At 71.8% G+C, this 54,070-nt stretch carries 56 protein-coding genes and 1 pseudogene (1 of these 57 running past the window's edge); 23 read left to right on the forward strand and 34 right to left on the reverse strand.

The window, feature by feature from the left end:
- Positions 1-605, forward strand: partial view of an SIS domain-containing protein gene (locus ACFYY7_RS14760; protein WP_388662008.1) — the 3' portion only. It extends 151 nt beyond the left edge of the window; 605 of the gene's 756 nt are visible here — the last part of the coding sequence; the start codon falls outside the window, past its left edge; its stop codon occupies positions 603-605.
- A 39-nt stretch (positions 606-644) separates the two neighbouring features.
- Here ACFYY7_RS14760 and ACFYY7_RS14765 read toward each other — a convergent pair whose 3' ends face one another.
- Both ACFYY7_RS14765 and pdxH read right to left on the reverse strand, forming a co-directional pair.
- The gene (locus ACFYY7_RS14765) at positions 645-2,003 is read right to left on the reverse strand and encodes a PAS domain-containing protein (RefSeq protein WP_388661549.1); all 1,359 of its coding nucleotides are present in this window, start codon (positions 2,001-2,003) and stop codon (positions 645-647) included.
- Positions 2,004-2,376: 373 nt separating this feature from the next.
- Positions 2,377-3,009, reverse strand: a complete 633-nt coding sequence (gene pdxH, locus ACFYY7_RS14770; RefSeq protein WP_388662010.1) for a pyridoxamine 5'-phosphate oxidase — start codon at positions 3,007-3,009, stop codon at positions 2,377-2,379.
- A gap of 220 nt (positions 3,010-3,229) precedes the next feature.
- Here pdxH and ACFYY7_RS14775 point away from each other — a divergent pair, with 220 nt between their 5' ends.
- Positions 3,230-4,339 (forward strand): citrate synthase 2, encoded by a 1,110-nt coding sequence (locus ACFYY7_RS14775; protein ID WP_358942081.1) that lies wholly within the window; start codon positions 3,230-3,232, stop codon positions 4,337-4,339.
- A 56-nt stretch (positions 4,340-4,395) separates the two neighbouring features.
- On the opposite strand, the gene ACFYY7_RS14780 is transcribed toward ACFYY7_RS14775, so the two are convergent.
- Both ACFYY7_RS14780 and ACFYY7_RS14785 read right to left on the reverse strand, forming a co-directional pair.
- Positions 4,396-4,530 carry a hypothetical protein gene (locus ACFYY7_RS14780; protein ID WP_388662042.1) on the reverse strand — a complete coding sequence of 45 codons (135 nt, stop codon included), beginning with the start codon at positions 4,528-4,530 and terminating at the stop codon, positions 4,396-4,398.
- Between the two features lie 26 nt (positions 4,531-4,556).
- Positions 4,557-4,676, reverse strand: a pseudogene (locus ACFYY7_RS14785) (TetR/AcrR family transcriptional regulator); the annotation flags it as partial.
- Between the two features lie 337 nt (positions 4,677-5,013).
- Between ACFYY7_RS14785 and ACFYY7_RS14790 the strand changes: the two are divergent.
- On the forward strand, positions 5,014-5,658 hold the full coding sequence (locus ACFYY7_RS14790) for a hypothetical protein (RefSeq protein WP_388661551.1): 645 nt from the start codon (positions 5,014-5,016) through the stop codon (positions 5,656-5,658).
- A gap of 259 nt (positions 5,659-5,917) precedes the next feature.
- Here the strand turns inward: ACFYY7_RS14790 and ACFYY7_RS14795 are convergent, their stop codons facing one another.
- The 9 genes from ACFYY7_RS14795 to ACFYY7_RS14835 form a co-directional block, all read right to left on the reverse strand.
- Positions 5,918-6,463: a GNAT family N-acetyltransferase gene (locus ACFYY7_RS14795; protein ID WP_351261739.1), complete on the reverse strand. Its 546-nt coding sequence runs from the start codon at positions 6,461-6,463 to the stop codon at positions 5,918-5,920.
- Between the two features lie 78 nt (positions 6,464-6,541).
- Entirely contained in the window at positions 6,542-7,135 is a 594-nt protein-coding gene (locus ACFYY7_RS14800) for a TetR/AcrR family transcriptional regulator (protein WP_388661553.1), read from the reverse strand.
- Positions 7,123-7,896: an enoyl-CoA hydratase family protein gene (locus tag ACFYY7_RS14805; protein ID WP_388661555.1), complete on the reverse strand. Its 774-nt coding sequence runs from the start codon at positions 7,894-7,896 to the stop codon at positions 7,123-7,125. The genes ACFYY7_RS14800 and ACFYY7_RS14805 overlap by 13 nt, the downstream gene beginning before the upstream one ends.
- Positions 7,893-9,518, reverse strand: coding sequence for a 4-coumarate--CoA ligase family protein (locus ACFYY7_RS14810; RefSeq protein ID WP_388661557.1), 1,626 nt, complete (start codon positions 9,516-9,518; stop codon positions 7,893-7,895). Before ACFYY7_RS14810 ends, ACFYY7_RS14805 begins: the two co-directional genes overlap by 4 nt.
- Before the next feature lie 67 nt (positions 9,519-9,585).
- Entirely contained in the window at positions 9,586-10,746 is a 1,161-nt protein-coding gene (locus ACFYY7_RS14815) for an acyl-CoA dehydrogenase family protein (protein WP_388661559.1), read from the reverse strand.
- Positions 10,743-12,734, reverse strand: coding sequence for a biotin carboxylase N-terminal domain-containing protein (locus ACFYY7_RS14820; protein ID WP_388661561.1), 1,992 nt, complete (start codon positions 12,732-12,734; stop codon positions 10,743-10,745). Before ACFYY7_RS14820 ends, ACFYY7_RS14815 begins: the two co-directional genes overlap by 4 nt.
- A 7-nt stretch (positions 12,735-12,741) precedes the next feature.
- Complete coding sequence (locus tag ACFYY7_RS14825; protein ID WP_388661563.1) at positions 12,742-14,349, reverse strand: acyl-CoA carboxylase subunit beta; 1,608 nt, start codon at positions 14,347-14,349, stop codon at positions 12,742-12,744.
- Positions 14,346-16,061 (reverse strand): acyclic terpene utilization AtuA family protein, encoded by a 1,716-nt coding sequence (locus tag ACFYY7_RS14830; protein WP_388661565.1) that lies wholly within the window; start codon positions 16,059-16,061, stop codon positions 14,346-14,348. Before ACFYY7_RS14830 ends, ACFYY7_RS14825 begins: the two co-directional genes overlap by 4 nt.
- Positions 16,058-16,855 carry a TIGR03084 family metal-binding protein gene (locus tag ACFYY7_RS14835; protein WP_388661567.1) on the reverse strand — a complete coding sequence of 266 codons (798 nt, stop codon included), beginning with the start codon at positions 16,853-16,855 and terminating at the stop codon, positions 16,058-16,060. The genes ACFYY7_RS14830 and ACFYY7_RS14835 overlap by 4 nt, the downstream gene beginning before the upstream one ends.
- Positions 16,856-17,047: 192 nt before the next feature.
- Here ACFYY7_RS14835 and ACFYY7_RS14840 point away from each other — a divergent pair, with 192 nt between their 5' ends.
- Complete coding sequence (locus ACFYY7_RS14840) at positions 17,048-17,566, forward strand: hypothetical protein (RefSeq protein WP_388661568.1); 519 nt, start codon at positions 17,048-17,050, stop codon at positions 17,564-17,566.
- 26 nt (positions 17,567-17,592) lie between these two features.
- Here the strand turns inward: ACFYY7_RS14840 and ACFYY7_RS14845 are convergent, their stop codons facing one another.
- Together ACFYY7_RS14845 and ACFYY7_RS14850 are read right to left on the reverse strand one after the other, a co-directional pair.
- Entirely contained in the window at positions 17,593-18,021 is a 429-nt protein-coding gene (locus ACFYY7_RS14845) for a DUF3592 domain-containing protein (protein ID WP_388661569.1), read from the reverse strand.
- Positions 18,022-18,100: 79 nt separating this feature from the next.
- The gene (locus ACFYY7_RS14850) at positions 18,101-19,081 is read right to left on the reverse strand and encodes a DMT family transporter (protein ID WP_388661570.1); all 981 of its coding nucleotides are present in this window, start codon (positions 19,079-19,081) and stop codon (positions 18,101-18,103) included.
- A gap of 163 nt (positions 19,082-19,244) precedes the next feature.
- Here ACFYY7_RS14850 and ACFYY7_RS14855 point away from each other — a divergent pair, with 163 nt between their 5' ends.
- Positions 19,245-20,147 carry a LysR family transcriptional regulator gene (locus tag ACFYY7_RS14855; RefSeq protein WP_388661571.1) on the forward strand — a complete coding sequence of 301 codons (903 nt, stop codon included), beginning with the start codon at positions 19,245-19,247 and terminating at the stop codon, positions 20,145-20,147.
- 69 nt (positions 20,148-20,216) lie between these two features.
- Here ACFYY7_RS14855 and ACFYY7_RS14860 read toward each other — a convergent pair whose 3' ends face one another.
- The 7 genes from ACFYY7_RS14860 to ACFYY7_RS14890 all read right to left on the reverse strand — a co-directional run bounded on the left by ACFYY7_RS14860 (position 20,217) and on the right by ACFYY7_RS14890 (position 25,114).
- Positions 20,217-20,387, reverse strand: a complete 171-nt coding sequence (locus ACFYY7_RS14860) for a hypothetical protein (protein WP_388661572.1) — start codon at positions 20,385-20,387, stop codon at positions 20,217-20,219.
- Positions 20,388-20,529: 142 nt separating this feature from the next.
- The gene (locus tag ACFYY7_RS14865) at positions 20,530-20,730 is read right to left on the reverse strand and encodes a hypothetical protein (RefSeq protein ID WP_388661574.1); all 201 of its coding nucleotides are present in this window, start codon (positions 20,728-20,730) and stop codon (positions 20,530-20,532) included.
- Positions 20,727-20,876 carry a hypothetical protein gene (locus tag ACFYY7_RS14870; protein WP_388661576.1) on the reverse strand — a complete coding sequence of 50 codons (150 nt, stop codon included), beginning with the start codon at positions 20,874-20,876 and terminating at the stop codon, positions 20,727-20,729. Before ACFYY7_RS14870 ends, ACFYY7_RS14865 begins: the two co-directional genes overlap by 4 nt.
- A gap of 87 nt (positions 20,877-20,963) precedes the next feature.
- The gene (locus ACFYY7_RS14875; protein ID WP_388661578.1) at positions 20,964-21,800 is read right to left on the reverse strand and encodes a helix-turn-helix domain-containing protein; all 837 of its coding nucleotides are present in this window, start codon (positions 21,798-21,800) and stop codon (positions 20,964-20,966) included.
- A 9-nt stretch (positions 21,801-21,809) separates the two neighbouring features.
- Positions 21,810-22,544 carry a DUF6879 family protein gene (locus ACFYY7_RS14880; RefSeq protein ID WP_388661580.1) on the reverse strand — a complete coding sequence of 245 codons (735 nt, stop codon included), beginning with the start codon at positions 22,542-22,544 and terminating at the stop codon, positions 21,810-21,812.
- 184 nt (positions 22,545-22,728) lie between these two features.
- Entirely contained in the window at positions 22,729-23,745 is a 1,017-nt protein-coding gene (locus tag ACFYY7_RS14885; protein WP_388661582.1) for a MarR family transcriptional regulator, read from the reverse strand.
- A gap of 358 nt (positions 23,746-24,103) precedes the next feature.
- Positions 24,104-25,114: a helix-turn-helix transcriptional regulator gene (locus ACFYY7_RS14890; RefSeq protein ID WP_388661584.1), complete on the reverse strand. Its 1,011-nt coding sequence runs from the start codon at positions 25,112-25,114 to the stop codon at positions 24,104-24,106.
- Positions 25,115-25,216: 102 nt separating this feature from the next.
- Between ACFYY7_RS14890 and ACFYY7_RS14895 the strand changes: the two genes are divergently transcribed.
- Positions 25,217-25,627, forward strand: a complete 411-nt coding sequence (locus tag ACFYY7_RS14895) for a VOC family protein (RefSeq protein ID WP_388661585.1) — start codon at positions 25,217-25,219, stop codon at positions 25,625-25,627.
- Here ACFYY7_RS14895 and ACFYY7_RS14900 read toward each other — a convergent pair whose 3' ends face one another.
- Complete coding sequence (locus ACFYY7_RS14900) at positions 25,628-28,540, reverse strand: FAD-binding and (Fe-S)-binding domain-containing protein (protein WP_388661587.1); 2,913 nt, start codon at positions 28,538-28,540, stop codon at positions 25,628-25,630. It abuts the gene before it with no gap.
- 294 nt (positions 28,541-28,834) lie between these two features.
- Here ACFYY7_RS14900 and ACFYY7_RS14905 point away from each other — a divergent pair, with 294 nt between their 5' ends.
- The 8 genes from ACFYY7_RS14905 (at position 28,835) to ACFYY7_RS14940 (ending at position 36,310) form a co-directional block, all read left to right on the forward strand.
- A complete protein-coding gene (locus ACFYY7_RS14905; protein WP_388661589.1) occupies positions 28,835-30,418 on the forward strand; it encodes a sensor histidine kinase in 1,584 nt (527 codons plus the stop codon).
- Positions 30,415-30,858: a roadblock/LC7 domain-containing protein gene (locus ACFYY7_RS14910; protein WP_388661591.1), complete on the forward strand. Its 444-nt coding sequence runs from the start codon at positions 30,415-30,417 to the stop codon at positions 30,856-30,858. The genes ACFYY7_RS14905 and ACFYY7_RS14910 overlap by 4 nt, the downstream gene beginning before the upstream one ends.
- Complete coding sequence (locus ACFYY7_RS14915; protein WP_388661593.1) at positions 30,855-31,220, forward strand: DUF742 domain-containing protein; 366 nt, start codon at positions 30,855-30,857, stop codon at positions 31,218-31,220. The genes ACFYY7_RS14910 and ACFYY7_RS14915 overlap by 4 nt, the downstream gene beginning before the upstream one ends.
- The gene (locus tag ACFYY7_RS14920; protein WP_388661595.1) at positions 31,201-31,854 is read left to right on the forward strand and encodes an ATP/GTP-binding protein; all 654 of its coding nucleotides are present in this window, start codon (positions 31,201-31,203) and stop codon (positions 31,852-31,854) included. Before ACFYY7_RS14915 ends, ACFYY7_RS14920 begins: the two co-directional genes overlap by 20 nt.
- The gene (locus ACFYY7_RS14925; protein ID WP_388661597.1) at positions 31,851-33,131 is read left to right on the forward strand and encodes a cytochrome P450; all 1,281 of its coding nucleotides are present in this window, start codon (positions 31,851-31,853) and stop codon (positions 33,129-33,131) included. The genes ACFYY7_RS14920 and ACFYY7_RS14925 overlap by 4 nt, the downstream gene beginning before the upstream one ends.
- On the forward strand, positions 33,128-34,336 hold the full coding sequence (locus ACFYY7_RS14930) for a cytochrome P450 (RefSeq protein WP_388661598.1): 1,209 nt from the start codon (positions 33,128-33,130) through the stop codon (positions 34,334-34,336). Before ACFYY7_RS14925 ends, ACFYY7_RS14930 begins: the two co-directional genes overlap by 4 nt.
- A 96-nt stretch (positions 34,337-34,432) precedes the next feature.
- Positions 34,433-35,551: a phosphoserine transaminase gene (gene serC / locus ACFYY7_RS14935; RefSeq protein ID WP_388661599.1), complete on the forward strand. Its 1,119-nt coding sequence runs from the start codon at positions 34,433-34,435 to the stop codon at positions 35,549-35,551.
- Between the two features lie 147 nt (positions 35,552-35,698).
- Positions 35,699-36,310: a Uma2 family endonuclease gene (locus tag ACFYY7_RS14940; RefSeq protein WP_388661601.1), complete on the forward strand. Its 612-nt coding sequence runs from the start codon at positions 35,699-35,701 to the stop codon at positions 36,308-36,310.
- Here the strand turns inward: ACFYY7_RS14940 and ACFYY7_RS14945 are convergent, their stop codons facing one another.
- Positions 36,311-36,715 carry a DUF4259 domain-containing protein gene (locus tag ACFYY7_RS14945; RefSeq protein ID WP_388661602.1) on the reverse strand — a complete coding sequence of 135 codons (405 nt, stop codon included), beginning with the start codon at positions 36,713-36,715 and terminating at the stop codon, positions 36,311-36,313.
- A 103-nt stretch (positions 36,716-36,818) separates the two neighbouring features.
- Complete coding sequence (locus ACFYY7_RS14950) at positions 36,819-37,817, reverse strand: WD40 repeat domain-containing protein (protein WP_388661604.1); 999 nt, start codon at positions 37,815-37,817, stop codon at positions 36,819-36,821.
- Between ACFYY7_RS14950 and ACFYY7_RS14955 the strand changes: the two genes are divergently transcribed.
- Entirely contained in the window at positions 37,816-38,562 is a 747-nt protein-coding gene (locus ACFYY7_RS14955; protein WP_388661606.1) for a GDSL-type esterase/lipase family protein, read from the forward strand. The two genes, ACFYY7_RS14950 and ACFYY7_RS14955, sit on opposite strands and share 2 nt — an antisense overlap.
- Before the next feature lie 22 nt (positions 38,563-38,584).
- Positions 38,585-39,214 carry a histidine phosphatase family protein gene (locus ACFYY7_RS14960; protein WP_388661609.1) on the forward strand — a complete coding sequence of 210 codons (630 nt, stop codon included), beginning with the start codon at positions 38,585-38,587 and terminating at the stop codon, positions 39,212-39,214.
- Positions 39,215-39,238: 24 nt separating this feature from the next.
- Here ACFYY7_RS14960 and ACFYY7_RS14965 read toward each other — a convergent pair whose 3' ends face one another.
- Complete coding sequence (locus tag ACFYY7_RS14965) at positions 39,239-39,865, reverse strand: helix-turn-helix domain-containing protein (protein ID WP_358944661.1); 627 nt, start codon at positions 39,863-39,865, stop codon at positions 39,239-39,241.
- A 47-nt stretch (positions 39,866-39,912) separates the two neighbouring features.
- Positions 39,913-40,548 carry a TetR/AcrR family transcriptional regulator gene (locus ACFYY7_RS14970; RefSeq protein ID WP_388661611.1) on the reverse strand — a complete coding sequence of 212 codons (636 nt, stop codon included), beginning with the start codon at positions 40,546-40,548 and terminating at the stop codon, positions 39,913-39,915.
- A gap of 330 nt (positions 40,549-40,878) precedes the next feature.
- Between ACFYY7_RS14970 and ACFYY7_RS14975 the strand changes: the two genes are divergently transcribed.
- A complete protein-coding gene (locus ACFYY7_RS14975) occupies positions 40,879-41,655 on the forward strand; it encodes a class I SAM-dependent methyltransferase (RefSeq protein WP_388661613.1) in 777 nt (258 codons plus the stop codon).
- A gap of 27 nt (positions 41,656-41,682) precedes the next feature.
- Here the strand turns inward: ACFYY7_RS14975 and ACFYY7_RS14980 are convergent, their stop codons facing one another.
- Complete coding sequence (locus ACFYY7_RS14980; RefSeq protein WP_388662012.1) at positions 41,683-42,285, reverse strand: TetR family transcriptional regulator; 603 nt, start codon at positions 42,283-42,285, stop codon at positions 41,683-41,685.
- A gap of 104 nt (positions 42,286-42,389) precedes the next feature.
- Here ACFYY7_RS14980 and ACFYY7_RS14985 point away from each other — a divergent pair, with 104 nt between their 5' ends.
- A complete protein-coding gene (locus ACFYY7_RS14985) occupies positions 42,390-43,325 on the forward strand; it encodes an oxidoreductase (RefSeq protein WP_388661615.1) in 936 nt (311 codons plus the stop codon).
- Between the two features lie 62 nt (positions 43,326-43,387).
- Here the strand turns inward: ACFYY7_RS14985 and ACFYY7_RS14990 are convergent, their stop codons facing one another.
- The 3 genes from ACFYY7_RS14990 to ACFYY7_RS15000 all read right to left on the reverse strand — a co-directional run bounded on the left by ACFYY7_RS14990 (position 43,388) and on the right by ACFYY7_RS15000 (position 45,439).
- Positions 43,388-44,038 (reverse strand): hypothetical protein, encoded by a 651-nt coding sequence (locus ACFYY7_RS14990; RefSeq protein ID WP_388661617.1) that lies wholly within the window; start codon positions 44,036-44,038, stop codon positions 43,388-43,390.
- A gap of 120 nt (positions 44,039-44,158) precedes the next feature.
- Positions 44,159-44,743 (reverse strand): isochorismatase family protein, encoded by a 585-nt coding sequence (locus tag ACFYY7_RS14995; RefSeq protein WP_388661618.1) that lies wholly within the window; start codon positions 44,741-44,743, stop codon positions 44,159-44,161.
- Between the two features lie 78 nt (positions 44,744-44,821).
- Positions 44,822-45,439 carry a hypothetical protein gene (locus ACFYY7_RS15000; protein WP_388661620.1) on the reverse strand — a complete coding sequence of 206 codons (618 nt, stop codon included), beginning with the start codon at positions 45,437-45,439 and terminating at the stop codon, positions 44,822-44,824.
- Between the two features lie 87 nt (positions 45,440-45,526).
- Between ACFYY7_RS15000 and ACFYY7_RS15005 the strand changes: the two genes are divergently transcribed.
- Together ACFYY7_RS15005 and ACFYY7_RS15010 are read left to right on the forward strand one after the other, a co-directional pair.
- Entirely contained in the window at positions 45,527-45,805 is a 279-nt protein-coding gene (locus ACFYY7_RS15005; protein ID WP_388661622.1) for a type II toxin-antitoxin system Phd/YefM family antitoxin, read from the forward strand.
- A gap of 4 nt (positions 45,806-45,809) precedes the next feature.
- Entirely contained in the window at positions 45,810-46,088 is a 279-nt protein-coding gene (locus ACFYY7_RS15010; RefSeq protein ID WP_388661624.1) for a type II toxin-antitoxin system RelE/ParE family toxin, read from the forward strand.
- A gap of 101 nt (positions 46,089-46,189) precedes the next feature.
- Here the strand turns inward: ACFYY7_RS15010 and ACFYY7_RS15015 are convergent, their stop codons facing one another.
- Both ACFYY7_RS15015 and ACFYY7_RS15020 read right to left on the reverse strand, forming a co-directional pair.
- Entirely contained in the window at positions 46,190-48,070 is a 1,881-nt protein-coding gene (locus ACFYY7_RS15015; protein ID WP_388661626.1) for a serine/threonine-protein kinase, read from the reverse strand.
- A gap of 258 nt (positions 48,071-48,328) precedes the next feature.
- On the reverse strand, positions 48,329-48,829 hold the full coding sequence (locus ACFYY7_RS15020; protein WP_388661628.1) for a hypothetical protein: 501 nt from the start codon (positions 48,827-48,829) through the stop codon (positions 48,329-48,331).
- A gap of 424 nt (positions 48,830-49,253) precedes the next feature.
- Here ACFYY7_RS15020 and ACFYY7_RS15025 point away from each other — a divergent pair, with 424 nt between their 5' ends.
- Together ACFYY7_RS15025 and ACFYY7_RS15030 are read left to right on the forward strand one after the other, a co-directional pair.
- Positions 49,254-51,326: an N-acetylmuramoyl-L-alanine amidase gene (locus ACFYY7_RS15025; protein WP_388662013.1), complete on the forward strand. Its 2,073-nt coding sequence runs from the start codon at positions 49,254-49,256 to the stop codon at positions 51,324-51,326.
- Between the two features lie 96 nt (positions 51,327-51,422).
- Positions 51,423-52,418, forward strand: a complete 996-nt coding sequence (locus tag ACFYY7_RS15030) for an aldo/keto reductase (RefSeq protein ID WP_383717211.1) — start codon at positions 51,423-51,425, stop codon at positions 52,416-52,418.
- Positions 52,419-52,502: 84 nt separating this feature from the next.
- On the opposite strand, the gene ACFYY7_RS15035 is transcribed toward ACFYY7_RS15030, so the two are convergent.
- A complete protein-coding gene (locus ACFYY7_RS15035) occupies positions 52,503-53,030 on the reverse strand; it encodes a PadR family transcriptional regulator (RefSeq protein ID WP_266730693.1) in 528 nt (175 codons plus the stop codon).
- Between the two features lie 127 nt (positions 53,031-53,157).
- On the opposite strand from ACFYY7_RS15035, the gene ACFYY7_RS15040 reads away from it, so the two are divergent.
- Positions 53,158-53,934 (forward strand): alpha/beta fold hydrolase, encoded by a 777-nt coding sequence (locus ACFYY7_RS15040; protein WP_388662014.1) that lies wholly within the window; start codon positions 53,158-53,160, stop codon positions 53,932-53,934.
- The last annotated feature ends 136 nt before the right edge of the window (positions 53,935-54,070 follow it).

The following is a 54,070-nucleotide window of genomic DNA, read 5'->3' on the forward strand; positions in this document are numbered from 1 at the left end:
CCGGACACTCCTCGCTCGCCGCGCAGGACGTCGTCTACCGGGCGGGCGGCCTCGCCCTGATGAACCTGATGGCCGTACCGGGGACGGTCGGCGTCGACGTCATGCCCGCGACACTCGGCTCCGCACTGGAACGGGTCGACGGACTGGCGGGCGCCGTGCTGGACTCCAGCCCCGCCGCGGCCGGCGACGTCCTCGTGATCATCTCGCTCTCCGGACGCAACGCCCTCCCCGTGGAGATGGCGCTGAACGCGCGGGCGCTCGGCCTGAAGGTCATCGGCGTGACATCGGTGGCGTACGCGGACGGCACCCGATCCCGGCACAGCTCGGGCGGCTTCCTGCGGGACCACTGCGACATCGTGCTCGACAGCAAGATCGCCATCGGCGACGCGGAGCTGACGCTCGACGGGATCGAGGCCCCCTTCGCCCCCGCGTCGACGGTCGTCACCAGCGCGCTGATGCAGGCCATGATGGCCGCCGCGGCGGAGCAGCTGGTGGCCCGGGGGATCGAACCGCCCCTGCTGCGCTCGGGCAACGTCGACGGCGGCCACGAATGGAACGGCCGGGTCATGACGGAGTACGGCGACCGGATCTTCTACCGCCAGTAGAAGCGCACCGGTGACGGGTAACGGACACCGCAGCGCCCCTCACCTCGTCGTCGCCAGCACCTGCGCCAGGTCCACCGCCGCCGCCACCCGCACCGCCACGCTCTCCGCGTACGCCGCGTCGGGGCGTTCGAAGGCGGCGCGGTGGGCGGAGCGCAGGAACGTCACCACGCCCAGCGTGCGCCCCCGGCTCCGCAGCACCGCGCACAGCGCGTGCACGGCGTCGCCCGGCCACTGCCGCTCCGCCGCCCACACCCCGGCCCCGGACCCGGCACCCGCGCTCGCCCGCACCGACCCCGCACGGTCCACCGCCTGAAGGGCCGGGTGCCCCGCCGCGTACCGCAGCGGAATGGAACCGCCGGCCACCGGCCGACACGGCCCCGGCTCACCGGCAGGGGTCGCCGCCACCCGCACCAGCCGCTCCCCCGCCACCACATCGACCAGCGCGTGGTCCGCGAAGCCCGCGAGCGCGTAGTCCAGGTAGGACGTCGCCGCCTCCATCGGGTCCTCGCACTCGGACGCCGACCGCGAGGCCCGGTGCAGCTGGTTCGACCGGAACCGCATCCGGTCCGCCTCCTGCGCCGCCAGCTTCTCCGCCGTCACGTCCTGGAACAGCCAGCCCACCCCCAGCGGAACCGGCTCCTGGGCGAGCGGCGAGGCCAGCTGCAGAAAACCGCTGCGCCAGCACCGCCGCCGCTGCCCCTCCGCCGTCCGCAGCGTCACCCACAGCTCGGCGGGCGCCGGTGGTGCGCCCTCGGCGAGCACATGCTGCAACGCGCCCTCCAGATCCTCGACGCCCTGCGCGATCAGCTCGCCCAGCGGGCGCCCCAGCAGCGTCGTACGGCCGCCGCCCAGCGCCCGCGCCGCGTGCGCGTTGACGATCGTCGGCCGCAGATCCGCGTCGACCAGCACCACACCCCAGGACGCGTCCTCGAACAGCGCCTCGCTCAGCGCGATCGACCGCTCCAGATCGATCTGCGCATGCACCTCGCTGAACGCGCAGTACACCCCGGCCGGTCTGCCGTCCGCGCCCCGGACCCCGGCCGACTGGGTCCGCACCAGCACCCGCCCGCCGTCCTTCCGCAGCAGCGCGAACTCATGCACCCGGCGCCCCGGCGCATCCATCGCCGCCATCAGCCGCCCCTGCACCTCCACCGCGTCCGCCCGCCGCACCGCCCACCCGGCGAACCCGGGCCGCCCCACGGCCTCCTGGGCGGACCAGCCCAGGATCCGCTCGGCCTCGCGGTTCCAGTGGGTGATCGTGCCGTCCGCGTCGAACGCGCAGAGCGCGGCGTCCATCCCGTCGAGCAACGCCGCGAGCAACTCGGCCCCGGGCCCCGCCCCCGGCCCCTCGTCGGGCCCGAGCGCCTCGGCCGTTCCACTGCTTGTGGACGCACTCACCCCGTACCCCCCGCAGGACGCATCCGGCATTTCCGCACGTCAGACCATTGAACTCGAAGGTGACCCAGCACACACCGACTTCCCTGAAATCGACCGGCGCATTAATTCGCTTGTGCGGTGCCAGAGACGTTCCTAGGCTGCTGCCAGCGAAGAAAGGAGGTGTTCCGGAAGTGATTTCTTCTCGGACTCGTGAGGTGACTGCGGGCTGACGCCCGTTGTCGCGCTCTTTGCAGTGCAGGCCGGTCGTCGGCCAATCCCAAGCAGTCACCGACCCGCAGGCTCGCCGGTAAGTCCGGCCGGCTCCTCCGCAAGGAGGGACCAGAGCCTGCGGGTCTCTGCATGTCCGGAGGGCCTGAGGCATGTCCGAAAGGCTTCAAGGGCAGAGGCGCTCCACGCGCCAGTCCTCGCTGCCTTCCTCGCGTACGTACCGCAGCCGGTCGTGCAGCCGGTTCTCGTGGCCCTGCCAGAACTCGATGGTGTCGGGGACGACGCGGAAACCGCCCCAGTTCGGGGGCGCGGGGACCTGTTGGCCCTCGGGGTAGCGGGCCGCGAGCTCCTCGTAGCGGGCGAGCAGCTCGTCTCGGGAGCCGATCACCGTCGACTGGGGGCTCGCCCAGGCGCCGAGCTGGGAGCCGTGCGGGCGGGTGCGGAAGTAGGCGGCCGTCTCGTCGCGGCCGACGCGGTCCGCCCGGCCGGTGACGATGACCTGGCGGGCCATCGGGTGCCAGGGGAAGAGCAGCGAGACGTACGGGTTGGCGATCAGCTCGCGGCCCTTGCGGGACTCGTAGTTGGTGAAGAAGACAAAGCCCCGCTCGTCGTACTTCTTCAGCAGCACTGTGCGCGAGGAGGGCCGGCCCTCGGGGGTGGCGGTGGAGACCACCATGGCGTTGGGCTCGTGGAGCAGCCCGCCGACGGCGACCTGCCGGAACCAGTGGGCGAACTGCTGCATCGGGTCGGCGGCCAGCGTGTTCTCGGTGAAGCCCTCGGAGCGGTACTGCTCGCGCATCGCGGCCGGATCGGTGATGGAATCGGAGGGTGAATCTGCGGTGGGCACGGGGTCATCCTGCCGCAGCGGCGGGCCCGGCCCGGCAAGGAGGGTGGCGCGGGAGCGGGGCCGATTCGAGGTCCTGTGCCGGATGTCACGCTTCCCCGTGTCCCGGGTGACCCGCCAGTATCTGAGGCAGGCCACTGTGGCCCGCGCAGAGCCGTCGACCGAGGGAGCCGCCATGTCCGACTTCGTACCGGGACTAGAGGGAGTCGTCGCGTTCGAGACGGAGATCGCCGAACCGGACAAGGAAGGCGGTGCGCTCCGTTACCGGGGTGTCGACATCGAGGATCTCGTCGGCCATGTGTCGTTCGGCAACGTCTGGGGCCTGCTGGTCGACGGGGCGTTCAACCCCGGTCTGCCGCCGGCCGAGCCGTTCCCGATCCCGGTGCACTCCGGGGACATCCGGGTCGATGTGCAGTCCGCGCTGGCGATGCTCGCCCCCGTGTGGGGTCTGAAACCGCTGCTCGACATCGACGAGGAGACGGCCCGCAACGACCTGGCGCGGGCCGCCGTGATGGCGCTGTCGTACGTCGCCCAGTCGGCGCGCGGGCAGGGGCTGCCGATGGTCCCGCAGAGCGAGATCGACAAGGCGAACTCCGTGGTCGAGCGGTTCATGATCCGCTGGCGGGGCGAGCCGGACCCCAAGCACGTGAAGGCCGTGGACGCGTACTGGACGTCGGCCGCCGAGCACGGCATGAACGCCTCGACGTTCACCGCCCGCGTCATCGCGTCGACCGGCGCCGATGTGGCGGCGGCGCTGTCGGGTGCGGTGGGTGCCATGTCGGGTCCGCTGCACGGTGGTGCGCCGTCCCGGGTGCTCGGCATGATCGAGGAGATCGAGCGGACCGGCGATGCCACCGCGTACGTGAAGAAGGCCCTGGACAAGGGCGAGCGGCTGATGGGCTTCGGGCACCGGGTCTACCGGGCGGAGGACCCGCGGGCGCGCGTGCTGCGGCGTACGGCCGAGGAGTTGGGCGCGCCGCGCTTCGAGGTGGCGCAGGCGCTGGAAAAGGCCGCGCTGGAGGAGCTGCACGCGCGGCGCCCGGACCGGGTGCTGGCGACGAACGTGGAGTTCTGGGCGGCGATCATGCTGGACTTCGCGGAGGTTCCGGCGCACATGTTCACGTCGATGTTCACCTGTGCCCGTACGGCGGGCTGGTCGGCGCACATCCTGGAGCAGAAGCGGACGGGCCGGCTGGTGCGTCCTTCGGCGCGTTACGTGGGTCCGGGCTCGCGTGATCCGCGGGAGATCCCGGGGTACGAGCAGCTGGCGGATCTGGGGAACTGAGGCCCGGGTCCGGACGGACGGGAGACGCCGCGGCACCCCCGTCCGTTCCGTTCCGTTCAGATCTTGCCGCGTACGCAGGCCGTGCGGTGCTTGCCCGGACAGAGCCCGAACTCGGCGAGGAAGCGGGGGGTCAGGTCGGGCCGTCCCCAGAAGGTGAAGCCGAGGCTGCCGTACGCGAAGGCGTTGTCCATGCCGGTCCATTCGGTGAGCGGGGACTCGGCGCGGCAGTGCGTGCGGCGGAGCGTTCCTCGGCGACGTACTCGACGGCTCCGGTGAGCAGGTCCTCGCGGGTCGGGAAATGGTGCTGGGCGGCCCCGCGCGAGACGTCGGCGCGCATCGCGACGACGGAGACGGTGGAGCCCGCCCAGCCGTGTTCGGCGAGGCAGGCCGCAGGAGCCACGCCCTCCGAGCCGTGCCGCGCCCGTCACGCACCTGTGCCGCACGCCTCGCGCGCGCCCTGTGCCGCACCCGCCGCGCCCTGTGCCGCGCCTGTGCCGCGCCTGTGGCGAGTCTGTGTCATTCCCGCCTCAGCCTGAGATGGCGTCGTGGCGCGCCTCGTTGACACACCGCCGTCGTCGTGCCGCGTCGGCGCGTCCGGTCACATGGCCGGGCGCTTCGCCCAGTTGAACGTTCCGGCTGCCGTATGGGCAGCCCTCACTGCCAGTTAGGCCAAAATGACACACAAGGGACGCATCGTCTCCGCAGTTGCCCTCACCACCCTGGCGCTCGGGCTCACGGCCTGCAACGACGGCGAGGACGCGGCATCGGCGCAGGACTCGCCGCCGGCCTCCGCCCCGGCGTCGTCCGACCCGGACAGCAAGAGCCCGTCCGCGGACCCCAGCGACGACGCTGCCGCTCCGGCCGGTGGTGACGTCGCCGCACCGGGCACGAAGTTCAAGATAGGTGACCGAGCGATCCTGCCGTTCAAGTACGGGACCGACAAGAAGGGCACCGTCGCCGTGACCGTCACGGCGATCGAGAAGGGCGCCGAGGCCGACATGGCCGCCTTCGGTGACAAGGCGAAGGGCATGACGCCCTACTACATCCGGATGAAGGTGGAGAACGTCGGCGGCACCGACCTGTCGTACTCGTCGCTGAGGCTGCGCGGCAAGCTGGAAGGCGGAGGCCCCACGGGCGTCATTCTGATCGGCGACCTCCCTGGCAAGTGCGACAGCGAGACGGCACCCCGCGACTTCACCACCAAGGGCGCGTCGTACGAGACCTGCTCGCTCAGCGCCACGAAGACCGACCCCATCGCGGTTGCCTCGTTCGAGGAGGGTGACGCGTACAGCGACAGCCCGGTCCTCTGGACCAGCTGATCAGCCGTTCCCGTGTCCGCGGGCCGGGCATCCCGTCCCTGACGGCATGCCCGGCCCGCGGCCCCACCACCGGCTCCCAGACGACGAAGCTGTCCCCTCGCCACGTTCGGCGCGAAGGGCACGCAGCTCAGCGGTGTCCGATTCGGTCCACGGCCGCAAGTTCAGCCGGTCGGTCCTGAGGTGGAACGACATCGTCCCGTACGCGGCCACGCCCCGGCCCTGCCCCTGCGGACCCTCACGAACCACGCGCCCCTTTGCGTCAGGGGCGGTTCAGACCCCACGTCTGCAGGACGTACGGCCGCCCCTTCTCCTCCCCCTCGATCAGCGGTACATCAAGCAGGCGGAATCCAGACTTCGTGGCCACCGCGACGCTGGACGCGTTCTCGGCCTCCAGCTCCAGGATCACCTGCTCCACGCCCAGCTGCTCGAAGGCGTACGCGGCCATCACCCGCACCGCCCGCGTGGCCAGCCCCTGGCCGCGGTGGGCCGGGCCGACCGCGTAACCGAGCTCGGTGCCCTCGGGGGCGCGCCGCAGCATCACCTCACCGAGCGCCGCGCCGCCGTCGGTGGCGATCGCGAGCAGGATGGTCGTGCCCTCCGCCCGCAGCCGCCGGGCCTTGTCCAGCCGGGCGCGGGCGGCAGCTTCGTCGAAGGGGGAGACGAGGGGTGTCCAGTACGCGGTGTCGGGGTGGTCGAACAGATCCGGCATCGCGGCCAGGTCGCCTTCGGTCCAGTCGCGCAGGACGAGGCCTTCCCCCGTGAGCTCGATGCGCTCGGGAAAGGGTGATGCGGTGGTGCTGCTCATGGTGCGGGCCCCCTGGCCTGTCAGGAACGAGGAAGGATATCCGGGGGCCGACCACGCGCCTGCCCTCGGAGGGGCCCCTCACCCCAGCGCGTCCTCCACCAGCGCAGCCCACTGCGCCACGACCCTGCGGCGCCGGGCCGTGTCGTCGGTGAGTACGTTGGCCAGGCCCAGGCCGCGGGCCATGTCGAGGAGGCCCTGGACGGTTTCGCGTACGCCGGGCTCCGTCTCGTCGGCGGCGAGGAGTTCGACGGCGATGCGGTGGGTCTCGCGGCCGACGCGGGCTTCGAGTTCGGTGACGCGGGGGCGGAGTTGTGCCTCGTTGGAGGCGGCCACCCAGAGTTGGAGCGCGGCGCGGAAGAGCGGGCCGGTGTAGAGGTCGACGAGGGCGGCGATCACGTCCGTGCGGCCCTGGACGGGCAGGGCGCGCAGGGCGGCGGAGCGTTCCTCGGCGACGTACTCGACGGCGGCGGTGAACAGGTCCTCGCGGGTGGGGAAGTGGTGCTGCGCGGCGCCGCGCGAGACGCCCGCGCGTTCGGCGACGACGGAGACGGTGGAGCCCGCCCAGCCGTGTTCGGCGAGGCAGGCGACGGCGGCTTCGAGGAGCCGGCGGCGGGTGGCCCGGCTGCGGTCCTGCTTGGGGGTCCGGTCGGTGGGGGGCGTCACAACACCCATGCGGGGTCCCGTCGTTCGAGGAAGGCCGTCATTCCTTCCCGGGCCTCGGCGGAGGCGAAGAGGGCCGCCGAGCGGGCGATGAGGTCTTCGGCATGCTGGTCGAAGTTGCTCAGCACAGTAGCTGTGACCAGCTTCTTCGATGCCGCCAGCCCCTGTGGGGACGCCTTGCGCAGGCCGTCCAGGACGGGGGCGAGTGCCTTGTCGATGTCCTCGGCGTCCTCGGTGTCCTCGGCGGGCCCGGTGGGCCCGGCGGCGAGGGTGATCAGGCCGATGCGGGAGGCTTCGGTGGCGTCGAAGCGTTCGCCGGTGAGGTAGTAGCGGGCGGCGGCGCGCGGGTCGAGGCGGGGCAGCAGGGGCATCGAGATCACGGCGGGGGCCAGGCCCAGGCGGGACTCGGTGAGGGCGAAGGAGGCGTCGGGGCCGGCCGCCGATATGTCGCAGGCGCCGAGCAGGCCGAGGCCGCCCGCCCGTACGTGGCCGGTGACCCGGGCGACGACGGGCTTGGGCAGGGCGACGATCCGCCGCATCAGGGCGACGAAGGCCGCCGGGTCGGGCGGTGCGGTCAGGTCGGCGCCCGCGCAGAAGGTGTTGCCGGTGTGGGTGAGGACGACGGCCCGTACGGTGTCGTCGGCCGCGCAGGTGTCCAGGGCGGCGGTGAGCTCGCCGACCAGGGCCGCGGAGAGTGCGTTGCGGTTGGCGGGCGAGTCGAGGGTGAGCGTGGTGATGCCCCGGTCGTGCGCGGGGCCGGCGAGCGCCTTCATGGTCGGTGGTCTCCTTGGCCGTTGGTGGTCCTGCGGGACTTCTCCCGGTCGCGCAGTTCGCGGCGGAGGATCTTGCCGGAGGTGGCGCGCGGGATCGCGTCGATGAATTCGGCCTGCCGGATCTTCTTGTACGGGGCGACGCGCTCGGCGACGTACGCCATGACGTCGTCCGGCGTGAGGTCCGGTGCGGACGGCTGCCGGACGACGTACGCCTTGGGGAGCTCGTTGCCGTCGGTGCCGTACACGCCGATGACGGCGGCGTCCGCGATCGACTCGTGGCCGAGCAGCAGTGCTTCGAGTTCGGCGGGGGCGACCTGGTAGCCCTTGTACTTGATGAGTTCCTTGACCCGGTCGACGACGTACAGCCAGCCGTCGGCGTCGACGTGTCCTATGTCGCCGGTGTGCACCCAGCCGTCGGCGTCGATCATGTCGGCGGTGGCCTCGGGGCGGCCGAGGTAGCCCTTCATCACCTGCGGGCCGCGGATCAGGATCTCGCCGTCGGTGCCGGCCGGGGTGTCTTCGGGGCCGTCGCCGCCGAGCGGGGCGATCCGCATCTCGGTGCTGGGCAGGAGCCTGCCGACCGCGCCCGGGGGCGGGTTCTCGGCGGCGAGCGGGACGACATGGGTGGCGGGCGAGAGTTCCGTCATGCCGTACGCCTGGCGCACGGGCGGCAGTCCCAGGCGCCGGGAGCAGGCGGCGGCGAGCGCGGCGTCGAGCGGGGCGGCGGCGCTGACGACGTACTCCAGCGAGGACAGGTCGTACCGCTCGACCGAGGGGTGTTTCGCGAGGGCGAGCACGATCGGCGGGGCCACGTACAGGCCGGTGATCCGGTGCTTCTCGATCGCAGCGAGGAACTGGTCCAGGTCGAAGCGCGGCAGTACGACGACGGTGGCGCCCATCCGCAGCGGGGCGTTCATCAGGGCGGTGAGCCCGTATATGTGAAAAAAGGGCAGTACGGCCAGGATGCGGGCGCCGGGGCCCATGGGGATGAAGGGGCGGAGCTGCTCCAGGTTGGTGCCCATGGAGCGGTGGGTGAGCATGACGCCCTTGGGGGTTCCGGTGGTGCCGGAGGAGTAGGGCAGGGCGGCGACGTCCTCGCCGGGGTCGACGGTGACGCGGGGTTCGGGGGCGGTGGTGGCGAGCATGTCGAGTACGGAGGTGTGTCCCTCGGCCCGGTCGCAGACGAAGATCTGCTCGATCGAGCCGACGAGTGCGGCGGCCTCGCGGGCCGTCGCCAGGAGCGGGGAGACGGTGACGATCCAGCGGGCGGAGGAGTCGCGGAGCTGTTTGGCGAACTCCTCCGCCGTGGCCAGCGGATGGACGGTGGTGACGGTCGCGCCTGCCCGGGTCGCGCCGAAGAACACGGCCGGGTAGGCGATGGTGTTGGGGCTGTGCAGGGCCAGTACGTCGCCCTTGCGCAGCCCTGCCTCGGCGAGCGCCGCGGCGTTCTTGCGGTGGAAGGCGTCGAGTTGCCGGTAGGTGAGGGCGGAGCCGTCGTCCGTCCCGTCGATCAGGGCCACGGTGTCGCCGTACGCGGCGGTGGCCTCTCCCAGGACCGCGTCATGGATGGGCAGGTCGAGTACCGGTACGGCGGGGTAGTCGCTGTGGAACACGAGCACCATGGCGGGTCCCTTCGGGGCGGCGGTGTGGGCGACCGGAGCGGCGGTGTCGGGGACGGACTGGCGGGGCTCAGTAGGACTTGGGGAGGCCCAGGGACTGGTGGGAGACGTAGTTCAGGATCATTTCCCGGCTGACGGGGGCGATCCGGGCGACGCGGGCCGCCGTGATCAGGGACGCGAGGCCGTATTCGCGGGTGAGGCCGTTGCCGCCGAGGGTGTGCACGGCCTGGTCGACGGCCTTGACGCAGGCTTCGCCCGCCGCGTACTTCGCCATGTTGGCGGCCTCGCCGGCGCCGATGTCGTCGCCGTCGTCGTAGAGCCGGGCGGCCTTCTGCATCATCAGCCGGGCCAGTTCGAGTTCGATGTGGGCCTGGGCGAGCGGGTGGGCGATGGCCTGGTGGGAGCCGATGGGGTCCTTCCACACCTGGCGGGTCTTGGCGTAGTCGACGGCGCGGGCGAGTGCGTAGCGGCCCATGCCGATGCCGAACGCGGCGGTCATGACGCGTTCGGGGTTGAGCCCGGCGAAGAGCTGGAGGAGCCCGGCGTCCTCGTCTCCGACGAGCGCGTCGGCGGGGAGGCGTACGTCGTCGAGGACCAGCTCGAACTGCTTCTCCGGGGCCTGGAGTTCCATGTCGATCTGTGAGCGCCCGAAGCCGGGGGCGTCGCGGGGGACGATGAAGAGGCAGGGCTTGAGCCGGCCGGTCCTGGCGTCCTCGGTGCGGCCGACGATGAGGGTGGCGTCGGCGATGTCGACGCCGGAGACGAAGACCTTGCGGCCGGTGAGCAGCCAGTCCTCGCCGTCCTTGCGGGCGGTGGTGGTGATGCGGTGGGAGTTGGATCCGGCGTCGGGTTCGGTGATGCCGAAGGCCATGGTGAGGCTGCCGTCGGCGAGGCCGGGGAGCCACTGCTGCTTCTGGGCCTCGGTGCCGAAGCGGGCGATGACGGTGCCGCAGATCGCCGGGGAGACCACCATCATCAGCAGCGGGCTGCCGGCCGCACCCAACTCCTCCAGGACGATGGAGAGTTCGGCCATGCCGCCGCCTCCGCCGCCGTACTCCTCGGGGAGGTTCACGCCGAGGTAGCCGAGCTTGGCGGCTTCGGTCCACAGTTCGTGCGGGTGGGCGCCGTCGCGTACGACGGAGGTCATGTAGTCGCGTCCGTAGCGCTTTCCGAGTGCGGCGACGGCGGTGCGCAGGGCCTGGTGCTCTTCGGTTTCGAGGACGGTGCTCATCGCTTCGGTTCCTCCTGTACGTCTTGCACGACGGTCTGTGCGTCTTGTACGACGGCGAGCAGGGTGCCGACCTCCACCTGGAGGCCGGGTGCGGCGTGGAGTGCGGTGAGGGTGCCGGAGGCGGGGGCGAGGATGCGGTGTTCCATCTTCATCGCCTCCAGCCAGATCAGTGGCTGTCCGGCCGTGACCGCCGCCCCTTCGGCGAGCCCGTCCGCGACGCGGACGACGGTGCCGGGCATGGGGGCGAGCAGCGAGCCGGGTTCGGTGCGGTCGGTGGGGTCGGTGAAGCGGGGCAGGGCGGTGAGGGTGTACGAGCCGGTGGCGGTGTCCACGTACGCCTTGTCTCCGTGGACGGCGATGTCGAAGTGGCGGGTGATGCCGCCGGACGGGGCTGTGGCGCCGCCGGTTTCGAGGGTGACGCGGTCGGGCCGGGCGGCGATGACGCGTTCTCCGGTTTCGGGGACGGGGCCGGTGCGGGTGGTGCGGTAGGCGGCCTCGTGTTCGGTGCCGTCGGGTTCGGCGCGGTAGCGCTTGGTCCGGGGCTGGGAGGAGATGTTGCGCCAGGCGCCGAAGCGGGCGGGGCCGGGTGCCTGCTGCCGGGCGGCGGCGTCGGCGAGGGCGGCGGCCAGGGCGGCGAGGCGGGGTCCGGGATCGGCCTGGGCCGGGGCCCGGGTGAGGGCGTCCAGGTGGCGGTCGTAGAACCCGGTGTCGAGGCGGGCGGCGAGGAAGTCGGGGTGGCGCAGGGACCGTACGAGCAGCTCGCGGTTGGTGACCGGGCCGTGGATGCGGGCGCGTTCCAGGGCGCGGGCGAGCAGCCGTACGGCTTCGGTGCGGGTGGGGGCGTGGGCGACGACCTTGGCGAGCATCGGGTCGTAGTGGACGCCGATGGTGTCGCCGTCGGTGTACCCGGTGTCGAGGCGCAGGCCCGGCTCGTCGGGTACGTGGAAGGTGTGCAGTGCTCCGGTCTGCGGCTGCCAGTCGCGGGCGGGGTCCTCGGCGTAGAGGCGGGCCTCGACGGCGTGGCCGTGCGGTGCGGGGGGTGCGGTGGCGGGCAGTGGTTCGCCTTCGGCGACGCGGAGCTGGAGGGCGACGAGGTCGAGGCCGAAGACCGCTTCGGTGACGGGGTGCTCGACCTGGAGGCGGGTGTTCATCTCCAGGAAGTACGGGCGTCCGTCGGCGGCGAGCAGGAACTCGACGGTGCCCGCGCCCTGGTAGCCGACGGCGTGTGCGGCGGCCACGGCGGCGTCGTGCAGCCGGCCCTGCAGCGCGTCGTCGAGTCCGGGGGCGGGGGCTTCCTCGATGACCTTCTGGTGGCGTCGCTGGAGCGAGCAGTCGCGGGTGCCGAGCGCCCAGACCCCGCCGTGCCCGTCGGCCATGACCTGGACCTCGACGTGCCGGCCGCGTTCCACGTACGGCTCGGCGAAGACCTCGCCGTCCCCGAACGCGGCTGCCGCCTCCGCTGCTGCCGCAGTCAACTCGGCGGGCAGTTCGGCGAGTTCGCGCACGATCCGCATCCCGCGCCCGCCGCCGCCCGCCGCCGCCTTGAGCAGCAGCGGCAGGTCGTCGGCGGTGGCCTTCGCCGGGTCGACGGGGGCGAGCAGCGGCACCCCGGCGGCAGCCATCAGTTCCTTGGCGCGGGTCTTGGACGCCATCAGCTCGATGGCCTTGGCCGGCGGGCCCACCCAGAGGAGTCCGGCGTCCTGCACGGCGCGGGCGAATCCGGCGTTCTCGGAGAGGAATCCGTAGCCGGGGTGGACGGCGTCGGCACCGGCCGCGAGCGCGGCGCGCACCACGAGGTCGCCGCGGAGATAGGTGTCGGCCGGGGCGGCGCCGGGCAGCCGTACGGCGGTGTCGGCCTCCCGTACGTGGAGCGCGTCGGCGTCCGCGTCGGAGTACACCGCGACGGTGGCGATGCCGAGCGCCCGGCAGGTGCGGAAAATCCGGCAGGCGATCTCGCCCCGGTTGGCGACGAGGAGGGTGCTGATCATGTCTTCCTCACATCCGGAAGATGCCGAAGCCGCCGCGGGCGCCTTCGACCGGGGCGGTGTGGATCGCGGACAGGCACATCCCGAGGACGGTCCTGGTGTCGCGCGGGTCGATGACTCCGTCGTCGTACAGCCGCCCGGAGAGGAACATGGGCAGTGACTCGGACTCGATCTGCTGCTCGACCATGGCGCGGAGTCCGGCGTCGGCCTCGTCGTCGTAGGGCTGCCCCTTGGCGGCGGCGGAGGCACGGGCGACGATGGAGAGCACCCCGGCGAGCTGCTGCGGGCCCATGACGGCGGACTTGCTGCTGGGCCAGGCGAAGAGGAAGCGCGGGTCGTAGGCCCTGCCGCACATGCCGTAGTGCCCGGCCCCGTACGAGGCGCCCATCAGCACGGACAGGTGCGGGACCTTCGAGTTCGACACCGCGTTGATCATCATCGCGCCGTGCTTGATGATGCCGCCCTGCTCGTACTCCTTGCCGACCATGTAGCCCGTGGTGTTGTGGAGGAAGAGCAGCGGGATGTCGCGCTGGTTGGCGAGCTGGATGAACTGGGCGGCCTTCTGCGACTCCTCGCTGAACAGCACGCCCTGCGCGTTGGCGAGGATGCCGACGGGGTAGCCGTGCAGGGTCGCCCAGCCGGTCACCAGGCTGGTCCCGTACAGCGGTTTGAACGCGTCGAAGTCGGAGCCGTCGACGAGCCGGGCGATGACCTCGCGGGGGTCGAAGGGCACCTTCAGGTCGCCGGGCACGATGCCGATCAGCTCGTCCTCGTCGTACTTGGGCGGCTCGGCGGGGCCCGGATCGGCGTGTGCCTTGCGCCAGTTGAGGCGGGCGACGATCCGGCGGGCCTGGCGCAGCGCGTCCTGCTCGTCGACGGCGAAGTGGTCGGCGAGACCGGAGGTGCGGGCGTGCATCTCGGCGCCGCCGAGCGATTCGTCGTCGCTCTCCTCGCCGGTCGCCATCTTCACCAGGGGCGGTCCTCCGAGGAAGACCTTGGACCGTTCCTTGATCATGACGGTGTGGTCGGACATGCCGGGTACGTACGCCCCGCCCGCGGTCGAGTTGCCGAAGACGACGGCGACGGTCGGGATGCCGGCCGCGGAGAGCCGGGTGATGTCGCGGAACAGCGCCCCGCCGGGAATGAAGATCTCCTTCTGCGAGGGGAGGTCGGCACCGCCCGACTCGACGAGGCTGACGCAGGGCAGCCGGTTGGCGAAGGCGATCTCGTTGGCCCGCAGGGCCTTCTTCAGGGTCCAGGGGTTGGAGGCGCCGCCGCGTACGGTCGGGTCGTTGGCGGTGATCAGGCACTCCACGCCCTCGATCACCCCGATCCCCGTGATGAGCGAGGCGCCGACCGTGTACCCGGGGGCCTCACTGCCCCAGGCGGCGAGCGGCGACAGCTCCAGGAACGGAGTGTCCTCGTCGATCAGCAGCTCGATCCGCTCGCGGGCCGGCAGCTTGCCGCGCGAGCGGTGCCGTGCCACGTACTTCTCGCCGCCGCCCGCCTGCGCCTTGGTGTGCTCGTCGGCCAGTTCGTCGAGCTTGGCGAGCATGGCCGTGCGGTTGGCGGCGTATTCGGGGCTCGCGGTGTCGAGCGCGGTGGGCAGGACGGTCATGCGTGCGCCTCCGGTGCGTGGGCGGTCTCCAGCAGCGATACGGGAATGGGCAGGTGCCGGGAGCGCAGCCACTCCCCCACCGCCTTGGCCTGCGGGTCGAACCGGTGCTGGGCGGCGACGCCCTCGCCGAGCAGCCCGTGGACGGTGAAGTTCAGGGCGCGCAGGTTCGGCAGGAGGTGGCGTACGACGGTGAGTCCGGCGGTCTCCGGCAGCAGTTCCCGGAACCGTTCGACGGTCAGCTCGTGGGCCAGCCACCGCCAGGCGTCGTCGTCGACGGCCCAAACGCCCACGTTGGCGTCCCCGCCCTTGTCGCCGCTGCGGGCGCCCGCGATCCGGCCGAGCGGGGCGGGCCGGGTGGGCCCGGGGTCCGGCAGGGGTGCGGGCAGTGGCGGTTCCGCGGCGTCCCGGAGCGGCTGTGTCGTCGCGGGAGGTGCCAGGCTCTCCCGCCGCCCGTCGGGGAGCACGGCGACGTGCGGGACCTCGCCGGCCGGTACGTACCGGGCCTCGAACACCCCGTACGGTGCGCCCTTGCCGGGCGGGGCGGTGACGTGGAAGCCGGGGTAGCTGCCGAGCGCCAGCTCGATCGCGGCGCCGGAGACCGCGCGCCCGACGGTCTCCTGGTCCTGGTCGCGGACGACGAGCCGGAGCAGGGCGCTCGCGGTCTCCTCGGTGGCGGCGTCGGCCCGGTCGGTCCGGGACAGCTCCCACCGCACCTCGTCCGGTTCGGCGCCGGAGCGGGCGAGCGCGTCCGCGAACTGTTCGCGCACCAGCTGGGCCTTGGCCTCGATGTCGAGGCCGGTGAGCACGAAGACGACCTCGTTGCGCCAGCCGCCGAGCCGGTTCAGCCCGACCTTGAGGGTGGGTGGCGGGGCCTCGCCGCGTACGCCGGAGATCCTGACCCGGTCGGGTCCGTCCTGGGTCAGCCGTACGGTGTCGAGCCGGGCGGTGACGTCCGGTCCGGCGTACCGGGCGCCGCCGGTCTCGTACAGCAGTTGGGCGGTGACGGTGCCGAGGTCGACGACGCCGCCGGTGCCGTCGTGCTTGGTGATGACGGACGAGCCGTCGGCGTGGATCTCGGCCATGGGGAAGCCGGGCCGGCGCAGGTCGTGGCCCCGGAAGAACGAGTAGTTGCCCCCGGTGGCCTGGGTGCCGCACTCCAGGACGTGCCCGGCGACGACGGCCCCGGCGAGCGCGTCCAGGTCGCCGGGCCCCCAGCCGAAGCGGGCGGCGGCGGGTCCGGTGACGAGGGCCGCGTCGGTGACCCGCCCGGTGACGACGATGTCCGCGCCCGCGTCGAGGCAGGCGGCGATCCCGGCGCCGCCGAGGTAGGCGTTGGCGGTGAGGAACCCCTCGGGCACGGGGAGGCTGTCGCCCTCCACATGGGCGACGCGCACCGGGACGCCGACCTTCCGCGCCAGCTCCCGCACGGCGTCGGCCAGTCCGGCCGGGTTGAGTCCGCCCGCGTTGGCGACGATCTTCACCCCGCGTTCGTGGGCGAGCCCGAGGCCCTCTTCGAGCTGGCGCAGGAAGGTGGTGGCGTAGCCACGCGTGGGGTCCTTGAGCCTGCTCCGGCCGAGGATGAGCATGGTCAGTTCGGCGAGGTAGTCCCCGGTGAGGACGTCGAGGGGGCCGCCGGTGAACATCTCGCGCATGGCGTCGAAGCGGTCGCCGTAGAAGCCGGAGGCGTTGCCTATCCGCAGCGGTGCGGTCACTTGCCTTCTCCCCGCGGTGCGCGGCCAGGTCCGGCGGGCCCGGCGAACGCCTGGGCGATGTCGAGCCACTGGTCGGCGTCGGGGCCGACCGCCCGGACGGCGAGGTCGTCGCGGTGCGCGCGCTGGGTGACGAGCAGGCAGAAGTCGACGAGCGGGCCGGTGACCCGCTGCGGCGCGTCCTCGGGCCCGAAGACGACCGGCCCGTGGCCCGGGGCTTCGAGCTCTACCCGGAACTCAACCTCGGGCGCCTTGATCCCCCGTACCAGATAGGCGTAGTCGCGGGCCCGCACCCCGATCCGGGCGACGTGCCGCAGCCGGGCGGTGGGGGTCCTGGTGACCCCGAGGGCGTCGGCGATGTCCTGGCCGTGCGCCCAGGTCTCCATGATCCGGGCGGTCGCCATGGACGCGACGCTCATCGGCGGCCCGTACCACGGGATGCGGGTGCCCGCCGGGGCCTGGCGCAACACCGCCTCCAGCCGCTCCCGCCCGGCCCGCCACCGCGCGAGCAACGCCTCCGGGGCCAGGGCGGCGGCGATCTCCTCGGCGCCCCGGTCGACGAAGGACTCGGGCGCATCCATGGCCCTGGCCACCTCCCCCGCGAAGGCCTCGGCATCGGTGGCGGCCAGCAGCGCGACCTCGTCGGTCCAGGTGAGATGGGCGATCTGATGCGCGATGCTCCAGCCGGGGGCGGGGGTCGCGGCGGCCCACTGGCCTGCGCTCAACTCCCGCACCAGTCCGTCGAGTTCCTCGCTCTCGTCGCGCAGATCGCCGATCACGGCTGCGACATCGGGCACGGTGCGCTCCCCTCGGGGCGTGGCGGTGTGCCCAGGAGCATGACAGCGGACCAATAAACAAGCAAGCATGCTTGCATTATTTTCTGCGGGAGTTCCTCGGGGCCCTGCGTCACTCCGTACGCCCGCAACGGGTGCCGGGCCGCGCGGCGTTACGCTCGTCGCCATCGACGACACGACGCGGGGGCGACGTACATGAAGCGTTCGAGGGGGCCGAGCCGTCGAGCCTGGCTGTCTCTGGGCATCGGCGTCGCGGCGTCGGCCGCGGTCGGGGGGACTGTGTACGCGTCCGCCGACGGTCCCGTGCCGGACCGCGAACGGGTACGAACGGACCTCGCCCCGCTGCGGCGCAGGTTCGGCGAGGCGGGGCGGCTGGGCGGGGCGCACTGGCTGGCGTACGACCGGGACGCGAAGGACCGCGAGTTCCTGCCGAGCCCGGACGTGCGTTACCGGGTGGTGGGCGTGGCCCGGCTGCCCGCCGGGACCGCGGCCCGGACCGTGGCGGACCCGGCGCACACCTTCGGGCCGGCCGCGCCGCGCGGGGTACCGGACGTGCTGGCCGAGTTCCTGCCCGCGCACGCGCGGTGGATGACCAGCGCCTCCTACGACGCGCTGCTCCTGGGCCCCGGCCCGGTGGAAGGCCTGACGAAGGGGCGGTTCTTCCTCGACGCGGCGACGGACACCCTGTACTTCGACACCGTCAACCCGCACTGAGTGCGAACGCGGCCGAGGGCCGCGGGTCAGTCGACCACGGCGATGACGACCGCCGAGAGCAGGGCGAAGAAGCAGCCCGCCGCGGTGATCACGGCCCTGGCGTGGCGCATCCCGAAGGACGGGGCCCGGGTCGTCGCGTCCTCGGGGTTCGCGGCGCTGTAGTGGACGGTCACGAAGTCGCCCCGGGCCAGGGTGAGGCGCGACTGGCGTTCCTCGAAGCTGACGGTGTGCCCGTCGTCCGTCCGGAACTCCAGAGTGGGATGGGTGTACACGACGGGGCCGCCCTCCGGGCTCTGGACCTCCTCGGTGCGCAGGGAGACGCACCGGGCCTCGGCGGTGCGTCCCTCGGCCCAGGCGGCCCGGAGCCGGGGGCCCTGGAGCTGCCGGTCCAGGTTCCTCCCGAACATCACGGCCGCGCCGACGGCGAGGACGAAGTAGGCGGCGGCGATGACCATGGCTCCCCCGGCGTGTTCCGTGTGCGGGCCGCCATGATCCCGTGCGCGGGACGGGCCGACAAGGGCCCGCCCCGCGACATCAGGCGCGCTTGCGGGGCTTCCCGCGCCGCGTCTGGCTCCGTACCGCGCCCATGCTCGCCCCGATGACGAGGGCGATCGCCAGCGCGTCGGTCGTCGTCAGGGCCTGGTCCAGGATCAGGAAGCCGGCCGTGGCCGCGATCGCCGGTTCCAGGCTCATCAGGATCGCGAAGGTGGGCGCGGGCAGGCGGCGCAGCGCCATGAGTTCGAGGGTGTACGGAAGCACCGAGCTCAGCAGCGCCACTGCCGCGCCCAGCCCGATCGTGGACGGGACCAGCAGTTTCGAGCCCGACTCCATGATGCCGAGGGGCAGCGAGAGCACCGCCGCGACGACCATGGCCAGGGCCAGCCCGTCCGCCTGGGGGAAGCGTCGGCCGGTGCGGGCGCTGAAGACGATGTACGCCGCCCACATGGCACCGGCGCCCAGGGCGTAGGCGGCGCCGACCGGATCGAGGCGGTCGAGCCCTCCGCCGCTCAGCAGCACGACGCCGCCCAGCGCGAGCCCGGCCCAGACCACGTTGATCAGGCGGCGGGAGGCGAACACCGAGAGGGCGAGCGGCCCCAGCACCTCCAGGGTGACGGCCGCGCCCAGCGGGATGCGGTCGGCAGCCTGGTAGAAGAGCGTGTTCATGCCGCCCATGGCCAGCCCGAAGGTGAGGACCGTGCCCCAGTCGGCGCGCGAGTGGCCGCGCAGCTTCGGGCGGCAGACAACCATGAGGACGATCGCGGCCACGGCCAGGCGCAGGGTGACGACGCCGAGCGCGCCGGCCCGGGGCATCAGCAGCACCGCGACCGCGGAGCCGAACTGGACGGAGAGACAGCCGCCGACCACCAGCGCGACCGGGGCGAGCGCCGCCCCCCGGCCCTTGGGGCGAGCGGGACCCGCCGCGTCGCCCAGGGCGGAGGCCGCCTCGGGTACGGCGACGGCTGCGGCCCGCTCCATGGCCGCAGCGGCCCCTGCTGCACTGCGCTGGTCGTTCACCTGCGGTGTTCCTCCCGAATCCGACAGTTCAATACAATGAACTGTTCGATCTAAGATACTGCACCGCATCCGTGCGCTGCGCCCGTGCGGTACGTCCTCTTACGGTAGGTACCTCCGCGTGGCACGTGAAATGTCGACCGGGCTCCGGTTATGCTCCCCGCGCATGAGCATGGGGCGTTACGGACAAAGCGCTGGTCGCGGCATCGAAGTGCGGCATCTGCGTGCCTTTCTGGCCGTGGCCGACGAGGGCAACGTCACTCGCGCCGCCGCCCGGCTCCGCCTCACACAGCCCGCGGTCTCCCGCACCCTCGCCGCCCTTGAGCTGCACCTCGGCATCCGCCTCGTCGACCGGTCCACCCACCATCTCGTCCTCACCCCCGAAGGCGTCGCCTTCCGGGACAAGGCGGCCGCCGCGGTCGCCGCCTTCGACGAGGCGCTCGATCCCGGCGGGCTGCGCCACTGGCCGCTGCGGCTCGGGCACGCCTGGTCGGCGTTCGGCCCGCACACCACACCGCTGCTGCGCCGCTGGCAGGAGCTGTACCCGCAGACCCCGCTCGAACTGCTGCGCATCGACGACCGCACCGCCGGGCTGACCCGGGGCGAGGTCGATGCCGCGCTGCTGCGGGGGCCCGTCGAGGCTCCCGGCCTCGTCACCGAGGTGCTGTTCGACGAGGACCGGGTGGCGGCGGTGGCGGCGGACGGCCCGCTCGCGGACCGTGCCACGCTCCGGCTCGCCGATCTGGCGGACGAGACCGTCGTCCTCAACACCGTCTCCGGCACCACCACCGTCGACCTGTGGCCGCCGGGCGGCCGGCCCACCGCCACTCTCACCGTCGCCAACACCGACGACTGGCTGACCGCCATCGCGGCGGGGCGCGGGGTCGGGGTCTCCGCCGCATCCACCGCCGGCATGCATCCGCACTCCGGGGTCGCCTACCGCCCGCTGGTCGACGCCCCGCCCGTACCCGTCCTGCTCGCCCGGCGGGACGTCCCGGGGCATCCCGCGCTGCCGGCACTCATTGCCCTCGTCCACGAGATCCTGCGGCAGGACACCACCGGCAACTGAGCCCCGCCCGTGACGGACGCCTACCCGACCCCCGTCCAGCAGGCGCTGTCGCTCTCAGCGAGCGGGAGTTCAGCGCTGCCGTTCGCGCGGCTGCGGGTACGGTGTCGGCCGCGCCGACGCGGGCAGCGCGCACGGACGCTCGTGGACACGGACCGTGATGCCGGGCCCGGTCGCGCCGGGGATGTCGTACGTCTTCGACTCCCCGCGGGCCAGGGGCTGTTGGCAGTGGTCGCACCTCACCGGCGACCCTCCCGCCACACCCGGCTGAGCCGTACCGCGACCGGACACGGCGCGCACCGGCAGGCAGCGCACGTGCAGGTGTGGCCGAGGAAGGCCCGGTACGCCTCGTCGCTGCGCGAGCGGACGGTTTTCGTCGGGGGGATCACGTCGGCATGTCCTTCCGGCAGGAACGGGGGAACCAGTGGACGGTGGACCCGAATACGTCGATCGCCCGGGGGCCGAGGTCGACGGCGGTTCCGGCGGACAGCGCGATGCCGCAGAACACACAGCACACGCCGCGCTGCTGGGCGTGCGACAGCGACGCGACCGGGGGAAGCTCCCGGGGAGCACCCGTGGCAGTCAACGGAACACCTCTGCCCGGGCCCCCAAGCCGCTGCCGGTGAGGACGGGCGCGAGTGCGCCGACTTCCCGCTTGCGGTGAATCAGTACCGGGTTCGGGGCGTAGGACGCCAGCCATTCCGAGCCCGGATCACGTGTCCGTAAGGCCATGACCAGCAGGTTAGGAGCTCGGGAGAATCAAGGTCGGCCGCGATTCGCGAATATTCTCTACGCGCCCGACGTGATTCCCGATGATGCTCACGAGAGGTTCAGCTGGGCCCGCGCTCGTGCGATCAGCCGGTGCGCACCGGTCCCGTACACGGCTGATGCGGTGAGGCTGTCCCACACCCGTCGATACACACCGGTGCTCTCGGGGTCGTCGATCCAGAGTTCGGCGTGCCAGTCCTCGACGATGGCCAGCCGGTCGTCATACAGCCAGAATCCCGGCCCCGGCGGGATGGCCACCCGTGCGCCCAGCGGGACGATGCCGAGCCGGACGGTGTCCAGCCCGATCGCGCCGACGAGTCGGTCGAGCTGAGCGGAGAGCACACCGGGTGGGCACACTCCAGCGTGGAGAGCGGCCTCCCACATGACGATGTCGAACGTTCGGCCCGACTGGTAAAGCAGGTCCTGGCGGTGCATACGGGCACGAACCGCTGCCTCTATGTCGCGGGGCGACTGGTAGAGCGCGGCGAACCCGGTGAAGACGTGCCGGGCGTAGTCCGGGGTCTGAAGCATGCCGACGACCATGGCCCCTTGCCACGCCCGCAGTTCGGCCGATCGCTCGTACTCGACGGTGAGGGCGTCCTGTACCGGTCGGTGACCGGCACTCAACTGGCGGCGCCACGACCGGGTGCGGGTCTCCAGTCCCTGGACGTGGGCGTGGAGCTCTTCGGCAGCCTCGGGTCGCCCGGTGCCCGTGGCCCACGCCGTGAGGTCATCCGGGGTGGCCGTCTGCCGTCCGGCCTCCAGCTTGGAAACCTTGGCCTGCGGCCACCCCAGCTCGGCCGCCAGCGCCCGTTGCGTCGTCGTGCCACGCAGCTCACGGAGCCGACGGCCGAGCGCCTCGCGGGCGTGCTGGAAGTCAGTGCTCACACGGCGAAGTTACCTCTGCACCTGGTCGTAGGGCACGGCGTGGTGCCAGGCAGCCTCGCGGACCTGCGCGTATCGCAGGACGTCCACGGGGTTCGTGATCAGCTCGACTCCGGTCATCTCGTCGGCGTCGTCGTGGTGGAGCAGAGCGACGACTCGACTGTCGAAGATCCAGAAATCCTCTTGCGGCAGCAGGAGTTCATCGGCCCTGCTGCGGACCAGAACGCGGATGTTCTCGCCCACCGCGGTGTTACGGCGGGCGTTGTCGAGGAGGTAGCGCTGCCCCGGAGTGGGCGGCTCGTCGAGAATGCGGACGCGCTCGAACCGTTTGCCGAGCGCGGACTGATCGCGTCGTCCGGTGCACCACGGGTCGTCGAGGTCCCAGTCGACGCGACCCTCGTCGAGGAACTGTCGATAGGTGTCGGTCTCCTCGTCCGAGGCGTAGCGGCGGCGCGTCTCCAGCCTCCAAGCCGAGTGCTTCAGCTTGGCGAACATGCCTCCGAAGGCCTCGAAGGTGATGAACTGGGGCACGTGCACGGGCTCCTTGGGACCGAAGTTCGCGAGCAGTTCACGCGGGACGGCGACAGCACCCTCTTCGGGGGTGAGGTTGTCGAGCTGGTTGAGTTCGGCTGCGTCGGTAACGCGGTCGCCCTGGACGACGTATCGATCGGTGCCAGGGATCTCGTACAAGGTCGGACATCCGTCGTTGCCCGAGTTGGTGCCGACCTTGCGCAGTTTTCGGACCATGAAGTCCTCCTGTGGGTGGTGATCTGTGGCGCACCGTAGCCGTGCGGGTCGGCGACACAACAGAGCGCCGGAATCCCCCTGCCGTCCAGGCGGACAGCACCCCTACCTGCGTTGCGAACGTGACACTTCGGTGGGTGTTCGACACGTTCCGCCGCTTGGTAGGGGGTACCGCCGCCGCAGCGGGTCAGGCCGGGCCGGGTTCGCGGCAGGGTCGACAGAGGCCGTCACGGAACGCTTCGGGCCGTCCGGGGGCGCCGCATTCGGTGCACTCGACCATCAGACGGCGTACGGGAGTTCCCGGCGCGGCCGGGGACGCGGCAGGCAGGCGGGGCGGGAGCTTGTCGCGAAGGCGGCGGCGGACGAAGCCGAAGGGCGAGTCGACGGACGCGGGAAGCCCGGCGGTCAGCGCATGCGTCAGGTAGTCGGCGTCCACGCCACGCGCGAACCACTCGGCAGCCGCCTGTTCCAGTGCCGCACAGTCCGTTGCCGAAAGGGCCAGGCGGGAATCGGCACGGCCGAGATGGGCCAGGGCCAGGAATGCGGGAGAGGGACAGCCCGCAGTCGCCTGCGACACCGGCACCGACACCGGCTCCGTGGTGCACTGCACCGGCACCGGCTCCGGCATCAGCACCGGCTCCGGCTCCGTGGTGCGCTGCTGCGGCACTGTCGTGACGGGCGGCTGCGCCGGTACGGATGCGACGTCGACCTCGCAGGCGGCGGGTTGGGCGGGTACCCACGGCGTTGGGGGCGCGGTGGCCTCTGCGGCCTCCTGCGGTGCGGGGTGGCGTTCCTCGGCGGTCAGGAAGGCGTTCCACCACTCGTTGTCGCGGGCGGTACGGGACCAGAAGGTGCGGGTGACCCAGCGGACCTGGCCGCCGTTCTCGCCGTTCTCGCCGCTCAGGCACCGGACATGCCGCAGATGACCGGCCACGCCCAGGGCCCGTAAGGCGCTGCCGACGGCCATCTGCCCGTACAGCGGCTGGCTCCTGGCCAGCGACTTGATGTCCATCGCCGCACCGTCGGGCAGCGCGTCGACGTAACCGGCGATGTGACGCTCACGCTCGGGCAGCAGCGTGAAATCACCCTCGTGGAGCGGGCGTTGAGCCGGGACGGAACGCTTTCCGTAGCCGGGCCTGGCCTTCGGATGGGCGCGCGAGGATGCGGACGCGCACGGGGCAGGGCTAAGGTCTAAAACAACCACGGGATCGCCTTTCAGCTTTCTTCGATCTTGGGGCCAGACCCCGGCCGGTGCTGAGAACACCGCGTCGGGGTCGTTCATTTGGCACCGTAAGCAGTCGCGACTCCGCGCCGCAAGTCGGTCACGACTAGTCATACTTGCTGGCCGTGACGGGTCCGGGAGGGTGGGGAGGTTTTCCCAACCACCTTCATTTCCCCACCGGTTGGAAGACACCGCTCGAATCCCGACGCCCGGATCCCGGCCCCCGAATCCCGAAGCTCAAGACCCGGCCCCGAGCCCTTCTCCGTGCCCACGAAAGAGTGAACAGGGCCTTCCCGAAACTCGAAACCCGGCTCCCGAAGCTCGGGCTCCGGTCGGGGCGTCAGGTTCGCAGGGCGTGGGAGGCGAGGCGGTTGGCGAAAGCGGTGACGAGGGCGCGGAGTTCGCTCGGGCACTCGATGACGAACGGCCGGTCGAGCGCGGCGAGCACCGGGGGCAGCCAGTCGAGACGCTCGGCCCGCAGCTCGACCCGCAGCCACTGCTCACCCTCGTCGGCCGTGGGCGCGAGCTCCGTCACTCCGGCGACGGTCGCGGGCAGGTGGTCGCGGACCTGCGCGACCGTCGCCCGGACCCGCAGCACCACCTCGTGGCGGTACTCCGCGGCGGCGAACCCCGCCAGCAGCTGCCGCGCCGGGTCGTGGTCCGTCGGCGCCTCGAAGGAACCGGGCAGGGGCCTGGCGTCCGTGATGCGGTCCAGCCGGAAGGTCCGCTCCTCACCGGTTCCGGGGTCCGGGCCCGTTCCGGGGCCCGCGCCAGTGACGTACCACCGGCCCTCATGGGCAACGATGCCGTAGGCGTGCAGCGTGCGTTCGCTGCGGTGGCCGGAGCGATCGGTGTACCGGAGGGAGACCGGCCGGCGGTGGCGCACCGCGTCGGCGAGGGTGAGCAGGACCTCCGCGTCCGGTACCGGCGCGGGCGCCGCGGCGGGGCGGGACGGGTCGGTGAAGGCGAGCGAATCGAGGAGCGCGGCGAGCCGGCCGGCCACGTGCTCGGGCAGCACCCGCCGGATCTTGGCCGACGCCGTCTCACCCGCCGTGCTCCCCGCCCCCGGCAGTCCCGCCCGGCGGCCGGCGGCCAGGCCGAGCAGCACGGCCAGCGCCTCGTCCTCGGCGAGCATGAGCGGGGGCAGACGGTAGCCGGGGCCGAGCCGGTAGCCGCCGTAGCGGCCACGGATCGATTCCACGGGCACGTCGAGGTCGATCAGGTGCTCGACGTACCGCCGCACAGTGCGGCCGTCGACGCCGAGCCGGTCGGCCAGTTCGGCCACGGTGCGGGTGCCTCCGGACTGGAGCAGCTCCAGCAGAGCGAGGACACGGCCGGTGGGGCGGGGCATGGCCCGAGCCTACGGCCGAAAGCGGGCGGATTCTGTCCTCTATTGGTCCTACGTTGTGACGGGCAACAACACCCTTCGATCGAGCAGACCAAGGAAGACTTCATGGATTTCGTTTCGATCCGCATCATCACCGCCGACGTCGCACGCCTCGTGGATTTCTACGAGCGGACCACCGGGGTGCCGGCCGACCGGGCCACCGAGGACTTCGCGGAGCTGCGCCTGCCCCACGCCACGCTCGCGATCGGCAGCGACCGCACCGTCCCGCTGTTCGCCCCGGGGTCGGCCCGGCCGGCGGCGAACAGCAGCGTCATCATCGAGTTCCTCGTCGACGACGTGGACCGCATCCACCGGAACCTGACCGGGTTCGTCAGCGACTTCGTCAAGGAGCCGACGACGATGCCGTGGGGCAACCGCGCGCTGCTGTTCCGCGACCCCGACGGAAACCTCGTCAACTTCTTCACGCCTGTCACTCCGGAGGCCGTCGAGAGGTTCGCGTCGCGCCGCGCCTCCTAGTCACTCGGCCGCCGGCCCACTCCCCTTCCCGGCGTCGCCCTCCAACAGGTCCTCTTCCAGTCCCTCTGCCAGAAGTTCCGCCAGGTGCCGTGCCCGTACGCCGCCCAGTTGTTCCAGCTGGGTCCGGCAGGAGAAGCCGTCCGCCAGGAAGGCCGTTCCCGGTTCCGACGCCCGTACCGAGGGCAGCAGGCTCTCCTCCGCGCAGGCCGCCGACACGTCCCAGTGGCCCCGTTCGAAGCCGAAGTTTCCGGCCAGGCCGCAGCAGCCGACGCTCAACTCGCCTGTCAGTCCGGCGCGTTCACGCAGTCGTCGTTCCGCCGCGTCACCCAGGACCGCGTGCTGGTGGCAGTGGGTCTGGCCGGTGACCGGGCGGTTCAGGCGGGGTGGTTGCCAGTCGGGGGCGTACTCCTCCAGGTACTGGGCCAATGTTCTTACCGAAGCGGCCAGTTCGGCGGCTCTCGGGTCGTCGGGGAGGAGTTCGGGCAGGTCGGTGCGGAGGGTGGCGGCGCAGCTCGGTTCGAGGACGACCAGCGGATCGCCCGGGGAGAGGTCCATCCGGTCCAGGGTGCGGCGCATGACCTTGCGGGCCTTGTCCAGTTGGCCCGTCGATACGTAGGTGAGGCCGCAGCACAGCCCCCGGCCGGGCAGCAGGGCGGTCCGGCCCGCCGACTCCAGGACCCGGACCGCCGCCCGCCCGACCTCGGGCGAGAGGTGGTTGGTGAAGGTGTCGGGCCAGACGGTGACCACGTGGTCGCCGGAGGGGATCGCCGTCCCCTTGCCCCGGTGCCGTCCGAGCCACCGGGTGAACGTCTGCCGCGCCAGGACCGGGATCGTGCGCTGCGGGGCGATCCCCGCCAGCCGCTTGGCCAGGGCGGCGAGCGGACGCATCCGGGCCAGGGTGTTGAGGACGGGGGCGAACGGGGCGGCCAGGCGCAGCCACAGCGGCAGTCGGCCCATCGAGTAGTGGGCGGCCGGGCGCAGCCGCCGCCGGTAGTGGTGGTGGAGGAACTCGGCCTTGTACGTGGCCATGTCGACGCCCACCGGGCAGTCGCTGCGGCAGCCCTTGCAGGACAGGCAGAGATCGAGGGCGTCCCGTACCTCCGTCGAGCGCCAGCCGGCCGTGATCACGCCGCCCGCCCCGCCCGCCTCGCCCGCCTCGCCCGCCTCGCCCGCCTCGCCCGCCTCGCCCGCGAGCATCTCGTGCAGCAGCCGGGCCCGGCCCCGGGTGGAGTGGGCCTCCTCGCCGGTCACCCGGAACGACGGGCACATCACGCCGGTGCTTGCAGGCCGGGCCGTACGGCATTTGGCGACGCCCACGCAACGGCGTACCGCCGCCGAGAAGTCGCCGCCGTCCTGCGGATAGCCGAACGCGACGTCCACCGGGCGCCTCGGCAGCACTTCGAAGCGGAGGTTCTCGTCGAGCCGGGCAGGGCGGGCGAGGATGCCGGGGTTCATGCCGCCGTCCGGGTCCCAGATGTCCTTGAAGCGGGAGAAGAGGGCCACCAGTTCGTCGCCGTACATGCGCGGGAGCAGTTCGGCGCGGGCCTGGCCGTCGCCGTGTTCGCCGCTCAGTGAGCCGCCGTGCGCGACGACCAGGTCCGCGAGCTCCTCGGAGAAGCGGCGGAAGCGGGCGACGCCCGGCGGGCTCAGCAGGTCGAAGTCGATCCGGACGTGGATGCAGCCGTCGCCGAAGTGGCCGTACGGGGTGCCGCGCAGTCCGTGCTCGGCGAGCAGGGCGCGGAAGTCGCGGAGGTACGGGCCGAGGCGGGCGGGCGGTACGGCGCAGTCCTCCCAGCCGGGCCAGGCCTCGGTGCCGTCCGGCATCCGGGTCGCGGTACCCGCGGCATCCTCGCGGATGCGCCACAGGGCCCGTTGCCCGGCGGGGTCGGTGACGACGGTGCCGTCCAGGACGTCGGCCGCCCGCAGGACGCGCTCGGCGTGCGCCCGCGCCTCGGCCGGGGTGGCGCCGCCCGTCTCGACGAAGAGCCAGGCTCCGCCGCGCGGCAGCCCGGCCGGTTCCCGTACGAGGTCGGCGGCCATGCCCTCGACGGTGAGCGGGTGGTACGGGAGCAGGCCGGGGGCGGCTTCGGCGGCCGCCGCCTCGTCGGCGTAGCCGAGGACCGCGAGGGCGCGGGCGGCCGGTGCCTCGACCAGTCGTACGGTCGCCTCCGTCACCACGCCGAGCGTTCCCTCGCTGCCGCAGAAGGCGCGGACGGGGTCGGTGCCGCGCTCGGGCAGGAGGGCGTCAAGGGCGTATCCGGAGATGCGGCGCGGGAGTTCGGGGAAGCCGGTGCGGAGCGGGGCGAGGTGGGTGCGGATGAGTTCGGGGAGGCCGGGCAGGGCCTCGGGGAGCGTTCCCCGGTCCAGGCGCAGGGTGTCGCCGCCGTAGCGGGTCACGGTCAGGGCGTGCGTGTTGTCGGCGGTGGTGCCCCAGGCGACCGAGTGCGCGCCGCAGGAGTTGTTGCCGATCATGCCGCCCAGCGTGCAGCGGCTGTGGGTGGACGGGTCGGGGCCGAAGGTGAGGCCGTGCGGGGCGGCGGCGGCGCGCAGGTCGTCCAGGATCACGCCCGGCTGGACGACGGCGGTGCGGGATGCGGGGTCCAGTTCGACGATCCGGCGCAGGTGGCGGGTGAGATCGAGTACGACGCCGGTGCCGGTGGCCTGCCCGGCGATGGAGGTGCCGCCGCCGCGCGGCACCACGGGCACCCCGTGCGCGCGGCAGACCGCGAGGGCGGCCGCCACGTCTTCGGCGTCGCGCGGGGAGACGACGCCGAGCGGTACGCGGCGGTAGTTGGAGGCGTCCATCGTCGTCAACGCGCGGGCGGTGGTACCGAAGTCGGCCTCGCCGCGGACCGCGGTGCGCAGGGCCTGTGCGAGTTCGGCGCGTTCCGTCGGATTCTGTTGTGCGGCCATGCGGCCCAGGATGCCGTTGATCGGGCCACTCGGCCGTCCGGCGCCGCACGTTTCCCCTGAATACGTCAATACGTCGGAATACGTCGGACGCGTAGTCACATACGTAACAAAGAACGCCACAAGCTCTTCCCAAAGAGAGCGTCAATTCTCATATAGTGACCAGGACTTACCTTGGAATTGTCAGCTCCAGTTTCCTCGTTCAGTCCCGATGTCCTGAACTGCCCCGATCCGGGCGATTCAGTTCGTCCCGCTTGCCCGATCCGTCCGTTCCCGTCCGCCCGCAAGGACTCCCCTTTGAGCCCCTCATCCCGGCCGACCGCAGTGGCCCTGCTGATATCGCTGGCCGTCACCGGATCCCTGTGTCTGTGGGCGGTCGTCGCCGCCCCCGACTCGGTACGGACCGAGCTGGCCTGGGGGGCGGGTGCAGCCGCCGTGCTGCTGTCGGCCGCCGTGGCCGTCGCGGTACAGGCCCGCGCCAACGCCGGCCGCCTGCGCGCCCGGCTCGCCTCGGAGACCCAGCGGTTCACCGGTGAGATCAGCCGCCTCGTCTCCGCCTCGGCGGCCGAGGGCCAGCGGTTCACCGCCGAGACCGCCCGGATCAAGTCCGCCGCGGCGGCCGAGACGGCGCGGCTCAGGTCCGCGGCCGAGGCCGAGACCGCCCGGATCACCGCGCAGGCCGCCGCCGAGAGCGAGCGGCTCACCACCGCGAACCAGCGGCTCACCGCCCGTGCGACCCGCAGCGAGACCGAGCGCTCCGCCGCGGTCGCCGCCTGCGCCAACGCCGCGGGCCGGATGCAGGCCCTGGCCACCAGCATGCTCGCCGACCTGCGCGAGATGGAGCACCGGCACTCCGCCGAGGACGTGCTCGGCGATCTGCTCCACCTGGACCACCGCACGGCCCAGGCGGGCCGGCTCGCCGACTCCATCGCCGTGCTGACCGGCGCCCGCTCCGGGCGGCGCTGGGCGAAGCCGATCGTGATGGAGTCGATCCTGCGCGGCGCGATGGGCCGGATCAGCGGCTACCAGCGGGTGCGGCTCCACTCGACCAGCGATGTCGCGGTCGCCGGGCACGCCGCCGAGGGCGTCATGCACGCGCTCGCCGAACTCCTCGACAACGCCGCCAACTTCTCGCCGCCCACGGCCGAGGTCCATGTGTACGTCGAGGAGGTGCCGGCCGGCATCGTCCTGACCGTCGAGGACAGCGGCCTGGTCATGAGCGATGTGCAGCTGCGCCGCGCCGAGCGTGCGGTGTCGGCCACCGACCAGGACCTGACCGGGCTGTCCGGAACCCGGCTCGGCCTCGCCGTCGTCGGCCGACTGGCCCGCAAGCACGGTCTGACCGTCTCGTTCCGGCCCTCCGCGCGCGGCGGCACGGGCGCCCTGATGATGCTCCCGCAGGAGCTCCTCACCCGAACCCCGGTCCCCGCCCCGGCCACGGCGCCCGCCCCGGCCCCGGAACCGGCGCCCCGGCCGGTACCCGAACCGGAGCCCTCGCACGGCACCGCGTCGGCGGTCACGACAACCACGACGGCGACCGCCACGGCCGACGCCCGGCACCCGCAGCACACCCAGCACACCCCGGTCACCGAACCGGCCCCCACCGAACCGGCCACCCCCGCCCCGGTGGACCCCGCCCAGGCCGACCCCGCCTCCGAGACCACCGGCAACCTCCCCCGGTTCGGCGAGAGCGGACTGCCCAAGCGCCCCCGCGGCCGTACCCTCGCCGCCGCCGAGGCCCGCGCGAACGCCCACACCGACGGCGCCGCGTCCCCCCGGCCCCGCACCTCCGACCCCAAGGAACAAGCAGCCCGTTTCAGCAGCTTCCGCCAGGCTGTTCGGGCCAACTCCCCGCACCCGGAAGAAGGCAACACCCGATGACCGCCACCACCGACGAGAAGCTCAACTGGCTGCTGGAGGGGCTCCTGGAGCGCACCCCCGGCACTCGTCACGCCCTCGTCCTGTCCCGGGACGGCCTCAAGCTGTGCCGCACCCCCGAGCTCTCCGTCGACCAGGCCGACCAGCTGGCCGCGATCTCGGCCGGTATCCAGAGCCTGTCGCACGGCGCGTCCGTCGAGTTCGGTGACGGCACCGGCGGCGTACGGTCCGCGATGGCCGAGTTCTACGGCGGCGTGCTGTTCATCGTCGAGGCGGGCGCGGGCGCCCATCTCGCGGTCGTCGCCTCCGAGGACTCCGACGTCGGCCTCATCGGCCACAACATGAGCGAGCTCGTCGAGCAGCTCGGCGAGCACCTCAGCGCCCCGCCCCGCTCCCCCGCAGCCTCCGAGGCCACCGCCGCCGACGCCGACGCGGCCGGATGACCCGCCCCCGCCGCCCCGGCCGGGACGACGACCCGGACCGCCTGTACACCCTCACCGGAGGGCGCAGCCGGTCCGACTCGGACGCGTTCGACCTGGTGACGCTGGTGGTCTCCGAGTGCGAGCCGGCCCCCGGCATGCAGTCGGAGCACGTCACGATCCTGCAGATGTGCCAGCTGCCCACCGCGGTCGTGGAGATCGCGGCGGGCCTCGGCCTGCCCGTCAGCATCGTCCGGATCATGCTGTCCGATCTGCTGGACACCGGACGGATCAGCGCCCGTCACCCCCGAACCGCCCGTGTCGCGGACCGGCTCCCCGACCCCGACATCCTGGAACAGGTGCTCGTTGGACTCCGCAACCTCTGACCGTGCCGCCCTGCGGGCCACGGCCGACAACGGACTGAAGATCGTCGTCGTCGGCGGCTTCGGCGTCGGCAAGACCACCATGGTCCGCTCCGTCAGCGAGATCCGTCCGCTGAACACGGAAGAGACCATGACCCGCGCGGGCGAGGCCGTCGACCACCTCGACGGCGTGCAGTCGAAGACGTCCACGACCGTCGCCTTCGACTTCGGCCGGATCTCGCTCGACGAACGCTCCGTGCTGTACCTCTTCGGCGCCCCCGGCCAGGAGCGCTTCTGGTTCCTGTGGGACCGGCTGTTCTCCGGCACGCTCGGCGCCGTCGTGCTCGTCGACACCCGCAGGCTCGCCGACTCCTGGTACGCGATCGACCGGCTGGAGCACCACGGCACGCCGTTCATCGTGGCCTGCAACGACTTCGGCGGCCCGCTCCACACCGAGCAGCAGATACGGGAGGCGCTCACCCTCTCGGACGACGTGCCGCTGGTGGAGTGCGACGCCCGGGACCGTTCGTCCAGCAAGTACGTACTGATCACGCTGGTCGAGTACCTCCACACCCTCTCCCGGGGCGGGGCCGCCGCCCGCTCCGCCGCCGCCCGTCCGGAGATAGCGCCGGAGATGACCCCGGAGCCCACCCCGTGACCCAGCCCCCGGCACCATCCTCCGGCTGCCCCGTCTCCCAGGGCCGCCAGCCGCTCTCCGGCTCCCGGTTCCAGACCGATCCGATCGGGCTCTACCGGGACATGCGCCGCGACCACGGGTCCGTGGCGCCGGTCGTCCTCGACGGCGGCATCCCCGCCTGGCTCGTCATCGGCTACCGCGAACTGCACCAGGTCACCGGCGACCCGGTGCTGTTCAGCCGCGACTCCGAGCTGTGGAGCCAGTGGGACCGCATCCCCGACGACTGGCCGCTGCTGCCGATGATCGGCCGCAAGCAGCCGTCGATCCTGTACACGGTCGGCCCCCGGCACACCGAGCGCGCCACGATGATCAGCAACGCGCTGGAGGCCGTCGACCCGTTCGCGCTGAAGCGGTACGCGGAGGAGTTCGCCGACGGTCTCATCGACCGGTTCTGCGCCACCGGCAGCTCCGAGATCATCGCCGACTACGCGATGCTGCTGCCCGCCCTCGTCCTGGCGAAGATCTACGGCTTCGACAACACCGTCGCCCACGCGCTCGTCGGCTCGCTCAACGACATGATCGACGGCCGGGAGCGGGCGCTGGCCGGTCAGCAGCACCTCGCCTCGTCCATGTTCCAGCTGCTGGCCGACAAGCACGCCGAGCCCGGCGACGACGTCGCGTCGCGGATGCTCGCCGACCGCGGCGGCTTCACCGACGAGGAGGTCGCCCAGGACCTGATGGTCATGATGGCCGCGGGCCACCAGCCGACCGCCGACTGGATCGGCAACTCGCTGCGGCTGATGCTCACCGACGACCGGTTCGCCGCCTCCCTGTCGGGCGGCCGGCACAGCGTCGCCGAGGCCATGAACGAGGTCCTGTGGGAGGACACCCCGACGCAGAACGTCGCGGGCCGCTGGGCCTCGCGCGACACCCGCCTCGGCGGCCGCCACATCCAGGCGGGCGACCTGCTGGTGCTGGGCATCGGCGCCGCCAACTTCGACCCGCAGGTCCGCACCGACGGCTCCACCCTGACCGGCGGCAACAACGCGTTCCTCTCCTTCGGCCACGGCGAGCACCGCTGCCCGTTCACCGCCCAGGAGACCGCCGAGGTCATCGCCCGTACCGGCATCGAGGTACTGCTCGACCGGCTCCCGGACATCGACCTCGCCGTCCCCGCCGAGCAGCTCACCCGGCGCCCCTCCCCGTGGCTGCGGGGCTTGACCGACCTGCCGTTGATCTTCACGCCCACGCTCGCCCTGGGCCCCGTCACGGAACCCGCCACCGGAGGCCAGAGATGACCCGGATAGCGCTCGACCCCTTCGTCACCGACCTCGACGGCGAGAGCGCCCGGCTGCGCGCCGCGGGCCCGCTCGCCGAGGTGGAACTGCCCGGCGGGGTGCACTGCTACGCGGTCACCCACCACGCCGAGGCGCGGCAGCTGCTCACCGACAGCCGGATCGTGAAGGACATCAACGTCTGGAACGCCTGGCAGCGCGGCGAGATACCGATGGACTGGCCGCTGATCGGCCTCGCCAACCCGGGCCGCTCCATGCTGACGGTCGACGGCGCCGACCACCGCCGGCTGCGCACCCTGGTCGCGCAGGCGCTGACCGTGAAGCGGGTGGAGCGGCTGCGGGCCGGCATCGAGGCGCTGACCACGGCGAGCCTGGACCGGCTGGCCGCGCTGCCGAAGGGCGAGCCGGTCGACCTGAAGGCGGAGTTCGCCTACCCGCTGCCGATGAACGTGATCAGCGAGCTGATGGGCGTGGACAGCGCGGACCACCCGCGGCTGAAGGAGCTGTTCGAGAAGTTCTTCTCGACGCAGACGCCGCCGGCGGAGGTCCCGCAGATGATGGCGGACCTCGGCGAGCTGTTCACGAAGATCGTCGACGGCAAGCGGAAGGACCCGGGCGACGACCTCACCAGCGCCCTGATCGCGGCCTCCGAGAACGGTGACCAGCTCACCGACGAGGAGATCGTCAACACCCTCCAGCTGATCATCGCGGCCGGTCACGAGACCACGATCAGCCTGATCGTGAACGCGGTCGTCGCGCTCCAGACCCACCCCGAGCAGCGCGAGCAGGTGCTCGGCGGTCAGGTGCCGTGGGAGAACGTGATCGAGGAGACCCTGCGCTGGAACACCCCCACGTCGCACGTCCTGATCCGGTTCGCCACCGAGGACGTCGAGGTCGGCGACAAGGTCCTGCCCAAGGGCGAGGCGCTGATCGTCTCCTTCGGCGCGCTCGGCCGCGACGAGGCGCAGCACGGTCCGACGGCCGGTGACTTCGACATCACCCGCTCCCCCAACCGGCACATCGCGTTCGGCCACGGCCCGCACGTCTGCCCGGGTGCGGCGCTCTCCCGGCTGGAGGCGGGCGTGGCACTGCCCGCGCTGTACGAGCGGTTCCCGGAGCTGAAGCTCGCCGTACCCGCGTCCGAGCTGCGGAACAAGCCGATCGTCACCCAGAACGACCTGCACGACCTGCCGGTGGATCTGGGCTGACCGGCACTCCCCGTACGCCGTTCACGGACCGGCGCGGGTGTCTCATCCGACGGACACGGTGCTCGGCCGTGTCCGGGAGGCACTACGCTCCGGTTCGTGGCCGATATCCAGATTCCCGCTGACATCAAGCCCGCCGACGGACGCTTCGGCGCCGGTCCTTCAAAGGTGCGGACGGAGGCGCTCGACGCGCTCGCCGCCACCGGCACGTCTCTTCTCGGTACGTCCCACCGCCAGGCCCCGGTCAAGAACCTGGTCGGCGCGGTGCGTCAGGGCGTGCGCGACCTCTTCTCCCTCCCCGAGGGCTACGAGGTGATCCTGGGCAACGGCGGCTCCACCGCCTTCTGGGACATCGCGACGCACGGACTCATCGAGACGAAGTCCCAGCACCTCAATTTCGGCGAGTTCTCGTCGAAGTTCGCGAAGGCCGCCAAGCTCGCCCCGTGGCTGGCCGACCCGACCGTGATCGCCTCCGACCCGGGCACCCACCCGGACCCGCGGGCCGAGGCGGGCGTCGACGTGTACGCCTTCACGCACAACGAGACCTCGACCGGTGTCGCCGCTCCGGTGAAGCGCGTCGCGGGCGCCGACGAGGGCTCCCTGGTCCTGGTGGACGCCACCTCCGGCGCGGGCGGCCTGCCGGTCGACATCACCGAGTCGGACGTCTACTACTTCGCCCCGCAGAAGTCCTTCGCCTCCGACGGCGGCCTGTGGATCGGCGTCTTCTCCCCGGCGGCCCTGGAGCGCGCCGCGCGCGTCCACGCCTCGGGCCGGCACATCCCGGAGTTCTTCTCGCTGCCCACGGCGATCGACAACTCCCTGAAGAACCAGACGTACAACACCCCGGCCCTGGCCACGCTGTTCCTCCTGAACGAGCAGCTGACCTGGATGAACACCGAGGGCGGCCTGGACTTCACCACCGGCCGCACGGCCGCCTCGGCGCAGAACCTGTACGGCTGGGCCGAGGAGTCGAAGTACGCGACCCCGTTCGTCACCGACCCGGCGAAGCGCTCGCAGGTCATCGGCACGATCGACTTCGCGGACGAGATCGACGCCGCCGCCGTCGCCAAGGCCCTGCGCGCCAACGGCATCGTCGACACCGAGCCGTACCGCAAGCTGGGCCGCAACCAGCTGCGCGTGGCGATGTTCCCGGCGATCGACCCGTCGGACGTCCAGGCGCTGACCGCCTGCATCGACTACGTGATCGAGAAGCTGTAACGATTACCCGTACGAGGAAGGGCTCCGCGCCGTCTGCGCGGGGCCCTTCCTCGTTCACTCGGTCGGGTGGCGGAACGGCTTTCGGGCTTTGGCGACCGGACCGGCCTACGCTGATGACCTCGACATCACCCCTTCAGGAGGCCCGCAATGTCTGCAGCAGCAGTCGAGCACCCCTGTGACGGTGAGCCGGAATCGCTGCTCGAAACGGCCAACAGGCTCGCGGAGCAGAACCCGGGTCACCGCGTCGAGATCATCGGAGGCGTCATCACCGTGGCCCCACCCCCGGACGGACCGCACGGCCGAGCGCTGACCAAGATCATGCGCCCCTTCATCGCAGCCGGTCTCGACGATGACGAGACGGAGGTAATTCAGGGAATCGGCCTCTGGCTCCCCGGCGGCCCCGAAGACTACGCCATCCCCGACCTGTCGGTCGTCGACGCAGATCTCGACGAGCATCTGATCGAGAACAACTGCTACGACCCCGCCGTCTTCCGCCTCGTGCTGGAGGTCACCTCCAGCAACTACAACAACGACCTGCGCAACAAGGTCGCCGCCTACTCCGAGGCCAAGATCCCGGTGTACGTGATCATCGACCGCAGGCACGGGCGGGTGCACGTCCTGACCGAGCCCATGGGCGGCGGCTACGACAGCCACGAGGTGTACGCCCCCGGGCAGACCGTCACCCTCCCCGAGTCGATCGGCGCCCCGGTGACCCTCGACGTCGACGAGCTCGTCCGGGCCGGCCGCCCCCGCGCCTGATCACCCGGCCGCCGCCACCAGCACCTCCCGGAGCCGGGCTATGCCCCGGGCCCACTCCTCGTCCCCGCCGTCGTCCCACAGCTCGCGCAGCTCCGAATTCTCGCCCAGCACCGCGTCGAGGGCCTTCACCGCGAGGGGGCGCAGGTCCGTCGCGAGGACGGGCAGCGGATTGTCGGGGCCGTACGGGGTGGTCACCGGCTCACCGCCCGGACACTGGGAGGCGACCAGCGCGGCCGCCGCGACGGCGGGAGCGCCCTCGTCGCTGTCCAGGTAGTCCGCCTCGATCGCGTCGGTCAACGCGTTACGGATCACCGCTTCCCGCTCCGCCTCCGGCTTGTCGTCGATCGCCCCGGAGAAGTCGGCGGCGCTGTCGTTGTCGAAATGGCCGGTGTCCCAAGTGCCCATGAGGTGCCCTCCGCAAGTGCTGTCCGTACGCGCTGTCCGTACGCGCTGTCCGTACGTGGTCCACTCTCACATCCACCACTGACAACGCCCCGGGTTCACTCCCTCAGTTGCCCTTCCGGCGCCGCCCCATGAAGACCAGGAATCCGATCCCGGCGAGCACGAGCACCCCGGTCAGGGTCGTCCCCTTCACGTCCCCCGAGCCGCCGCTCCCCGCCCCGGCGGACGAGGCCGACGAGTCGCCGCCCTTGGACGGCGACTGCCCGCCGCCGCCCCCGCCCCCGCCGTTCTCCACGTCCACCCGCTCCACATCGCTCTGCTTCCCCTCCGAGCCGAACATCAGCGCCGAGCCGTCCACCGTGTACGTCACGGACTCCGCCTGTCCCTGGAGCGGGGCCTGGACCGCGTGGTCGGCGCCGAGCCCGCCGTTCTCGAAGGCGTAGCCCCGAGCGCTGAAGTAGGAGCGCAGCACCAGCTCCTTGCCGTCCGGCGAGAACGCCCCGTCCGTCACCCACGGCACCTCGCCCACCCGCCGGAAGACATTGGCGGAGCCGGTGGTCAGCTTCTCCGGGCCCTCGTACAGCCCGCCGCCGTCCTCGTTCTTCGACGCGATGTAGACGCGTCCGGTCTTCGGGTGGACCATCAGCGCCTCCGCGTTGCGCGGGCCGTCCGCGTACTTCACGTCGAACTGGGTGGCCCGGACCGTCGCGTCCTTCAGTTCCTTCGGCTCCGGGAAGCGGTAGATCCAGACGTGGTCCCAGCTGCCGTTCAGGTTGTCGCCGATGTCACCGACGTACAGATCGCCGTCCGGCCCCATCGAGATGGCCTCCACGTCGCGGGGTTCGCCCACCCCCTTCATGGTGATGGTCGCTACGGTCTTCCCGGTCCGGGAGTCGACGGCGTAGACGTACGGCCCGTCGTCGCTGTCGTTGTGCGTCCAGTAGATGCCGGGGTGGGCACGGCTCGCGGCGAGGCCGCTGGACTCGGTGATCCGGGGGTCCTCGATCGTGAAGCTCCGGTCGGCCCCGTCGTCGGCCACGGCCGGGGGCGCCCCGGAGAACAGGAGCAGCGCGGCGGCTCCGGACACAGTCAGGTACGAACGCATGGCACAAGTGTCCATCGTCACGTCGCAGGCGGCAGGAGTGATCCGCGATGATGACGCCATGCGGTTCACGTTTGTCGGCGATTCCATGACCATCGGCTGCGCCGGCGACTTCACCTGGCGCTACCGGATGTGGCAGCACCTCACCTCCACCCTAGGTGCGCCGTTCGCGATCGTCGGGCCGCGCAGCGCGCTGTACGACACGACGGCGGGCGCCCCCGTCAGTCACGAGTACGGCGCGCCGGACTTCCCCGCCGGGGCCCGCGCCCATCTGGCCGGCTGGGGCGAGGGCTGGCTGCACATGGCCCCGGTGATCGCCGACACGGTGGCCGGGCACGGCACGGACGTCCTGCTCGTCTCGCTCGGCCTGATAGACCTCGGGTTCTACACGGACAGCGACCAGACCGCCCTGAACGCACGGGCGTTCATCACGGCGGCGCGCACCGCCAACCCGCACGTCAAGATGGTCCTCATGCCCGTGATACCGAACATCCGGGCCGAGTCGGACGCCCCGTTCGCCGCCGAGTGCGACCGCTTCAACGAACTCCTGGCGAAGGCCGTCGCCGACCTGGACGACCCGATGTCCCCGGTCCTGCTGGCCTCCCGCCCTCCGGGGTACGACATCCACGACGACACCTACGACGGTACTCATCCCGGCCCGACCGGCGAGCACGCGCTGGCGGGCGCGTTCGCCGACGCGATGCATCAGGCGTGGGGGCTGGGCGGCTTGTACACGCCCCGGCCGTGAGCCGTCACGAAAGGGAACGGACATGACAGGAACGGCCACCCGCTACCTCTATCTCGTCCGGCACGGCGAGGCGGCGGGGGAGGACGACGGCAGCGCGCTGACAGAGGCCGGCCGCCGCCAGGCCCAGCTGCTCGGCCGGCGGCTGCGCGAGCACCCGATCTCGGTGGTGCGCCACGGGCCGCTGGCCCGGGCCGCCGAGACGGCGAAGCTGATCGGCGAACAGCTCGACGGCGTGCCCGTCCGGGTCGCCGAGACGGCCGACGACTACGTTCCGCACTTCCCGGACCGGGCGGAGCTGCCCGCCGACAGCGCCGACCGCTTCATACGGTTCCTGGAACCGTGCACCGCCGAAGAGCGTGTGCGGGGGCCGGAGTTGGCGCGCCGCGCCCTGACGGAGCTCACCGGTCCACCGGAGGGCGACGAGGACGTCCATGAACTCGTCGTCACCCACAGCTTCCTGGTGTCCTGGCTGATGCGGGACGCCATGGACGCACCGAAGTGGCGCTGGCTCGGCCTCAACCACGGCAACGCCTCGCTGACGGTGATCCGCTACGCCCCGGGCCGCCCGGCTTCGGTCCTGGTCTCCAACGACATGCGGCATCTGCCCGACGAGCTGTGCTGGACGGGTTTCCCGCCGGAACTCCGGGTCTGAGCCGGGGACCTTCCCGGACAGGCCCTAACCGTCGTTCGAAGAGGGCCGGGCCCGCACGTGCATCCGCTCCCCCTGCTGCCCGAACAGGCTGAGGAACTCGACCGGATCGGGCCCGGCACTCGCCCACGCGTGCGGCGTACGCGTGTCGAACTCGGCGACCTCACCGGCCGTGAGCACCAGATCGTGCTCGCCCAGCAGCAGCCGCAGCCGCCCCGCCAGCACGTACAGCCACTCGTACCCCTCGTGCACCCGCTGCTCCAGCGGCCCCGTGGACCCTCGGCCGCCCGGCAGGATCTGCTTGTACGCGTGCAGCCCGCCCAGGTGCCGGGTGAGCGGCACGAACGTCATGCCGTCGCGGGTGAAGGGGCGGAAGTGGATGCGCGGGTCACCGGTGGCCGGGGCGCCGACCAGTTCGTCCAGCTGGACCCCGTACGCCTTGGCCAGTGGCAGCAGCAGTTCGAGCGTGGGCTTGCGGCCGCCGGACTCCAGGCGCGAGAGGGTGCTCAGCGAGATCCCGGTCGTCTCGCTGAGCTGGGCCAGGGTCGTGCCGCGTTCCTGGCGCAGGGCCCGCAGGCGTGGCCCGACGCCTGTCAGGACGGTCGTGATCTCGTCGTCGTCCGGTCGTTCCGCGTGCTCCGCGCCGTCTGCCATGGGCCCCATCATGTCCCCACTGTTTGCCGACGCGGCAACCGGGCGCGTCAGGACGAAAGGATCATGGCCAGCGAGAGCCGGGTCAGCTCGTCGGTCAGCCACACGGCGTCGACCTGGCGGGGCCGGCGGCCGTGGTGGGCCATGAGTTCGTCCACCGCGTGGTTGAGCACCGTGACGGTGACCTTGTGGTCCCTGGCCACCGCCTCGCCCCGGCGCACGGCCCGCTCGGCCTCGGACGTCAGGAACTCGATCCACATCGCCCGCCAGGTCGCGAGGTGGTTGTCCACCTCCCGGCTCACCCCGAGCACCTCGACGAAGGCCACCCTGGCCGCGCACTTGTCCTCGGTGACCGCCTTCACGTAGGCCTCGAAGAGCCGCCGGACCCGTTCCGTCGTCGGGCAGTCCTCCATGCCCTCCGCCATCAGGGCGTTCTCGGCCGCGCGCAGCCCGTGCGTCGCCACCTCGTCGTAGAGCGCCATCAGCAGCACCTCCCGGGAGAGGAACTCCTGATGGAAGACGTGGGTGGGCACCTTCGCGCGGGCGCACAACTCCTCGACGCCGGTGTGCGCGTACCCGTACGCACCGAACAACTCGCGCCCCGCCCGCAGGAGTCGGTCCCGGGCTCCCAGGAGCTCCATGGGCTGCCCGACCCCGTTCCGCCGGCTCGCCACGACACCCGTCATCGGTCCTCCTTCGTCGTCCGTACCGCTGCCCCCACTCTTCCCGCTCCACTCGGTCGGTGGTGGGTCCGCCACGCACTGAGGACTCCATCACTTCACGGGGTCCCCCGCCTCCGGAACTCCCCAAGAAACAACCCTCGGGGGGCGCGAGAACTGCCCCTTCACGCCTCGGCGCAGGCGCCCCCGCCCCCGTGGCGGCACCGAGCGAGCGGGGTTGTCGGCCCCGTCCCTCCCGCCTGCCAGGCCACCGCCGGGCAGTTCCGCCGGGCTCTGCCCAACTGGGCCGCGCCGCCTTGTGAATCTACGATTTCCCCTGGTGGAAAGGGGGTCCACGTGGACCGGAACATACGCTCGACGGATGACGTACTGCGGCTCATGGACGGCCTGTTCGCACGGGGCGCCGACCGGTGGACGGCCGACGCGGGCTCCTGGTGGGACGGCTTCTACGCGGACCGGGAGAAGCCCGTGCCGTTCTTCGTGGCGAAGCCGGACGAGAACCTCGTCTCGTACGTCGAGCGCGGGCTGATCGCCCCCGGCCGCGTCCTGGATCTCGGCTGCGGGCCCGGCCGCAACGCCATCCATCTGGCGTCCCTGGGCTTCGAGGTCGACGCGGTGGACCTGTCCCCGTCGGCCCTCGCCTGGGCGGCGGACCGTGCCCGCGAGGCGGGGGCGGACGTCCGGTTCCACCACGGCGACGTCTTCGAACTAGCGGCGACGGAGCCGAAGCTGTCCGGCCCGTACGACCTGGTCAACGACTCCGGCTGCTTCCACCACCTGCCGCCGCACCGCCGCATCAGCTACCTCGCCCTGCTCGACCGGGTCCTCGCCCCCGGCGGCGGTTTCGCCCTCACCTGCTTCGCGTCCGGCGAGGGCGGCATGGGCTCCGAACTCCCCGACGAGGCCTTCTACGGCCGGGGCGGACTTCAGGGCGGGCTCCGAGGGGGACTCGCCTACACGCCGGAGTCGTTGCGCCGGATCTTCTCCGGCCTGACGGAGATCGAGCTCCGCCGGATGCACGACGAGCCGTCCGACTCCCCGCTCTTCGGCGAACCCTTCCTCTGGACGGCCCTGTTCCGCCGGCCCGCCGCAGAGCCCTCCCGGCCCGCCTGACCGGCCCGGATCCGCCCGGCCCCGGCATCAGGAAGCCGCAGCACCGCCCGCGTCCAGCGCCGGGGCGATCACGGCGAAAGCCCGGTCCAGCAACGCGGCCGGGTCCTCGGCGCCATCGCTGTCGCTCCACCGCCGCAGCACGGCGTCGAAGGCGGCCAGCGCCATTCCGGCGGCCAGCTGCGGGTACAGATCAGTGTCGGGCCCGAGCCCCGTACGGTCCGCCAGCTCCGCCGTCAGATCGTCGCGCCACTGCGCCTGACGCTCCATGAAGCGTGCCCGCAGGGCGGGCGTGCGCAGGATCAGCTGGACCACGCGCAGCGCCCGCTCCGCGTGGTCGGGGTGGGAACAGGCGGCGAAGGAGACCGAGACGGCGCGCAGCAGCGCCACGGACGGGCGCTCCCCGGCGGGGCGGGCCCCCAGCTCCTCGCACATGCCCGCGCCCATGTCGGCCAGGAACTGGACGACCACGTCCTCCTTGGACGCGAAGTACCGGAAGAACGTCCGCTTGGACACACCGGCGGCGGTGACGATCTCGTCGACGGTGACCGCGTCGAACCCCTTCGACGCCAGCAGTTGCAGCGCCGCTTCGGTCAGCTCGCCCGAGACGAGAAGGCGTTTGCGCTGGGCCATGGTCACTTCGGGGCGAGAGCTCACCCACCAATGGTAACCCCATGCCCTGCATGACACTCAGGCGCGTCTTGACACCGAGTGCCAGTGGAGGCAACGTGTGTCACATGACACGGCAACAGCAGTGGACCACCGAGCAGATCCCGGACCAGACCGGCCGGGTCTGCGTCGTCACCGGAGCCAACAGCGGCCTGGGCCTGGCGACCGCGCGGGCGCTCGCCCTCCGGGGCGGACACGTGATCCTCGCCGTACGCGACGAGGAGAAGGGCCGCCGGGCGGCCGGGGAGATCACCGCCGGACAGCCGGACGCCGGCCTGGAGGTGCGCCGGCTCGACCTGGCGGACCTGGAATCGGTCCGGGCCTTCGCCGACCGCCTGCACGCCGAACACCCACGGCTGGACGTGCTCGTCAACAACGCGGGGGTGATGGCGCCGCCCCGGTCACTGAGCGCTCAGGGCCATGAACTCCAGTTCGCCTGCAACCACTTGGGCCACTTCGCGCTCACCGGGCTGCTGCTCGACCTGCTGTCCGCCGGGCGCGATCCCCGTGTGGTCACGGTGAGTTCGGCCAACCACCGGCAGGGGCGGCTCTTCCTCGACGACCTCTCGGGCGAGCGCAGGTACTCGCCGATGGGCTTCTACAACCAGTCGAAGTTCGCCAACGCGGTCTTCGGCCGGGAGCTCCACCTGCGGCTGACCGCGTCCGGCAGCCCGGTGCTCAGCCTGCTCGCCCACCCCGGCTACACCTCCACCGGCCTTCAGACCAGCGCACCGGTCGGCCTGGTGAAGCTGCTGTACGGCCGCCTGCTCACCCCGCTCGCCCAGACCCCGGCGCGCGGCGCCCTGCCGCAGCTGTACGCGGCGACCCACCCGGACGTGCGGAGCGGCGAGTTCATCGGGCCGGACGGCCCGGCCGAGCTGCGCGGCGGGCCGACCCGGGTGCGGCTGTCCCCCGAGGCGGCGGATGCCGGGACCGGTCGCCGCCTGTGGGAACTGTCGGAGCGGCTGACCGGCGTCCGGTTCACGTTCCCGGCGTCGGTCTAGACCCTCATGCACCGCGGCCGGTGAAGCGCGTGCTTCACCGGCCGCGGCGTTGTTCCGTACGGTCAGGCCTTGCCGGTGCAGATGGCGTCGTACGGCCGTCCCGGGCTCGGGAACAGCTCCAGCGGCTCGCTGCCGGACGGGCATTCCTCGGCGGTCTTCGTCAGGTCGAGCACCTTGTTCACACCGCTGCCGCCACCGGCACAGGCGACCTCCTTGGCCTGGTCGTTCACGCAGTCGCCCTTCACCAGCTGGCCGCCGCCCGCACCGGCGTCACCGGGGTGGTCACCGCTCAGGTTGCGGCCGCAGATGGTCTTGCTGGGTATGCCGGCGCTCGCGTCGCCGGAACCGAAGGAGACCTTCACCGAGATGATCGCGTCCGTGCCGGCCGGGCACTGGATCGAGTCGGCGAACATGGCGCCGTCCTTGATCTCCAGGGCCTTGAGCGTCGCCTTGGAGTCGTCGCAGTCCAGCGGCTGGTAGGCGTCCTTCTTGCTGCTGTCGGGACCGGCGCAGTCGCCGACCTTCCAGTCCTTGGCCTCATGGGTCCCGTCGCTCGACGACTTCTGGCAGGCGGTGGCCGCCCCCAGGACGAGTGCGACGGCCAGCACCGCCTTCGAGCCGTTCAGGAGAGCCTTGCGAGAGCCGCGTCGCGCGGGGGAAACGGTGCTGCTTCGGCTGCCGCCGTGGGGGTGCGTGCTGCCGTTGACTCTCATGCTGCTCCTTGGAGTTCGGGTATGTGGCGCGGCCCGCACAAGCACTCGGCGTGGCCCGCGCATGGTGGCGCGCGCGTGATGACGACGGGACCGGGCGCCGCGGTTCCCGCTCCGCCGGATTCAGCTTCCCTGCGGGACCGGAGCGGCGAACTCCACGTCTGCGGCGCGCGCCACGACCTCCAGATCGCTGCCGAGGGCCCATTCGGCGACCCGCGAGACCGCGGCGGCCGGGACGGCGCCGCTGATCCCCGGCGCGGCCGGGATGTCGTGCGTCGCGTGCGCGTCGTGCGGCATGACGACCCGGTACCCCAGCTCCAGCGCCGTACGGGCCGTCGCCTGTACGCACATCTCGGACATCACCCCGCAGACGGCGAGCGCCCGCACCCCCGAATCCCTCAACAGGGCGCCCAGCGGCGTCCCGTGGAACCCGTCGTCCCTCAGCTTGCGGATCACGACCTCCGTGTCCGAGGCGTCGACGCGGTGGTGAAGCTCCCAGCCGGGCGTCCCCGGCTCGTCCCCCGCCCCGGGCCGCCCGTCGTTCTGCACATGGACGACGAGCGCCCCGCCCTTCCGCGCCCGCGCGATCAGCCCCGCCGTCCGGTCCACGAGCCGGTCCGCGCCGGGCACCGCCCGTTCACCGACGACCGCGTCCGCCTGGACGTCCACAACGAGCAGTGCCTGTACGGGAAGTGCGCGATCGCTCATGCCGTCATCATGTCCGTCGGCACCGGTGCGCCTCCACCCGTTTTGGATCCCTGCCACAGGACCGCCCGCCGCCCCGCGCTAAGCCCTCAGCCCCACGACGCCCCAGCCCCGCCCGGCCGCTTCGGTGAGGACGTGCCCCCACTCCGCCAGCAGCCGGGCGAACTCGTCGAAGTCGGCGATCCAGCCGTCGGGTACCGCGGCGTGCTCGTCGAAGGCCTCGCGCAGACCTTCGAGCCGTGGCCGTACGCCCTCCCAGGTCGCGACCAGCTCCCGGACGCTCCGCGGTGACCGGGCGACCATCAGGCCGTACGTGCCTCCCGGGTCGTCGGCGAAGAAGTCCAGGTCCGTCCGCCCCGACTCGCCGTCCACGCCGTCCCAGATCAACCCGAGCAGGAAGCTGTCCAGCTCGGCCCGCAACAGCGGATCGGCGTGGTCCCGCACGTGATCCCAGCGGTGCGTGGCCCAGAAATGCGGCTTGTACGAGCCCAGGGTGTGCAGGAATTCGTAGACGGCGAAGCGGCCGCTGTTCGGACCCTGCGGCCACTTCCAGTCGCCATCGACGTTCGGGGCGTCGTGGTCCCACAGCCCTGTCTCGTCGGCGTCCCAGGCGTTCTCCAGCCGGGACAGCCGCTCGCGCGGCGGTACCTCGCCCAGCCATGACCAGTCGGTGATCAGCACCGTTATGTCGACCCCCATGGCGCGAGGCTACCGGCCACGGCCGGGTCGCCGACGCGGTTGCGCCCACCCATCGCGTAACAGATGTACATCTGATACATTCGCAACATGAGTGAGCCTGTCATCGAATCCATGGCGGAGGTTCGCCGTCACCTCGCCGATGTAATAGACCGTGCACACCGGGACGACACCCCGACGATCATCACGCGCCGTGGCAGGCGCGAAGCCGTGCTGGTCGATATCGACGAGTACCTGCGTCTGAAGCAGGCCGCCGAACAGCAAGAGGACGAGTGGCTGAACCGGCTGGCCGACGAAGCCGAGTCCGAGGGTCTGGACGGTTCGGTCTCCATGGAGGAAATGGCCGCACTCCTCCGATCGGCGCCCTGACCGCATGGGACACGTCACGCGATTCACCTCGCACGCACAACGGGACCTGCTGAAAATTCCCCGCCAGGACGCGCTGCGCATCCTCATCCGGCTCAGCGAGCTTCAGAAGGCACTGGACGCAGGCGACACCACGGCCTTCGACATCAAGGCGCTCCAGGGTCATTCCGATCGCTGGCGGCTGAGAATCGGCGACTACCGCGCCGTCTACACGATCGAGGACGGCCGGCTGATCCTCTGGGTACTGACGGTCGGACACCGCCGCGAGGTCTACCGCGGTCGGTAGCAGCAGCCGACGGCCCTCGAAGGACACCGCCCACGCCGCCCCCGGCCCCGGCCGACGCGGCGTGGGCGGTCGACCGCTGAACCGGTCCGTGGATCAGGGCGTCAGGACGGGCATTCCGCCAGTTTCGGCTTGTTCGGCGGACTCTTCCGGTTCAGCAGCGGGGCGAGGTGGTCGGCGTACAGCTGCTCCCAGACACCGTCGGTCATGATCTTCTTCAGCGCCGAACACACCTCCCTCTTCAGCCCCTTCTCGTCCGGCTTCATCGCGACGCCGTAGCCCTCCGCTCCCGGACCGCTGTCCAGCCGCTTCAGCTCTGCGGGCTTGTCCTTGACGAAGCCGGCGAGGATGACGTCGTCCGTGCTCACCGCGTAGACCGACGACGTCGGGTCCAACAGGTCGCGCACGCAACGGTCGTAGCCGTTCGGCAGCGACTCCGTCATGTTGTAGCCCGCCTTGGGCAGCCATGACTCGTACGTCGAGCTCCTGGCGGTACACACTTCGAACTGCTTGTTCCGCAGCATCCTGGAGTCGTCGATCGCCCCCGCCTTCGCCTTCCTGCGGACCATGAAACTCCGGCTGGCCACGTAGTACGGCCCGGCGAACGCGACGCTGTAGTCGGGCGCCTTCGCGTGCTTGCGCTCCTCCGTGATGCTGTAGGTGGCGATGACCAGATCCACATCGCCCTTCTGCAGTATCGTGCTCCGGTTCTCGCTGCTCACGGGCTCGAAGGTGACCCGGTCGCGGCTGTAGCCCATGTCGCGCGCGATGGCATAGGCCACGTCGATCTCGTACCCGCGGTACGTGCCGTTCCTGGTCTTCTCGCTCAGTCCGGGCTGATCGGCCTTGACGCCCACCTTCAGGACCGGGTGCGTCTTGATGTACGGGTCGGACCGGGAGCCGCCGCGCGGACGGCTGCCCGCCTCCGACGTGCCGTCCCCCTGCATCCGTTCCACGGCGAACCATCCGAGACCGGCCACCAACGCCGCGCACACCGCGACCGCCGAGAGCTTCTGCCATCCCGGGACGCCCTTCTTCGGCCGCCGGGGCGGCGCGGGCGATGCCTGAGGGGGTACGGGCACGGGCACGGGCTCGGGTGCGGGTGCGGGAGCAGGTACCGGGGCGGGCACCGGGACGGGTACCGGTACCGGCACGGGGTCGGGCTTCGCGGCGGAGTCGCGGAGGATCTTCCGGAGCATCTCCTCCGCGCTCCCGGCGCTCAGACGGCGGCGCGGATCCTTGTGCATCAGCCGGCCCACGACCTCGGCCAGGTCCCCGCCGTGTTCCATCGGCAGGGGGTCGGACTGGCAGGCGGCGACCAGGACCTCGTACTCGTTCGGCCGGTCGAAGGGGTGCCTGCCCTCGACCATCTCGTACAGTGTGACGCCCAGCGACCACAGGTCGGAGGCGGGTGTCGCGGTGTTCTCCTGCGCCGTCTGGGCGAGCAGCTCGGGCGCCAGGTACTTGAACGTGCCGATGAGCTCACCGGCCCTGGTGAGCGGGGCGGCACCGTCGAAGGTCGCGATCCCGAAGTCCGCCAGGATCGCGAAGTCCTCCTTGGCGAAAAGGATGTTGGCCGGCTTCACATCGCGGTGGACCACCCGTGCCTCGTGGACCGCCCGCAGCCCGCTCAGCACCTGGAGACCGATCGCGGCCGTCCGCCGCACCGGCAGCCGATGCCCGGCGCGCATCAGGTCCGCCAGCGAACGCGCGTCGAGCAGGTCCATCACGATCCAGACCTGGTTGCCTGACTCGACCCGGTCGTGCACCGCCACCACGTTGGGATGCTTGATCTTGGCGATGGCCGCGGCCTCCCGCCGGGCCCGCTGCATCATCTGCTCCTGCGTGGCCGCCCCGACGGCGTCCCGGCCGAGCAGCCCCTTCACCGCGACGTGCCGGTCCAGGCGGGTGTCCAGGGCCTCCCAGACCTCGCCCATGCCACCGCGCCCGAGGCTGTGCAGCAACTCGTAACGTCCGTCGATCACATGGTGCGGTGCGGGGGCCGCCGCCCGTTCCGGCGACCGGGACGGCTCCGACGCAGGCTCGGGCTCGGGCTCCGGCCAAGACTGCCCGTGGTCCGAATCGCGACCGGCCGTACCCTCGCTGTGCATGCGACCCCCTGTGGACTACATGGAGGCAACAGACTAGACGCTCGGTCATACCCCGAAGCGGCTCGCAGCACTTGTGATTCGGTCACTTCGAGAGCGCCTTCCGGACCGCCGCCGCCCCGTCGGCCGTGCTCATCACCCGTCCGTGAACCGCTCCCCGCACCGGCTGCAGAACACCGGCTCCGGATCCCGCGAGAGCCGGCCGCACCCCGGGCAGACCAGGTCCAGCATGCAGGGTGCCTCGCCCCCTTCGTAAGAGAGGGCGGAGGCGGCCGGGGCCGCGGACTTGATGGTGAGGCCGGGGCGGCGGCGGTGGACGGTCAGGTAGGTGAGACCGTCCGGGCCGGCCGCGAGGGCGCGGCGGGAGGTGCGGGGCAGCCAGGCGACGGTGGCCGGGGTCAACTCCAGCGAGACGTCCCCGGCGTCGATCCGGCCGTCGCCCGCGACGACGACCAGGAGGACGTCCAGTACGTCCTCCTGGTGCTCACCGACCTCGCCGCCGGGCGGAAGGCGTACCAGGTTGGCGTCCAATTCACGGCCCTGCTCGGCCAGTTGCCACAGGGCCCCGCGCCGGTCGGGGGTCGCTTCGCGGAGCAGCTCGTCGAGTACGGCAAGAACGCGCGGTACGGGGGTCACGGCAGCCAGGCTACGCCCGGCCGGGGGGCCGTGCCGGGCTGTCGTACGGGCATGGGAAGCTGTGCGTCCGCTGTATGCGCGCGCCGGCACTCGTACCCCCCACCGGTCACCTGTGACCTGTGCCGTCGCCTGCCCCAGCGGTTCACGGAACGAACATCGAAGACGATCCTTGGGGTACGACTTGAGATCGAAGCGCAGAATCACCGATCAGCCCTTCTCGAAGCGAAGAATCTGGGTCACGGCCGCCGTGGCGACCGCGGCCGTCGCCGGTGTCCTGGTCTTCGAGGGGGTGACGGGCAACTCCTCGGTGGACACCGACGCCAAGTCCGGCCCTCCGAAGGCCGATGTGCGCGCCACCTCGCTGAAGGTCGGCGACGACGGCACGTCCGCCGTCCTGGGCAAGCGGGACACCGCACCGTTCAGCATGCTGGGCATCACCTGGACCGACCCGGCGGCCAAGGTCACCGGAGCCGTGGAGGTCCGCACCAAGTCCGCGGCCAGCGGGAACTGGACGTCCTGGGTGCCGCTCGAAACCGACCTGGACGGGCGTACGGAGACCGGCCGGGCCGGCGTACGAGGGAGCACCGAGCCCCGCTGGGTGGGGCCCTCCAACGGTGTGGAGGTACGGATCAACGCGGGCGGCAAGGTCTCCGCCAAGTTGCCCGCGGGGCTGCGGCTGGACACCGTGGACCCGGGACGGGGCGGCTCGACCGCCGCGGAACCGGCCGCCTTCGCGGCCGACCTGCCCGCCGAGGACCCGTCGGCCACGCCTTCCACCGACCCGGTGGAGCCGGTCCCGTCGGACCCGGCCGCGCCGGGCGACGGCACGGAGCCGCCCGCCGAGCCCACGCCGTCCGAACCGGAGTCACCGGCCCCGTCCGAACCGGCCACCGAGGAGCCCACTCCCCCGGCGAGCCCGAGCCCCTCGGCGTCGCCGAGCTCCTCCCCGGCCGAGACCCTGCCGCCCGCGCCGCCGTCGACCGTGCCGAAGCCGCCGATCGTCTCGCGGACGGGCTGGGGCGCCGACGAGTCGATCAGCCCGGAGGCGCCGGAGTACCTGGACGGCGTCAAGGCCGTCTTCGTCCACCACACCGCGGGGAGCAACACCTACTCCTGCGCCGACTCCGCGGCGGTGGTGCGCAGTCTGCACGCGTACCACGTCCTGAGCGAGAAGTGGAAGGACATCGGCTACAACTTCCTGGTCGACAAGTGCGGGACGGTCTTCGAGGGCCGTAAGGGCGGTGTGGACCGGCCGGTGTTCGGTGCGCACACCTACGGCTTCAACCGGGAGTCGGCCGGTATCGCGGTCATCGGCACCTACACGGACGCGAACGCGCCCAGCGCGGTGACCACGGCGGTGGCCCGGGTCGCCGCGTGGAAGCTCGGCCAGTACAAGGGCGACCCGGCGGGCAGCACCATGCTCACCGCGGGCGCCACCGGCAGCAACTACTTCGGCACGAAGTACACCGCCGGTACGAAGTACTCCTTCAAGCAGATCTCCGGGCACCGCGACGGCTTCAACACCCAGTGCCCCGGCAACATGCTGTACGGGCAGCTGAAGTCGATCCGTGATCTCGCCGCGGGCCCCGTCACCGGGCTGGCCGTCAAGTCGGTGACCGGCGCCGGGCTCTCGGGCACGACGTACTACACCAGGTCCGCGATCACCGTGGGCTGGTCGGCGAGCACGCCGAGCGCGTTCATCTCCAAGTACGAGCTGCTGGTCGACGGCAAGTCCGTGGCCACCACCGCGGGCACCGCCACCTCCGCGCCGGCCACCCTCGCCGTCGGCACCCACCAGGTGCAGGTCCGCGCCACCCACCAGTCGGGCAAGGTCACCACGTCGGCGGCGGCCACCGTGGTCGCCGAGCAGACGGCGCCCACGTTCTCCACCAAGCCGAACCTGGCGCTGCGCACCGGCACGGTGAACACCACGGCCGTCCCGCTCACCCTGAAGTGGAAGGCCACCGACGCCGCTTCGCTCAAGGAGGTCCGGCTCACCGCACCGGTGGCCAAGACCTACGGCCCGACGACCACCAGCGCCTCGCACACCGCCAAGTCCGGGGTGTCGACCACCTGGTCCATGAAGGCGTACGACCGGGCGGGCAACACCGCCACCGCCTCGGTCGCCGGTACGCCGGTCATCGTGCAGGAGAGCTCGGCGACGAAGTCCGGTACGTGGACGACGCGGTCCTCGTCGAGCTACCTCGGCGGCAAGTCGTACTCCAGCTCGTCGAAGGGTGCCTCGCTGAGCTGGACGTTCACCGGCCGCTCGGTCGCCCTGGTGGCGTCCCGGGCGACCACCTCCGGCCAGGCGTACGTCTATGTGGACGGGGTGAAGGTGTCCACGGTGGATCTGAAGTCCAGCACCACCAAGTACCGCGACGCGCTGTGGACGAAGAGCTGGTCCTCCAGTGCCAAGCACACCGTCAAGATCGTCGTCGTCGCCACCTCGGGCCGGCCGACGGTCACCACCGACGGCATCGTGTACCTGAAGTAGCCCGCACCATGAGGCTGCCCCCGGCCCCTTTGCCGGGGGCAGTCCCGTACGGCCACCCTTGCTTCGAGCGGACTCGAAGGCGTTGGCTTGATCCCCATGGAGTACACACAGCTCGGACGCACCGGACTCAAGGTCAGCCGTCTCGTCCTCGGCACCATGAACTTCGGCCCGCAGACCAACGAGGTGGACAGCCACGCCATCATGGACGCGGCGCTGGACACGGGACTGAACTTCTTCGACACCGCGAACGTGTACGGCTGGGGCGAGAACAAGGGCCGCACCGAGGAGATCATCGGCACCTGGTTCGCCAAGGGCGGTGAGCGCCGCGACAAGGTGGTCCTGGCCACCAAGATGTACGGGAACATGGGCGCCGACGGCGAGGCCTGGCCCAACCACGACAAGCTCTCGGCCGTGAACATCCGGCGCTCCGTCGACGCCTCGCTGAAGCGGCTCCAGACGGACTACATCGACCTCTACCAGTTCCACCACGTCGACCGGAACACCCCCTTCGAGGAGATCTGGCAGGCGATCGACGTCCTGGTGCAGCAGGGCAAGATCCTGTACGCCGGTTCGTCGAACTTCGCCGGTTACAAGATCGCCCAGGCCAATGAACTGGCCGCCCGGCGGGGCTCGCTGGGCCTGGTCAGCGAGCAGTGCATCTACAACCTGATCGAGCGCCGTGCCGAGATGGAGGTCATTCCGGCCGCGCAGGAGTACGGCCTCGGCGTCATCCCGTGGTCCCCGCTGCACGGCGGGCTGCTGGGCGGCGTGCTGAAGAAGGAGCGCGAGGGCACGGCCGGACGCTCGGCCTCGGGCCGCAGCGCGGACGCGCTGAAGGACGCGGCGCAGCGCGCGAAGATCCAGGCGTACGAGGACCTGCTCGACAAGCACGGTCTGGAGCCGGGCGAGGTCGGCCTGGCCTGGCTGCTCACCCGGCCGGGGGTGACGGGGCCGATCGTCGGGCCGCGCAACCAGGAGCAGCTGGACTCGGCGCTGCGGGCGCTGGAGCTCGACCTCTCGGCGGAGCTGCTGGCGTCGCTGGACGAGATCTTCCCGGGTCCGGGGCCTTCGCCGGAGGCGTTCGCCTGGTGAGGGTTTCCCCGTGAGGCCCCTTTGACGGGCCGCCGCCGTCCCCGCCTCCGGCGGGGCGGGCGGCGGCCCGTTTCCGTACCCGGTTCAGGACGCGTCCAGTTCCTTCAGGGTCGCCGCCAGCCAGTCCAGCTCCGCCTCGCTGGTCGCGCGGGCGATCCTCAGCAGCCCGCGCCGGAACGGGTCGTCGAACGACTCGGCGCCCAGCGGCCGTTCCCCCTCGTAGAAGAAGCTGCTCGGCTCCTCCAGGAACGCGAGCCGGCGCCGCAGTACGTCCGCCTGCTCGGCCGGGGACGAGAGGTGGCGCAGAAAGGCGAGGACGGTGAACCAGCGGTTCTCGTCGCTGATGTCCACCTCGTCGGCCTCCCGCAGCCGGCGCCGCAGCTCCTCGCGTCCCGCACCGGTCAGGGTGAGGGTGTGCCGGGGGGCGGCCCTGCTGCCGGGCTCGGTGCGGCGCTCCAGCCATCCGGCGCGCTCCAGGCGCTTGATCGCCGGGTACAGCGTGCCGTCGGCGATGGGGCGGACGTGTCCGGTGAGGTGGGCGACCCGGCGCTTCAGCTCGTAGCCGTGCAGCGGTTGCTCGTACAGAAATCCAAGGATGGCCAGTTCCAGCATGTGCGTATCCTCTCCGACATATTTTATACATCGACATCTATGTATAGTCTCCTCGATGCTTAACGGCAGTGACGGCGATGGTGGTGGCGGTGGCAGTGGCCGCAGCGCCGACGAGGAGGAGGACGACATGCACAACGCCCGGGTGACCGACGACGGCGCGCGTATCAGGTGGGTGGAGCTCCCCGGCCGGTCCGGGAGTTCGCGGACCCGGGTCTACCTGCACGGACTCGGGGCCTCGTCCGGCCCGTACTTCACCGCGAGTGCCGTCCATCCGCTACTGGCGGACAGCCGCTCGCTGCTCATGGACCTGCTCGGCTTCGGGATCAGCGACCGCCCCACGGAGTTCGGCTACACGCTGGAGGAGCACGCCGACGCGGTGGCCGCGGCGCTGGAGGCGGCCGGGGCGCACGGCGCGGACGTGATCGCGCACAGCATGGGCGGGGCGGTGGCCATCGTGCTCGCGGCGCGCCATCCGCACCTGGTGGCCCGGCTGGTCCTGGTCGACGCCAATCTGGACCCGGTCGCCCCCGGCCCCGCCCGGCCGGGCAGCAGCGGCATCGTGGCTTACTCGGAGGAGGAGTTCCTGTCGTACGGCCGCTCCGAGGTGCGCGAGCGGGTGGGGCCGCACTGGTGGGCGACCATGCGCCTGGCGGGCCACGAGGCGCTGCACCGCAGCGCGGTGCACCTCGCCGCCGGGACGACGCCGACGATGCGGGAACTCCTGCTGGAGCTGAAGATCCCGCGCACGTTCCTGCGCCCGTCGGCCGACGGCCCGCTGCCGGGCGAGGAGAGGCTCGTCGGGCACGGGGTGCGGGTCGTGGCGGTCCCGGACTGCGGGCACAACATCATGCTGGACAACCCGCAGGCGTTCGCCGAGGAGACCGCGCGGGCCCTCGCGGCCTGAGGAGGGAACGCGCGGAGGGGATGCGCGAACGGGTCGGCCGGGTCACGCCCCGACGGCGGCCGCCACGGCGACGACGACGAACATCAGCACTAGCACGGCCGCCATGATGCGGTTTCTGGTCTTCGGATCCACCCTT

The organism is Streptomyces sp. NPDC001933 (genome assembly GCF_042890955.1).
GTDB lineage: Bacteria > Actinomycetota > Actinomycetes > Streptomycetales > Streptomycetaceae > Streptomyces.

Excerpts from the sequence above, each read along its gene's own strand:
- pdxH (WP_388662010.1), bottom strand. The coding sequence starts at position 3,009 with ATGCGCGAGCAGTACCGCTCCGAGGGCTTCACCGAGAACACGCTGGCC.
- ACFYY7_RS14775 (WP_358942081.1), top strand. The coding sequence starts at position 3,230 with ATGTCCGACTTCGTACCGGGACTAGAGGGAGTCGTCGCGTTCGAGACG.
- ACFYY7_RS14780 (WP_388662042.1), bottom strand. The coding sequence starts at position 4,530 with ATGGACAACGCCTTCGCGTACGGCAGCCTCGGCTTCACCTTCTGGGGA.
- ACFYY7_RS14790 (WP_388661551.1), top strand. The coding sequence starts at position 5,014 with ATGACACACAAGGGACGCATCGTCTCCGCAGTTGCCCTCACCACCCTG.
- ACFYY7_RS14795 (WP_351261739.1), bottom strand. The coding sequence starts at position 6,463 with ATGAGCAGCACCACCGCATCACCCTTTCCCGAGCGCATCGAGCTCACG.
- ACFYY7_RS14800 (WP_388661553.1), bottom strand. The coding sequence starts at position 7,135 with ATGGGTGTTGTGACGCCCCCCACCGACCGGACCCCCAAGCAGGACCGC.
- ACFYY7_RS14805 (WP_388661555.1), bottom strand. The coding sequence starts at position 7,896 with ATGAAGGCGCTCGCCGGCCCCGCGCACGACCGGGGCATCACCACGCTC.
- ACFYY7_RS14810 (WP_388661557.1), bottom strand. The coding sequence starts at position 9,518 with ATGGTGCTCGTGTTCCACAGCGACTACCCCGCCGTACCGGTACTCGAC.
- ACFYY7_RS14815 (WP_388661559.1), bottom strand. The coding sequence starts at position 10,746 with ATGAGCACCGTCCTCGAAACCGAAGAGCACCAGGCCCTGCGCACCGCC.
- ACFYY7_RS14820 (WP_388661561.1), bottom strand. The coding sequence starts at position 12,734 with ATGATCAGCACCCTCCTCGTCGCCAACCGGGGCGAGATCGCCTGCCGG.
- ACFYY7_RS14825 (WP_388661563.1), bottom strand. The coding sequence starts at position 14,349 with ATGACCGTCCTGCCCACCGCGCTCGACACCGCGAGCCCCGAATACGCC.
- ACFYY7_RS14840 (WP_388661568.1), top strand. The coding sequence starts at position 17,048 with ATGAAGCGTTCGAGGGGGCCGAGCCGTCGAGCCTGGCTGTCTCTGGGC.
- ACFYY7_RS14845 (WP_388661569.1), bottom strand. The coding sequence starts at position 18,021 with ATGGTCATCGCCGCCGCCTACTTCGTCCTCGCCGTCGGCGCGGCCGTG.
- ACFYY7_RS14855 (WP_388661571.1), top strand. The coding sequence starts at position 19,245 with ATGAGCATGGGGCGTTACGGACAAAGCGCTGGTCGCGGCATCGAAGTG.
- ACFYY7_RS14870 (WP_388661576.1), bottom strand. The coding sequence starts at position 20,876 with ATGGCCTTACGGACACGTGATCCGGGCTCGGAATGGCTGGCGTCCTAC.
- ACFYY7_RS14880 (WP_388661580.1), bottom strand. The coding sequence starts at position 22,544 with ATGGTCCGAAAACTGCGCAAGGTCGGCACCAACTCGGGCAACGACGGA.
- ACFYY7_RS14890 (WP_388661584.1), bottom strand. The coding sequence starts at position 25,114 with ATGCCCCGCCCCACCGGCCGTGTCCTCGCTCTGCTGGAGCTGCTCCAG.
- ACFYY7_RS14895 (WP_388661585.1), top strand. The coding sequence starts at position 25,217 with ATGGATTTCGTTTCGATCCGCATCATCACCGCCGACGTCGCACGCCTC.
- ACFYY7_RS14900 (WP_388661587.1), bottom strand. The coding sequence starts at position 28,540 with ATGGCCGCACAACAGAATCCGACGGAACGCGCCGAACTCGCACAGGCC.
- ACFYY7_RS14910 (WP_388661591.1), top strand. The coding sequence starts at position 30,415 with ATGACCGCCACCACCGACGAGAAGCTCAACTGGCTGCTGGAGGGGCTC.
- ACFYY7_RS14915 (WP_388661593.1), top strand. The coding sequence starts at position 30,855 with ATGACCCGCCCCCGCCGCCCCGGCCGGGACGACGACCCGGACCGCCTG.
- ACFYY7_RS14930 (WP_388661598.1), top strand. The coding sequence starts at position 33,128 with ATGACCCGGATAGCGCTCGACCCCTTCGTCACCGACCTCGACGGCGAG.
- ACFYY7_RS14940 (WP_388661601.1), top strand. The coding sequence starts at position 35,699 with ATGTCTGCAGCAGCAGTCGAGCACCCCTGTGACGGTGAGCCGGAATCG.
- ACFYY7_RS14945 (WP_388661602.1), bottom strand. The coding sequence starts at position 36,715 with ATGGGCACTTGGGACACCGGCCATTTCGACAACGACAGCGCCGCCGAC.
- ACFYY7_RS14955 (WP_388661606.1), top strand. The coding sequence starts at position 37,816 with ATGGCACAAGTGTCCATCGTCACGTCGCAGGCGGCAGGAGTGATCCGC.
- ACFYY7_RS14950 (WP_388661604.1), bottom strand. The coding sequence starts at position 37,817 with ATGCGTTCGTACCTGACTGTGTCCGGAGCCGCCGCGCTGCTCCTGTTC.
- ACFYY7_RS14960 (WP_388661609.1), top strand. The coding sequence starts at position 38,585 with ATGACAGGAACGGCCACCCGCTACCTCTATCTCGTCCGGCACGGCGAG.
- ACFYY7_RS14965 (WP_358944661.1), bottom strand. The coding sequence starts at position 39,865 with ATGGCAGACGGCGCGGAGCACGCGGAACGACCGGACGACGACGAGATC.
- ACFYY7_RS14970 (WP_388661611.1), bottom strand. The coding sequence starts at position 40,548 with ATGACGGGTGTCGTGGCGAGCCGGCGGAACGGGGTCGGGCAGCCCATG.
- ACFYY7_RS14980 (WP_388662012.1), bottom strand. The coding sequence starts at position 42,285 with ATGGCCCAGCGCAAACGCCTTCTCGTCTCGGGCGAGCTGACCGAAGCG.
- ACFYY7_RS14985 (WP_388661615.1), top strand. The coding sequence starts at position 42,390 with ATGACACGGCAACAGCAGTGGACCACCGAGCAGATCCCGGACCAGACC.
- ACFYY7_RS14990 (WP_388661617.1), bottom strand. The coding sequence starts at position 44,038 with ATGAGAGTCAACGGCAGCACGCACCCCCACGGCGGCAGCCGAAGCAGC.
- ACFYY7_RS14995 (WP_388661618.1), bottom strand. The coding sequence starts at position 44,743 with ATGAGCGATCGCGCACTTCCCGTACAGGCACTGCTCGTTGTGGACGTC.
- ACFYY7_RS15000 (WP_388661620.1), bottom strand. The coding sequence starts at position 45,439 with ATGGGGGTCGACATAACGGTGCTGATCACCGACTGGTCATGGCTGGGC.
- ACFYY7_RS15005 (WP_388661622.1), top strand. The coding sequence starts at position 45,527 with ATGAGTGAGCCTGTCATCGAATCCATGGCGGAGGTTCGCCGTCACCTC.
- ACFYY7_RS15010 (WP_388661624.1), top strand. The coding sequence starts at position 45,810 with ATGGGACACGTCACGCGATTCACCTCGCACGCACAACGGGACCTGCTG.
- ACFYY7_RS15025 (WP_388662013.1), top strand. The coding sequence starts at position 49,254 with ATGCTGGGCATCACCTGGACCGACCCGGCGGCCAAGGTCACCGGAGCC.
- ACFYY7_RS15030 (WP_383717211.1), top strand. The coding sequence starts at position 51,423 with ATGGAGTACACACAGCTCGGACGCACCGGACTCAAGGTCAGCCGTCTC.
- ACFYY7_RS15035 (WP_266730693.1), bottom strand. The coding sequence starts at position 53,030 with ATGCTGGAACTGGCCATCCTTGGATTTCTGTACGAGCAACCGCTGCAC.
- ACFYY7_RS15040 (WP_388662014.1), top strand. The coding sequence starts at position 53,158 with ATGCACAACGCCCGGGTGACCGACGACGGCGCGCGTATCAGGTGGGTG.